Raw genomic sequence first — 57,671 nt, 5'->3', positions numbered from 1 at the left:
CGCCTCGCCATAGCGCCACAGCATCACCATGGACACCGGCGGGTCGATGAACCGCAACACCAGCACCTGCAGGCAGCTGAAGGCGGCCAGCAGCACCGGCAGCCACAGCAGCCGCTTCCAGCGCCAGCGTCGCCGGCGCGGCGCGGCCACCACCGCCTCTACCTTGTGCTGCTCTCCCGCTGCCCCCATTACTGGTGCATCCTTCTTCTGTCTGGTTGTCGGCGCATTATCCGGCAACCGCCCCCGTTTACGCGCGATGTGAGCCGATGACCGCCAATCCCGATTCCCTGATCCGTTTCCTGCTCCCCGACGCCGGCGTGCGTGGCGTGCATGTGCACCTGCAGGCCACCTGGCAGGAAATCCTGTCCCATGCCGCTTACCCGGACGCCGCTGCCGAACTGCTTGGCGAGGCCTGCGTCGCCTCGGCGCTGTTCACCGGCCACACCAAGATCGACGGGCGCCTGTCGGTGCAGTTGCGCAGCAGCACCGCGCTGCGCACCCTGTTCGCCGAATGCACCGCCGCCGGCACCCTGCGCGGTATCGCCCAGCTCAGCGAGGGTGGCGACGCACCGCGTGACCTGTCCCGCCTCGGCGATGACGCAATCCTCGCCATCACCATCGAGAACCCCGGCCTGGACCCGCGCGAGCCGCAGCGCTACCAGAGCCTGGTCGCGCTGACTGCGCCGGAACTGGACGAGGCCTTCGAGGACTACTTCCGCCAGTCGGAGCAGCTGCCGACCCGCCTGCTGCTGGCCGCCGACCGCAACGGTGCCGCCGGCCTGCTGCTGCAGAAGCTGCCGGGCGACGAAGGCGACGAGGATGGCTGGGCCCGCGCCAGCGCCCTGTTCGAAACCCTGGGCAAGGCCGAACTGCTGGCGACCCCGGCCGAGCAGCTGCTGCACCGCCTGTTCCACGAGGAGCGGCCGGAACTGCTGGGCGGCAAGCCGCTGTCCTTTGCCTGCTCCTGCTCGCGCGAGCGGGTGGCCGGCATGCTGCAGTCGCTGGGGGAAGAGGAGGCCCGCGCGGCCGCCGAGGCGACCGGCGCCGTCGAGGTGCGTTGCGAATTCTGCGGGCGTGAGTATCACTTTCCATTGACGGAGTTCGGCATACTGTTCCACGGCGCCCAGGGGGCTGTAGCGGCGCCTGAACGACTTCAGTAAACGGCAGTCTTGTACCTGGGGAGGATCAAGGCTTGTTAAGAATTCATAAACACCCTAGGATCGAGTTCCCGTCCCCACGGGAACTTCCGTTGTCCGTCCCTGTCTGAACTGGTCCGATGCGTACCTTCCTGCGTCTACCGCTGGCCCTGCTGATCGCCCTTGGCGCGATCACGGGCGTGCATGCGCAGAGCAAGGACACCCGCACCGTGCTGCCGGTATGGAACAAGGGCAGCGGCAAGGTCGAGGCGCTGCTGTACCTGGAGCCGACCGGCGAACAGGCAGCCGGCGCCCGCTGGCATTTCGGCCGCAATTCGCTGGACGCGGCCTTTGGCCTGTCCTCCGGCGATTCGCTGGGCCTGCTCTGCAACAGCAGCAGCGGCACCAGCATCAGCGGCCTGGCCAGCCATTGCATGCTGGCCAGCCTGGGCGACGAGGATGATCTGAACAGCCGTCGTTTCAGTGGTACCGCCGCGCTGAACCGCGGCAACAGCCGCCTGGGCATCACCGCCGGCACCGGCCGTGAAACCCTGCCCGCCTGGTTGGCGGGCCCGAACAAGACGCCCTCGCTGCGCGCCGAGCAGAACGATCTGACCGTGTTCGCGCAGAAGAACATCGGCCGCGAAGGCTTCGTCTCCATCGCCGGTACCTACGCCAAGGCACGCCTGGTACCGCTGGCCGACGCTTCGCCGGCCATCGTCGATCGCTGGGACAGCAAGAGCCTGAGCATCGGTGCCGGTTACGGCAACTTCACCGGCAGCATCATCGGCCGCGTGGTCGACGTGCCGGGCAAGCCCGGCAAGTGGGAAGGCCTGGGCATCGGCCTGACCTGGCGTACCCCGTGGTCCGGCCAGCTGACCGTCGGCGCCGAGAACGTGATCAGCCGCGGCAAGAATCCATTCTCCCCGCGCAACGAAAGCAACGACGACGGCACCGTGCCGTACGTGCGTTACGAACAGGATCTCTGATCCCCCTATCAGGTTCAGCAACGATATTCCCGAAGGCGCCGAAAGGCGCCTTTTTTGCATCTGCGTGCCTGGCTCGCACTAGCATGAGCGGTATCGACCGCAGAGCGTATCGACATATTGGGATACATATCAGTCGAACCTTTTTTCATCATTCTGCGTTAACAAACGAGGCAGATCAGCACGACCATGCCAGCAACCCGTTGATTAGGCTGGAAAAATCGCGTTTTTACCAAAATCACAGACTTCATTAACACAGCTTTAATTCTTGGCGAACGCCCGTTACTATCGGGTCAGCCTCGCGATTTGGGAGCGCTTTTTCGCTCCCCCGCCGGGCATTAACCCCAGCCAAGATTTCTTGGAGAGAGAGAGCCAATGAAACTCAAGTCCAGCCAGCTGCGTGACGCAGTTGTGATCGCGCTTGTCGCCGGTGCCACCACCGCGACGGCCCACGCCCAGGAAGCCACCAACCTCGACCGCATCGAGGTCACCGGTTCGCGCATCCGTCAGGTCGATACCGAAACCGCCCAGCCCGTTCTGAGCATCAGCCGTGCTTCGATCGAGAAGAGCGGCTTCAAGACGGTTGCCGACGTCCTGCAGAACATCGCAGCCGCCGGCAGCCCGGCCATCAGCCGTTCCGAGCCGCTGTCCTCCGGCGAAGCCGTCGGTGGCTTCTACATCGACCTGCGCAACCTCGGTGCCGAGCGCACCCTGGTGCTGGTCGACGGCAAGCGCCTCGGCGCCAGCGTCAGCGGCCTGCAGGACGTGTCGCAGATTCCGTCGGCCATCGTCGAGCGCATCGACGTACTGAAGGACGGCGCGTCGTCGATCTACGGCTCCGACGCGATCGCCGGCGTGATCAACATCATCACCCGCAAGAACTTCCAGGGCCTGGAAGCCAACGCCTACGTCGGCCAGTACGGCGAAGGCGACGGCCAGAAGACCAGCTACGACTTCGTGGCCGGTTTCACCGGTGACCGTGGCTCGATCACCATCGGCGCCGAGTACGCCGAAGAGAAGGAAGTGTGGGCCAAGGACCGCTGGTTCAGCCGTTACCCGCGCACCACCTTCCACCCGGCCCAGAACTGGAGCCCGGTCAGCCAGTGGGGCACCATCATCGATCCGGATACCGATGACTGGCTGGTGCTGAACCGCGGTGGCGACTATCGCGACGTCAACCAGTACCACGACCAGGACTTCGCCGGCATCACCGGTGATACCAGCAACTCCAACACGCAGATGCACCTGCTGACGCCGACCAAGCGTCGCTCGGTGTTCGCCAACGTCCAGTACGACCTGACCGACAACATCCGCTTCGTCTCCGACCTGCTGTATACCCGTCGTGAGTCGCAGGCCCAGGTCGCAGGCTATCCGTTGCAGTCCGCGTCGTATGAGCGCCTGGGTGCCAAGTGGGATGCCGACAGCTACTACAACCCCTTCGGCAAGGATATGGGCTTCATGCGCCGTGGCTGGGAAGTGCCGCGCCTGTCGACCAACAAGCTGACCACCTTCCGCTTCACCGGCGCCCTGCAGGGCAGCTTCCAGTTCAATGACAAGTACTTCGACTGGGAAGCCGGCTACATCTACCAGAACTCGGAGAACCAGCAGAGCCAGACCGGCAACTACAACGTGCTGGCGGTCAATGCCGCCACCGGTCCGTCGTTCTTCAACCCGGCCACCGGCCGCGTCGAGTGCGGTACGGCCGCTGGCCTGGTTGACGGTTCCAATCCGATCTATGGCCCGGGCGCCGGCGGCTGCCTGCCGTGGAACCCGGCCATTCCGTACGGCCGTACCGGTGACGGTGGCCTGACCGGCAACCAGGATCTGCAGCAGTTCCTGTTCCCGACCACCAAGAACACCGGTGAAGTCACCACCAAGACCTACTACGCGAACATCGCCGGCAGCCTGTTCACCCTGCCCGCCGGCGACCTGGGCTTCGCGCTGGGTTACGAGTACCGCGAAGACAAGGGTTCGTACAATCCGGACGCGCTGTCGCAGACCGGCTACTCGACCGATCTGGCCGCCGGCCCGACCGGTGGTGGTTACGACGTCAACGAAGTCTATCTGGAGTTGAATGTTCCGATCCTGGCCGACCTGCCGGGTGCCAAGGAACTGAGCTTCAACGCCGCCACCCGTTACTCGAAGTACAGCACCTTCGGCGACACCACCAACAACAAGTTCGGCCTGAAGTGGAAGCCGATCGACCAGCTGCTGGTACGTGCGACCTACGCCGAAGGCTTCCGTGCGCCGACCATCGACAATCTGTACGGTGGCAGCTCGCAGACCTTCGCGTACTTCACCGATCCGTGCGACACCTCGTTCGGCTCAACTGATCAGCCGGGCGTCGCCGCCCGTTGTGCCGCGGCCATCGGTCCGACCGCCAGCACCTTCCGCCAGCTGCGCCAGGGTTATGTGCCGGCCAGCGGTCCGGATGAGCAGACGCCGGATCCGTTCAACGCCGTCTCCAACCCGAACCTGACTCCGGAAAAGTCCAAGTCCAAGACCGTTGGCCTGGTGTGGAGCCCGACCTTCGCCCAGGGCCTGAACATGAGCCTGGACTGGTGGAACATCAAGATCACCAACACCATCGTCACCGACAGCCCGGATGACCAGCTGAACGACTGCTACGTGCTTGGCATCGCCGAGCGCTGCAACTCGTTCACCCGTGATCCGAACCGTCACAACGTGATCAACCTGACCTACGCACCGCGTAATGCCGGTTACCAGGAAACCGAAGGCTTCGACTTCGACGTGGCGTACCGCTTCGAGACCGACAGCTGGGGTACCTTCAGCGCCAACCTGCAGAACAGCTACGTCACCAAGAACGTACTGAAGACCACCAACGCGCAGCAGGTGCCGGTGTCGATCCTCAACGGCTTCGGCAGCAACTTCCGCCTGCGTTCGAACCTGGTGCTGGGCTGGGAGCGTGGCGACTGGGGCGTGACCTGGGGCACCCGCTACTTCTCCAGCGTCAAGGAGCGTTGCTACTACAGCGACGAGTGCAGCCTGCCGGACTTCGGTTCGCCGGATCCGGTGCGTGACCAGCCGATGAACAAGCGTGGCTCGACCATGTTCCACGACGTCCAGGTCTCCTGGAACGCACCGTGGAATGCGACCATCGCCGTCGGTGCGCGCAACGTGTTCGACCACTACGGCCCGCAGATGTACTCGGCACCGAACTCGCAGTTCTCCTACTACGGTGGCTACGACATCGGTCGCTTCATGTACATGCAGTACAAGCAGAAGTTCTGATCGGGAACCTGATCAGCTGATGCAGCAACGGCCCCGAAAGGGGCCGTTGTTCTTTGTGCGCCATGGACGGGCGCTGGCCAGCGCACAACAAAAAAGGCCGCAGCATCGCTGCGGCCTTCCTTCGAGATCATTTCCGGGCGCTCATCCGTTCGGAATCAGCGTCTCGATCAGATGCTCGACGTACGCTTCGAAATCCTCGCGCGCCTGCTTGGGCTGCTGCAGCTGCAGCGACAACTGCAGGAAGCCGACATAAGCGGCGTACGCAAGGCGTGCGCGATGACGCGCATCGGTCGAGCTGAGGCCGGCCTGGCGGAACGAGGCGACCAGATAGTCGAGGCGACGCTGCGAGACCCGGTCGATCACCGGCCGCACCATCGGATGATCCAATGCCTTCAGCAGCTCGCTGTAGATGATGTGCGGCTGCACTTCATGCGCCACCATCTGGAACAGCTGGCGCAGGCGCACACGCGGATCCGGTACGTCTTCCAGGCTGCCGAACACCTGTTCCTGTTCGAACAGTTCCCAGCGTTCCAGCGCCGCCTGCAGCAATGCATCGCGCGAAGGGAAATGCCAGTAGAAACTGCCCTTGGTAACGCCGAGCCGCCGTGCCAGCGGCTCTACCGCGACGGCGCCGACCCCTTGTTCAGCAATCAGATCGAGGGCCGCCTGGGCCCAGTCTTCGGCACTCAGGCGGCTGTTGCGGCCGGCGCGCGGTTCGCCGGCGGAAGCGTCAGGTTGATTCATGGGCTGATTTAACCATACGCCGGGGTTCGTTGCAGTACGCGGTTGCGGTCGAAACCGTCGCAGGCCCCTCGGAAGGGTCCCTCCACGCGCATTCTGCAACGCACCATACCGTGCAGTATTGACTTCCCCTCGAAGCTATCCATACTAGCAAGTATGGTTATGTCCCCAACTCCCGCTGCGTTCCATGACCTGCGCCTGCACGCCGCCCATGGCGCCCGCCTGGCGGCGACCGCCAGCGAGCATGGCCGGCGCGGCCGGGTCCTGTTCGCCCATGGCTTCGGCCAGACCCGCCATGCCTGGAACGCCACTGCCCGCGCACTGAACGCGGCCGGCCTGCAGACGCTGGCCTACGACGCCCGCGGCCATGGCGATTCCGACTGGAATGGCACCGATCTGCCCTATCACGGTGAACAGTTCGCCGACGACCTGATCGTGCTGGCCGGCGAACAGCCGCGCCCGCCGGTACTGGTTGCCGCTTCGATGGGTGGCCTGTTCGGCCTGCTGGCCGAATCGCGCTGGCCGGGCCTTTTCTCGGCCATGGTGCTGGTCGACATCACCCCGCGCTGGGATACCGCGGGTGTCGAGCGCATCCTCGCCTTCATGACCGCCCATCCCGACGGCTTCGCCTCGCTGACCCAGGCCGCCGACGTGATCTCGGCCTACATGCCGCACCGGCCGCGCAAATCCGAGCAGTCGCTGCGTGCGCTGCTGCGCGAGGACGGCCACGGGCGCTGGCGCTGGCATTGGGACCCACGCCTGGTGGCCGAGCTGGCGCGCGACAGCGAACAGCACCAGGACGCACTGGCCGAGGCCGCACGCCAGGTGAAGTGCCCGCTGCTGCTGGTCAGCGGCGGCCGCAGCGACCTGGTCACGCCGCAGACCGTGGCCGAATTCCTGGCGCTGGCGCCGCATGCGCGCCATGTACAGCTGCCGCAAGCGACCCACATGGTCGCCGGCGATGACAACGACGCCTTTACCGCTACTGTGTTGGACTATCTGGACGTGTTGCCCGCAGCGGACGCTGCGGCTTCGTCCGCCACAAACGAGCACGTCACCGGAGCACGCTCATGAGCATCGTTCTTCCCTTCCTCGCCTTGCTGCTGGCAGGCGCCTTCGTCGCCTACCACCGCATGCGGCTGGTTACCTGGACGCTGATCAGCGTGGCCCTGCTGGCCGCCTGCTGGTTCATTCCCTACGTCAACCAGACCGCCACCATCGTCGCTGCGGCGGTGCTGGCGGTGATCGCCGTGCCGCTGCTGCTGCCGTTCATCCGCAAGCCGCTGCTGACCGGCCCGATGATGAAGGTGTTCCGCAAGGTGCTGCCGCCGCTGTCGCAGACCGAGCGCATCGCGCTGGAAACCGGTTCGGTTGGTTTCGAGGGCGAACTGTTCACCGGTGATCCGGACTGGAACATCCTGCTCAACTACCCCAAGCCGCAGCTGACTGCTGAAGAACAGGCCTTCCTCGATGGCCCGGTGGAAGAGCTGTGCACGATGGTCAACGACTGGGAAATCACCCACGTCCACGCCGACCTGCCGCCGGAGCTGTGGGCCTTCATCAAGAAGAACAAGTTCTTCGGCATGATCATCCCGAAGGAGTACGGCGGCCTGGGCTTCTCCGCGCTGGCCCACCACAAGGTGATCCAGAAGCTGGCCTCGGTGTCCTCGGTGGTCAGCTCCACCGTCGGCGTGCCCAACTCGCTGGGCCCGGGTGAACTGCTGGTGCATTACGGCACCCAGGAACAGAAGGACCAGTACCTGCCGCGCCTGGCCGATGGCCGCGAAGTGCCCTGCTTCGGCCTGACCGGTCCGTTCGCCGGCTCCGACGCCACTTCGATCCCGGACTACGGCATCGTCTGCAAGGGCGAGTGGAACGGCGAGCAGGTGCTCGGCGTCAAGCTGACCTTCGACAAGCGCTACATTACCCTGGCCCCGGTCGCTTCGCTGATCGGCCTGGCCTTCCGCATGTACGACCCGGATGGCCTGATCGGCGATACCCGCGACATCGGCATCACCCTGGGCCTGCTGCCGCGTGATACCGCCGGCGTCGAAATCGGCCGTCGCCACTTCCCGCTGAACTCGACGTTCCAGAACGGTCCGATCCGCGGCAAGGACGTGTTCATTCCGCTGACCCAGCTGATCGGCGGCGCAGCCATGGCCGGCAAGGGCTGGAACATGCTCAACGAGTGCCTGGCGGTGGGCCGCTCGATCACCCTGCCGTCCACCGCCAGCGGCGGTGCCAAGGCCGGTGCCGCCGTGACCGGCGCCTATGCGCGCATCCGCAAGCAGTTCGGCCTGTCGGTCGGCCGCTTCGAGGGCGTGGAAGAAGCGCTTGCCCGCATCGGCGGCAAGGCGTACAAGATCAGTGCGCTGTCGCAGGCCACCGCCGCTGCGGTTGACCGTGGCGATGTGCCGTCGGTGCCGTCGGCCATCGCCAAGTACCACTGCACCACCATGAGCCGTGAAGTGATCTCGGACATGATGGACGTGATCGGCGGCAAGGGCATCATCCTGGGGCCGCGCAACTTCGCCGGCCGCAGCTGGCAGGCCGCGCCGATCGCGATCACCGTGGAAGGCGCCAACATCATGACCCGCAGCCTGCTGATCTTCGGCCAGGGTGCGATCCTCTGCCACCCGTGGGTGCTGAAGGAAATGAAGGCCGCGCAGGATGCGGATACCCGTGCCGGCCTGCAGGAGTTCGACCGCAGCCTGTTCGGCCACATCCGCTTCGGCATCTCCAATGCCGTGCGTTCGTTCTGGTTCGGCCTGACCGGCGCGCGCTTCGGCGCCGCCCCGGGCGACGCCTACACCCGCCGCTACTTCCGCAAGCTGGACCGTTACTCGGCCAACCTGGCGCTGATGGCCGACATCTCGATGATGACCCTGGGCGGCAAGCTGAAGTTCAAGGAATCGCTGTCCGGCCGCCTGGGCGACGTGCTGAGCCATGTCTACATGACCAGCGCCATGCTCAAGCGCTACCACGACGAAGGTGCACCGCAGGCCGACCAGCCGCTGCTGGCCTGGGCCTTCCATGACAGCGTGCACAAGATCGAAGAGTCGCTGTCGGCCGCGCTGCGCAACTTCCCGATCCGTCCGATCGGCTGGCTGATGTGGGCGCTCATCTTCCCGTTGGGCCGTCGTGCCGAGGCTCCGGGTGATCGCCTGAGCCGCCGCGTCGCCGCCCTGCTGATGGCGCCGAATGAAGCCCGCGACCGTCTCGCCAATGGCGTGTTCCTGACCCCGTGCGAGAACAACCCGGGGGGCCGCATCAACAGTTACCTGAGCAAGGCGATCATGGCCGAGCCGGTGGAGCGCAAGTTCCTCAAGGCGCTGAAGAGCAAGGGCATCGAGGCGCTGGACTTCAAGGCGCAGCTGGACGAAGCCGTGGCCGAGGGCGTGATCACCCAGGACGAGCGCAGCCTGCTGGAAGAGCTGCGCACGCTCACCCTGGACACCATCACCGTGGACGACTTCGACACCCACGAACTGCGCGCGGCCAGCTACTACGACCGCCAGCACAAGGATCCGCATTCGCAGGCGGCCTGATCGCCCGCGACACGCGTTGCCTTCGACGGCGGGCCTCGGCCCGCCGTCGCGTTATCCGCCGACCGGAATACCCCTCATGTCCACGCCCCTGCTCTCGCTTTACCAACGCCTGCAGCGCTGGCCCGCCGGCACCTGGCTGTTCTCGCGCGCGGTGTGTTTCAAGGCGCCCTACTTCGCCAGCATCGCGCCACGCATCACCCGCCTGGAACACGGTCGCTGCGAAGGCACGCTGGCCGATCGCCGCAGGGTGCGCAACCACATCGGCACGGTGCACGCGATCGCGATGTGCAACCTGGCCGAACTGACCGCCGGGCTGATGGTCGACGCGTCGCTGCCGAAGGGCATGCGCTGGATCCCGAAGGGGATGCAGGTGCAGTACCTGGCCAAGGCGCGTGGCACGCTGCAGGCGGTGGCGCTGCCGGCACAGCCGATTGCGGTCGCGGCCGAGGGCTATGCGCTGCCGGTGACGGTCAGCGTGCGCGACCGCGCGGGGACGGAAGTGTTCAGCGCGGTCATCGACATGTGGATGTCGCCGGCGAAGTAAGTTCCCGCGAACGGCGCAGCCCCTCATGGGTGGACGGTTATCGCGGAAAGCCTTGGTTTGGCTGGGGGCGGTGAGTTCGCGGGGGACGCCGTGAACCCATCCCTGGGGGCTTGGCCGCGGCATCCATGCCGCGGCCAAGCCTACACGGACGTACTTGCGGCGTCCCCCCGCGAACCCAACCCGCCCGGCCACCCCCATGACAAGCTCTACGCGACCACCCACGAGGGGCTGCGCCGTTGGCTGGAAACTACGCTACCGCGCGAAACACCAACGCCAGGATCGCAGGCACCGCCTGGATCATGAAGATCCGGCGGCTCACGCTGTACGCCCCATAGCACCCCGCCACCACCACGCAGGCCAGCGAGAACGTCACCAGCACCGGCTGCCCGATCACCAGCCCCACCACGATGCCTGCTGCCAGGAAGCCGTTGTACAAGCCCTGGTTGGCCGCCAGCACGCGCGTGGTCGCCGCCTTCTCCGGCGTGTTGCGGAACGTCTTCAGACCCAGCGGGCGGGTCCACAGGAACATCTCAAGCGCCAGGAAATAGACGTGCAGCAGTGCGACCAGCAAGGTCAGGGCGAGTGCGATCCAGTACATGGGCGGTTCCTTGGACAGGGATGGGGCTCGGAGCCCGGGAAATCATCGGTCGCGCGGCAGTTTCTTTTCTTCGCGCAGTACACCGAACGCGGCTGCGGTCATGCACGCGGCCACCAGCATGCCGCCGATGAACACTACGTGCGAGCCGAACAATGACAGGCCCTTGTGCACCCAGGCAAAGCTCAGGTCCGCACCGCGGTAGACCACGGTGTCGATCGCTGCGCCGGCCTTGTAGCGCCACTGCCGGTCCACGCGCGTGTAGATTGTCTCGCGCGCCGGCTTGGCCAGTGCGAATTCGCTGGCCCGGGTCATCACCTGCACTACCGCGACCATCAGCGGCATCGGCGAGGCCGCCAGCACCGAAAAGCCGATCAGGATCGCGAAACCGGGAATCAGCAGTGCCGGCGCGATGCCGTGGCGCGACAGCAACCAACGGGTCAGGCCCAGCTGCATCAACAGCGCCAGCGCATTCACCGCCAGGTCGATGCGCGAGAAGAACGCGGTACTGGCCGCCGGGTCGGTGAAGGCCGCGCGCACGATGCTGGCCTGCTGGTTGTACAGCAGCGTGCCGACGCCCACCCCGAACACCACCATCACCGCCAGCCAGCGCAGCAGCGGCTCGCGCACGATCAATTTCAGGCCGTCCAGCACGCTGCCGCCCATCGGCTGCTCGCCGGACACCAGCTGCTGCTCGCGTTCGCGCAGCACCGCCCAGTGCCGCAGCCGCCAGATGCACAACAGGCACACGACCAGGAATCCCGCCGAGACCAGCATGAGGTTGGCGATGCCCACGCGCTGCACCAGCGCACTGGTGATCAACGGGCCGAGGAAGGCACCGACGGTGCCCGCCGCGCCAATGTATCCATAGAAGGCCCGGGCCTGCACATTGGAGAACACATCAGCCATGAAGCTCCAGAACACCGCCACCGCGAACAGGTTGAAGACGGTGATCCAGAAGAAGAAGGCCATGCCGCGGCCCGGCACGCCGCTGTCGAACATCATGTAGAAGCCCAGCAGGGTCACGATGAAGAAGCCATACACCGCCGGCAGGAACACCCGTCGTGGGAAGCGGCTGACCAGCCAGCCGTACACCGGCTGCAGCACCAGCATGATCACGAACACGCAGGAGAACAGGAACTGCAGCACGAAGTCCTTCAACGCGACGCCGTGGTTGGCGAACCAGGCGATCAGCACGGGCGGGAACACCGTTTCCAGGTCTGCCGAGGCGGCCATGGCCTCACGCACCGGGCGCAGCACGTAGTAGCCGCTGAGCAGGCAGAAGAAGTACAGGAACGACCACCACAGCGCCGGCGACTCGCGCAGTGCCGCCGTCAGGCCCTGCAGCGGCCCCTTCCCCCGTACCGCACTCACGCGGTGTCCCTCGCCTGAAGACGGCGGTTGGACAGCGGCATGGCAGGCTCCGGGGCGATGAAACGCGTACGTTAGCCAATGCACCGCAACATCGCCAGCGCGACGCGCCTTCCTGCGGGCGGATCAGCTCCGCTGATCAGCCCGGGATGACACGTTCCGATACATGCTTCCAGCACCTCAAATTCCAAATTTTTCAACGAGATGCGCATTCATCTTCGCTTTGTTTGTGCACAAGGGAAAAGCGGCGCTAGAATCGCCATCAGCAGTCGCGCACGGGTCCAACCGATGAAAAAGAACAGCCTGCGTCGCCCGATCCGTTCGGCGGCCACCGGTTTGCTGGGCATGCTGATGCCCGTTGCCTTGTCCACCACCGCGCAGACACCGCCGGCATTGCCGCCGATGCCGACCAACATCGAATCCGCTGCGGGTCCCACTGTCGCCCACACCCAGCCGGCGGCCTACCGCACCGGCCTGGTGCCGCGCGTGCAGGCCCCGGCGCCCGGCTTCAACGTCGCCAACATCGAATCGATGGCGCAGCAGCTCACCTATGGCGAACGCGTGCCGGGCATGGCCGTGGCGATCGTGCAGGGCGGCCGCATCCTCAGCGCGCGCGGCTATGGCGTTACCGACGTCAACAACCCGCTGCCGGTCGATGCCCACACCGTGTTCCGCCTGGCCTCGCTGTCCAAGGCCTTCGCCGGCACCATGGCCGGCCTGCTGGTCAACGACGGCACGCTGCGCTGGGACAGCAAGGTCACCGACTATGTGCCGGGCTTCCGCCTGAACTCGCCGGAAGCCACTGATCGCCTGACCGTGGCCGACGTGCTCAGCCATCGCGTCGGCCTGCCCTACAACGCCTACGACCGCGACATCGAAGGCAACGCCGAGTACTACGCGCTGACCCAGAAACTGGCCAACACCAGCCTGAAGTGCCTGCCTGGCGACTGCTATGCCTACCAGAACGTAGCCTTCAGCCTGATCGGCGATGTCGTCTACGCGGCCTCCGGCAGCTTTTACGAGCAGTCGGTCGAGCGCCGCATCTTCAAGCCGCTGGGCATGAACGATGCCAGCCTCGGCCTGGCCGGCATCCAGGCCAGCTCGCGCTGGGCGCGTCCGCATGTGCGCAGCCGCAACGGCTGGGTCTCGCTGACGCCGAAGCCGACCTACTACCGGGTCGCCCCGGCGGCCGGCGTCAATGCCAGCGCCAGCGACATGGCGCAGTGGCTGCTCGCCCACACCGGCCACCGCCCCGACGTGCTGCCGGCACCGCTGCTGGCCACCCTGCATTCGAGCCTGATCAGCACCCCCGGCGAGATGCGTTCTGGCTGGCGCCGCGAGCGCCTGCACTCGGCCGGCTACGCCCTGGGCTGGCGCACCTTCGACTACGCCGGCCACGACGTGGTGTTCCATGCCGGTGCCGTGCAGGGCTATCGCGGCCTGGTCGCGCTGGTGCCGGAACGCGATCTGGGCATTGCCATCATGTGGAATGGCGAAAGCAGCCTGCCCAGCGGCCTGCTGCCGACCGTGCTCGACTCCGCGCTCGGCCTGCCGGCGCAGCGCTGGCTGGACGTGGACACCGACTTCGGCAGCGACAACCTGATGGCCGAGGGCGCCAGCCCTGCCCAGCAGGACAAGCGCAAGGGCAAGGGCGCCTCGGGCAATCGTGCGGTGGCGTCGCCGCGCTGATAAGGCGGGCTCGATCGGGTGTGCGAAGGGCGGCCTGCGGGCCGCCCTTTTTGTTGTTGTGTAGGGCCGAGCCGAGCCGTGCTCGGCTGAGCGGAATCCTGGCGCAAGGCGGCCGAGCATGGGCTCGGCTCTACAGCTCCGCAGCATTAGTGCGCGAAGTAGTGCATGCCGCCGTCCACCGGAATCACCGCGCCTGTGATGTAGCCGGCCAGCGGCGAGGACAGGAACGCCACCAGTGGCGCCACTTCCTCGGGTTCACCGAAGCGTCCGATCGGGATGTTGCTGGCGATGAACGCACGTCGGCTTTCCTCGGTGGGATGCAGGCGTTCCAGGATCTGCGCGCTGTTGATGCGCCCCGGTGCAATCGCATTCACCGTAATGCCCTGCCCGGCCACCTCCGACGACAGCCCCTTGCTCCACAGATGCAGCGCCGCCTTCGCCGCAGTGGCCGCGTTCACCGCACGCGGTTCCATCGAACCACTGAAATTGATCACCCGTCCCCATGCCTGCGCCTGCATGCCAGGCAACAGCGCCTGGGTCATCCGCCGCGCGGCGGAAAAGTTCAGGGCGATCGCTTCCTCCCAGACATCATCATCGGCATCGACGGTGGTCGGCCGGGAGCCACCTGCGGCGTTGACCAGGATGTCGACGCGTTGCAATGCCTCCCGGGATGCCTGCGCGATGTACCGGACGTCACCGGCCACGGTGACATCGCCGGCCACGATGACCGGTGCCGCGCCGCCTTCGGCTTCGATCCGCGCCGCCAGCGCCTGCAGCGGTGCCCGCTGCCGTGACGTGATGGCAACGCGCACGCCCTGGGCCGCCAGCTGCCTGGCGACGGCGGCACCGATGCCGCTGGCCGCGCCCGTCACCAAAGCGGTGCGGCCTGCAAGATTCAAGTCCATGGTGTTCTCCTGTCCGCATGGCCGGCCAATCCAGCCCTTGCACGACATGCTGTTTGATCACCCCTGATTGATAAACTCCGCGCAGGTTTCAGCATTCAACACCCGGGGTGTCAGATGAACCTGCTGGAAAGCATGCAGGTCTACGTGCTGATCGTGGACAAGGGCAGCCTCAGTGCTGCAGCTGCGGCGATGGACATCTCCGCGACGATGGCCGGCAAGCATCTGCGTGCATTGGAATCACGGCTGGGCATGCAGCTGTTGAGCCGAACCACCCGGCGCCAGCACAGGACGCCGTTCGGCCAGGACTACTACACGCGCTGCCGGGAGATCCTGCGCCTGGTGGACGAAACCGATGCGCAGGCGCAGCACCAGCACCTGGCACCGGCGGGCACGCTGCGCATCAGTGCACCGGTGATCTTCGGTACGCATGCACTGGTACCGGCACTGGCCGAGTACATGGCGCGCCATCCGGATGTCCGGGTCGAAGCGACGCTGACCGATCGCGTAGTCGACCTCGCCGAAGAGGGCTTCGAAGCGGCGCTGCGGATCGGCACGCTGGCCGACAGCAGCGTGCTGGTGGCGCGAGCCCTGGCCCCTTATCGCCTGATGATGTGCGCCTCGCCGGCGTATCTGGCCAGGCATGGCACGCCAGACAGCGTGCATGCACTTGCCGGCCATCAATGCCTGTCGTTCGAACCGAGTGCACTTGCACAGTGGCTGCAGGACGACGCTGGCGAGCTCGACCACGTGCCCGACGGCCGGCTGCAGATCAACAATGGCGAAGCGCTGCGTTCGGCGGCGCTGCATGGCCTGGGCATCATCCTGCAGTCGACGCTGCTGCTGGCAGCCGATGTCGAGGCTGGGCGACTGGTGCAGCTGCTCCCAGGGCACGGCCAGGCCGGTCGGCCGATGCATGTGGTCTATGCGCACGATCGTTACCATTCCACCCGCCTGCGCAGCTTCCTCGACTTCCTGGTGGAACGATTCCCGCCGGCAATCGCCCAACCAGGCGACCGAAGCCGCCCATAAAAAAACCCCCTCCCCGCTGGGCAGCCAGGGAAGGGGGTTTCAGGATGCGGCTATCGGGAAGTACTTAGATCAGCGGCGCCGGGGTTGCCGGCAGAGCGACCGGAGCGGCCTTCTTCTTGCGGGCGGCCGGCTTGCGCTTGGCAACCTTCTTCGCTGCCTTCTTCGGGGCAGCCTTCTTGGTGGCCTTCTTCGCGGTCTTCTTTACTGCCTTCTTGGCGGTCTTCTTGACGGCCTTCTTGGCAGTCGCCTTCTTTGCGACCTTCTTGGCCGGCTTGCGGGCCGTAGCCTTCTTGGCAGTCTTCTTGGTGGCCTTCTTGGCCGCCTTCTTCGCGGTCTTCTTGACGGCCTTCTTGGCAGTGGACTTCTTGGCGACCTTCTTCGCCGCCTTCTTCACTGCCTTCTTCGCAGTGGTCTTCTTGGCGACCTTCTTCGCCGCCTTCTTCACTGCCTTCTTGGCAGTCGCCTTCTTCGCGACCTTCTTCACTGCCTTCTTGGCAGCGGCCTTCTTCGCGACCTTCTTCACCGCTTTCTTGGCGGCGGGCTTCTTCTTCGCAGCTTTCTTGGTTGCCATGGGATGGCTCCTCGTCAGTGATAGGGAGTTGAAACGCCCAGTTGGATCAAACCCGCGGATGCTGCGTGCGGGGACCGCCGGCGCGTCAAGCGCGCCGTTACGGATGCGGCGATGCCCGCCTCGATCGGCGGAGCGGACATCGGAACGGAAGGTGCCTTGCATTTCTCCGGGGGAAGCGGGGCCGTGTCCACCGTCATCAGGGTCGCGGTGGTCTTGAAGGGGCTGCTTCGCATCGGACGATTGATTCTGCGCACTCGGTTGGGCAGGCAAGGTCTGCTGAGGCGAAACCTAATCACGGTTTTTTTTACTGTCAACAACCCCCGCGAAAAATTTTCACATCCGCGCCTTTCCGAGTGCCGTCGGCGCCACTGCTCTACGCGGCCCGCCATGGCGGTTGAAGCGTCGCGCAAGCGTGCTGCATGCACCGGCATCGATGCATACGTTGAACAAAAAGCACTTGAAATAAGCACTCCGCGCATCTAGACACAGACTCGCAACGGCATCGCGCGTGCGACGTCGATGGTCACCGGCGCCGCCACCAACGCCAGCACAACAGCGCCGCAACAGGGGGCGAAAAGTTTTCACATCCGAGTGCGTCGGCGCGGGGCTGAAACGCGGATTTGCGCAAAACTGCGCACGCCCATCGGCACCGTTCGCCTGTCGGCTGATGCCACGCCGAGGGTGCGCAGCGAACCCCGCGTCATGAGTCCGGTGCAGTCGCCAAAACAAAAACGGCCACCCGAAGGTGGCCGTTCCAGAATCCGGAAACGACGACTCAGTGGTCTTCGTTCTCCAGGGCCTCGGCGTACGCGTCAGGGTCCAGCAGCTCGTTGACCTCATCGGCGTTGGTCAGTTCGACCACGAACATCCAGCCTTCGCCGTAGGCATCTTCGTTGATGGTTTCCGGCTTGTCGGACAGGGCCGAGTTGACCTCGACGACCTTGCCGCTGATCGGGCTGTAGACGTCCGAGGCGGCCTTCACCGACTCGACGACGGCGATCTGCTCGCCAGCCTTGGCGTCGGCGCCGACTTCCGGCAGCTCGACGTAGACCAGGTCACCCAGCAGGCCCTGGGCGTGGTCGGAAATACCGACGGTGACGCGGCCATTGCCTTCGACACGGGCCCACTCATGGGACTTGAGGAACTTGAGGTCGCCGGGGATCTCGCTCATGGGACTGCTCCAGAGATATGCAGGGGTGGAAAAAACGGGGCTAGTGTAACCAACCGGCCGCCACTGCTGTCAGTGACGACCGGCACGTACGGATCAGGCGTCGGTGAGCACGCCGGGCTGCGCCTGGCCTTCCCGAACGAACGGGAACTTGACCACCCGCACCGGCACCTGACGGCCGCGGATGTCGACGGTGACCTCGCCGAGTTCACCGGCCGGCACGCGGGCGAAGGCGATGCCCTTGGCCAGCGTCGGCGAGAAAGTGCCGGACAGGATCTCGCCCTGGCCGCTGGCCGTGGTGACCGTCTGGCCGTGGCGCAGCACGCCCTTCTCGTCCATCACCAGACCGATCATCTGGCGCGCGGTGCCGGCGCTCTTCTGCGCCTCCAGCACGTCGCGGCCGATGAAGTCGCGGCCTTCGTCCAGCGACACGGTCCAGGCCAGCGCCGCTTCGTACGGGCTGATCTCTTCGTCCATGTCCTGGCCGTACAGGTTCATGCCCGCTTCCAGGCGCAGGGTGTCGCGCGCGCCAAGGCCGGCCGGCTTCACGCCCGCCGCCAGCAGGCGGTTCCAGAAGGCGACCACGGCGTCCTGCGGAAGCAGGATCTCGAAACCATCTTCACCGGTGTAGCCGGTGCGCGCGACGAACAGCTCGACGCCGTCATCGGACTGCACCTGCAGGGCGGCGAAGCGGCCCAGCTTGGTCAACGCTGCGCGGTCGGCTTCGCGGGCCAGGCCGATCACGATGTCGCGCGCCTGCGGGCCCTGCACGGCGAGGATGGCCAGGTCCGGGCGCTGCTCGACGGCGACGTCGAACGGCGCAGCCTGCTCGCGCAGCCAGGCCAGGTCCTTCTCGCGGGTAGAGGCATTGACCACCATGCGGAAGAAGTCGTCGCCCAGGTAGTAGACGATCAGGTCGTCGATGACGCCGCCGCGCGGATTCAGCATGCACGAGTACAGTGCCTTGCCGGTCACCTTCAGCTTGTCGACCGAGTTGGCCAGCAGGCGGCGCAGGAACGGCTTGACCTGGTCACCGCGCAGGTCGACCACCGTCATGTGGCTGACGTCGAACACGCCGGACTCACGGCGCACCAGATGGTGCTCGTCCAGCTGCGAGCCGTAGTGGATGGGCATGTCCCAACCCCCGAAATCGACCATCTTGGCGCCAAGGGCGCGGTGGGTATCGTTGAGCAGCGTCTTCTGGGTCATGACCGGGTCCGGCAGCAGAGGAAACAGGAAACCCCATTATCCCAGATCGGTCGCCCGCAGGCGTGCCGCAGCGCAGCGGTTCATGCAAGCGGAAGTGCAACCCGCCCCGCCCTTTCCTCTGCCGGCGAGGCAATGCCCGCAAGACGCCGCAGCCGCCCGCTACAGGCGCACCCGCCCACGCAGGATGTCGAGGAACATCACCCAGTCACCCATGAACGAGTACAGCGGATGGCGGAACGTCGCCGGTCTGTTCTTCTCGAAGAAAAAATGGCCGACCCAGGCGAACCCGTAGCCGCAGAACAGGGCGCCAAGCAGGAACAGCGGCTGGCCGCGCAGCGAGGCAGTGGCGACCAGCAGCAGGACCCCGCAACTGCCGATGAAGTGCAGCCGCCGCGATACCGGGTGGCGGTGCTCGCTGAGATAGAACGGATAGAACTCGCGGAAGCTGGCGAAGCGGGACATGAGCAGGCTCCGGGGACCAGGGTCGCCCACATCATGCGCCTTCCGGAAGGCAGCGCTGCCCTTGTAGAGCCGAGCCATACTCGGCTTGCGCGTGCCAGCGCGGCCGGAAGGAAGAGCAGCCGAGCATGGCTCGGCTCTACACTGATGAAGTGCGCGGCCCGAACATGATCACCGCCATGCCGGCCAGGCACAGCGCTGCGCCCAGCAGGTCCCAGCGGCTGGGACGAATGCCATCGACCAGCCACAGCCAGAACAGCGCGGTGCCGATGTAGACGCCACCGTAGGCGGCATAGACCCGTCCACTGGCCGTCGGGTGCAGGGTCAGCAGCCAGGCGAACACGGCCAGGCTGGCCGCCGCCGGCAGCAGCAGCCAGACGCTGCCTCCCTTGCGCAGCCACAACCATGGCAGGTAGCAGCCGACGATCTCGGCCAGCGCGGTCAGCAGGAACAGGCCGAGCGTTTTCACGCCTTCTCTGCTGCCTTGGCCTGCTGCCACAGTGCTTCCTGCGCATCCAGGTCCAGTTCGGCCAACGCGTCACCCTGTGCGTCGGCCTGCGCTTCCATCGCGCGGAAGCGACGCTCGAACTTGTGGTTGGCACCACGCAGTGCAGCGCCCAGATCGATATCGGCATGACGCGCCAGGTTCGCGCAGACGAACAGCAGGTCGCCCAGTTCTTCCTGCAGGCGCGCCTTGTTGCCCGCGACATCGCCACGTTCGAACTCCTCGCGCAGCTCCTGCAGCTCCTCGGCGGCCTTGTCCAGCACCGGCAGCGGACCCGGCCAGTCGAAACCGACCTTGGCCGCGCGCGACTGCAGCTTCACCGCCCGCTGCCATTCCGGCAGGCCGCGCGAGACACCGGCCAGTGCGGAGGTGTCCTGCTCGCCCTTGGCGGCACGCTCGGCGCGCTTGATCGCCTCCCAGTTGCGCGTCACCCCGTCGGCATCGTCCACGCTGACATCGGCGAACACGTGCGGGTGGCGGCGCTGCATCTTGTCGCTGATCGCACGGGCGACCTCGGCGAAGGCAAACGCGCCCTGCTCCTCGGCCATGCGTGCGTGGAACACCACCTGCAGCAGCAGGTCGCCGAGCTCGTCGCAGAGATCGTCCAGGTCACCCCGGTCGATCGCATCGGCGACTTCGTAGGCTTCCTCGATGGTGTAGGGGGCGATGGTCGCGAAGTTCTGCTCCAGATCCCACGGGCAGCCGCCCTGCGGGTCACGCAGCCGCGCCATGATCGCCAGCAGGCGCTCCAGTTCGCTGCTTGCGGCGCTGCCGGTGGTGGGGGTGTCGTGCGCGCTCATGGGGCCTCCAGGATCAGTCGGACAACCAGTCGCGCCATGGCAGGCTGGTATCACCAAGGGCAATGAAATCGCCGTTCAACAGTGTCTCGCGGCGGTTGTAGCGGAACGGCTTGCCGGTCGCCGCCGACAGCACCGCGCCGCCGGCGGCATGCAGCACGCACTGGCCGGCGGCGGTATCCCATTCGGAGGTCGGGCCCAGCCGCGGATAGACATCCAGGCCGCCTTCGGCGATCCGGCAGAATTTCAGTGACGAGCCCTGTGCGATGGTCTCGATGCGGCCCATGCGCGCCAGCAGCGCCTCGGTTTCCGGCGAGCGGTGCGAGCGGCTGGCGGCAACGCGCAGCGGAGCCGTGGCCGGCGTGCGGGTGCGCAGCACGGTGTCATGCAGGCCCTGCCGCCGATAGGCCAGCTCGCCGCGCATGGCATGCCAGACGATGCCGGTGACCGGCGCCAGCACCACACCAAAGGCCGGCGCGCCCTGGTAGATCAAGGCGATGTTGACGCTGAATTCGCCGTTGCGCTTGACGAACTCGCGGGTACCGTCGAGCGGATCCACCAGCCAGTAAGCGCCCCAATGGCGGCGCTGCTCCCAGCCCACCTGCGCCGATTCCTCGGACAGGATCGGCAGGTCCGGTGTCAGCTGCCGCAGGCCCAGCTCAATGACCTGGTTGGCCGCCAGGTCGGCCGCGGTGACCGGGCTGTTGTCGTCCTTGATCTGGACCTCGAATCCATCGGCATACACCTGCATGATGGCTTGGCCGGCCTGCTGGGCGATGGCGATGGCGGTCTCGCGCAGGTCCGTGGTCAGTTTGATCATCGCGTTCCCTGCAGCCACTGGCGGGCAATGAACAGCGCCGCCAGCGAGCGTCCCTCGGAGAAGTCCTCGCGCAACATCAGCTGGTCCAGTTCGGCCAGCTTCCACGGCACCACTTCCAGTTCTTCCGGCTCGTCGCCGGCCAGCTTTTCCGGGTACAGGTCGCGCGCCACCACCAGCCACGACTGGTGGCTCATGTAGGTCGGGGCAAGGGTCATTGCGCGCAGCACGTCGACCCGGCGCGCACCGTAACCGGCTTCTTCCTTCAGCTCGCGGTCGGCGGCCTGCTCGGGGGTTTCGCCGGCGTCGATCCGGCCCTTGACCAGGCCCAGTTCGTAGCGGTGCATGCCGGCGGCGTATTCACGCACCAGCAGCACGGTCTCATCGTCGAGCATCGGCACCACCACCACCGCGCCGTGGCCACGGCTGACCAGGCGCTCGAACCGGCGACGTTCACCGTTGGAGAATTCCAGGTCCAGATGCTGGCGCTGGAAGGGGCCGTTCTCCTCATCGGTGATCCGATGGATGATCGGCAAGCGACGGCCGGCACGGTCATCGTTCATGCGGAATCTCCGCGGCGGCCGGCGCCAGCGCCGGGGCCGATAGAATGTGCAGGCAGCAACATGTTCATGAGCCCGAAATGCTAGCAGACCCAACCCCCTCCCCGCTGGCCCAGCACTGGCGGCAACGCGACCTGCAGGTGCTGTGGCACCCGTGCACGCAGATGCGTGAGCATCCGGACACCCTGCCACTGGTGCCGATCGCCCGCGGTGAAGGCGCATGGCTGATCGACCACGACGGCCACCGCTACCTGGACGCCGTCAGCAGCTGGTGGACCAACCTGTTCGGCCATGCCGAGCCGCGCATCGGCGGCGCCATCGCGGCGCAGGCCGGGCAGCTGGAACAGGTGATGCTGGCGGGCTTCGGCCACGAGCCGGCGATCACCCTGGCCGAGCGCCTGCTGGCGCTGGCGCCACGCCAGCCCGGCCGCGCGCCGTTGGCCAAAGTGTTCTACGCCGACAACGGCTCGGCCGGCGTGGAAGTGGCGCTGAAGATGGCCTTCCAGTATTTCCAGAACCGCGGCGAGCCACGGCGCACGCGCTTCATCGCGCTGGAAAACGGCTACCACGGCGAGACCCTGGGTGCGCTGGCGCTGGGCGATATTCCGCTGTATCGCCGCGTCTATGCACCGCTGCTGGCCGAAGGCCTGTTCGCGCCATCGCCCGATGCCTACCTGGCCGAACCGGGCCAGAGCGCGGCAGATCGCGCACGGCAGGCTGCCGACGGCTTGGCCACGCTGTTCGACCAGCATCCGGGCGAGATCTGCGCGGTGATCCTGGAACCGCGCCTGCAGTGTGCCGGCGGCATGCGCATGCATGACCCGGTCTATCTGCAGCGCGTGCGCGAACTGTGCGATGCCCATGGCGCGTTCATGATCGCCGACGAGATCGCCACCGGATTCGGCCGCACCGGCACCCTGTTCGCCTGCGAGCAGGCAGGGGTGATGCCGGACCTGATGTGCCTTTCCAAGGGCCTGACCGGCGGCTTCCTGCCGCTGGCCGCCGTGCTGTCCACGCAGGCGCTGTACGACGCCTTCCTCGACGACTCGCGCGAGCGCGCCTTCCTGCATTCGCACAGCTACACCGGCAATCCGCTGGCCTGCGCGGCAGCACTGGCGACGCTGGACATCTTCCGCGACGACGATGTGATCGCCCGCAACCGGGGCATCGCGTCGGTGATGGGCACGCTGGCGGCGCCATTTTCCGACCATCCGCACGTGGCCGACGTGCGCCAGGCCGGCATGGTGGTGGCGTTCGAGCTGTCGCGCGACGGCAACAGGCGCACGCCTTTCGACCCGGGCCTGCGGCTGGGCCTGAACGCTTACAAGGCCGCCCTCAAGCGCGGCGTGGTGCTGCGCCCGCTGGGCGACGTCCTGTACTGGATGCCACCCTATTGCGTGGATGACGAACAACTGGAGCTGCTGGCACACACCACGCTGGCGGCCATCGACGAGGCGATTGCATGCGCGTGACCCGCTGCCCCATCGACCTGGCGCTGCACAGCGGCCAGACCGTGACCCTGCCGGAAGAGACGGCCAACCACCTGGTGCGGGTGATGCGCCTGCGCGAGGGCGATACGTGCGTGCTGTTCAACGGCGATGGCAACGACTACAGCGCGACACTGACCGTGGCCGGCAAGCGCGAGGTACAGGTCCGCATCGATGCTGTGCAGGCCATCGACAATGAATCACCGCTGGCGATCACCCTGCTGCAGGGCATCGCCCGTGGCGAGAAGATGGACCTGATCCTGCAGAAGGCCACCGAACTGGGCGTGGCGGCGATCATTCCGGTCAACGCCGAGCGCACCGAGGTGAAGCTCGATCCAGCACGGGCCGAGAAGCGCGTGGCGCACTGGAACAACGTGGTGACGTCGGCCTGCGGCCAGTCCGGGCGTGCGCGCATCCCGCAGGTGGGTTCGCCGCTGTCGCTGGCGCAGGCTGCGGCGGTACTGCCGGCCGATACGCTGCGGCTGACCCTGGACCCGCGGGGCGCACATCGCCTGTCGACGCTGACGGCCGCTCCGGCAGGGGGCCTCGTGCTTGCGATCGGCCCGGAAGGAGGCTGGTCCCCGCGCGACCGCGACCAGCTGGCAGCGGCCGGGTTCCAGGGACTGCAGCTGGGCCCGCGGATCCTGCGCACGGAAACGGCCGGACTGGCCGCGATCGCGGCGTTGCAGGCGCGGTTGGGCGACCTGGGATAGGACAGGTTCGTGGTAGAGCCGGTCGCTGGCCGGCATCCACCGGATCATGGGGTTGCCGGCCAGCGGCCGGCACTACCGGTCTGGTGGATCAGGCGGCGAGCGAATCCAGCGCCGCTTCCAACGCGTCCAGGTTCGGCAGCAGTGCACTCTGCTCACCCAGCAGCACGCGCATGTGCACGGTCTGCGGCAGGGTTTCTTCGGAGGCGTCGGCTAGCAAGCCGTCGCGCGGCACCGAGATCAGCTGCGGAAAGTTCTGCGTCAGCAGCGCGTAGTACGGGCGCTGCGCGTTGCCGCTGAGGGACTTCAGCACCACCACCTTGTTGTGGCCGGCCACCGTCTCTTCGCCGAGCCCCGAAAGGCGTGCGAACGACACCAGCGGCACCTGCCAGCCGTGCCAGCCGATCTCGCCGACCAGCCAGCGCGGCGCATCGGAGACCGGCTGCACCGGCACGCGCGACATCATTTCGGCCACGGTGGCATTGGGCAGCAGCACGCGCTCGTTGCCGGCCTGGATCAGGACGCCGCGGATTTCGTCATTGCTGGCGTAGCTCATGGTGCGTCTCCGTTGTCGTCCTGCTCACCCCAGCGCGCGGCAATCGCCTGCGCCAGTTCCTGCGGTTCACCGGCCACCATGCCGGCAGCCACCACGGCGGTGGCCGCCGCCGGGTCATAGCAGCCCTCGCCCACCTGCCCGGCCACCCACGCACCGGCGGCCGCCAGGTCCAGCGCCGGGCCTACGTGGGCCAGGTCGGCACCGCTGAGCAGCACCAGCGCGGTGTGTTCGGCCGGCAGCGAAGCGAGCGAAATACCGTTGGCATCGCTCTGGAAATGCAGGCCATCGCTGGCCGCGCGCACGCCGATATCATCGGCCAGCACGTGCACTTCGCCCGGCACCGCGTGCTGGCCGGCCTCGGCCAGCTGCACCGGCAACGGCGAAACACGGGACATCTGCTTGACCAGATTGCCGTAGCGGCCACCATCCAGACGCATGTGCACCAGGACCGGCACGCTCAACGACGCGGGCAGTGCGCCGAGCAGGCGACGCAACGCATCCGGGCCACCGATGCCGGCCAGCACCAGCAGCGATGCGGCACGCGCACCGGCCGGGGCGACGGCATCCAGATCGACCAGGCTCAAATGATCGGTATCGAACGAGGGCTGCGGCGCGACGACCGGCGCCACGGCTTCTGCCGATACGGGTGCTTCGATCGATTCTTCCACCAGCGACCAGGCGGTGTGATCGAAGGAGACCGGCGGTGTCGCAGGCGTCGCCGGTTCGGCCAGTGCCTGCGGCGCCGAAGGCGGATCCAGAGGCTTGGGCACGACCGGCTGCAGCGCCGCCAGGGCCTGCTCCAGCGCGATCGGTTCGTGCAGGTCTGCCGGTGGCGAATACAGGCCGTCGGCCGGAACGTCATCGGCCCAGCTCAGCGCCTGTTCCAGGTGCGGGCGCAGGGCTTCTTCCTGCGGCGCCGGCGCGGGCGCCGGATGGCCAGGCTCCAGCTGCAGGCTGGGCTCTTCTTCGGCGCCCGGCGGCAACACCTGCTGGTGGCCGTGCAGCTTGGCGGCCAGGTGGCGCCCCCAGCGTTGCGCCTCCCAGCCGTCGCGGCGGGCGGCCAGCTCAGCCTCATCGAACACCAGGGTCAGCCCCGGTGCCGAGAGCACGGATTCCAACCGTTCCAGTGCGTCCTCGATGGCAGCTTCCAGCGCGATCACCACGAACTGCGGGGCCGCGGCCTGCAGGACCTGCGGCTCCAGGCCGTTCGGATCATCTTCCAGGACCAGCTGTACATCGGCATGCGCCAGCGCCTCGCGCAGGCGTTCACGCGCCGTACCGGGGCGGGCCAGCAGGGCGACGGCCGGGGCCGGATGGGTTTCACTCACGGACACGGGCGATCCCCAGCAGGTCGTACACGTTACGCATCAGGTCCAGTTCCTGGTACGGCTTGCCCAGATAACGCTGGACACCGATCTCGAAGGCACGCTGGCGGTGCTTGTCGCCGCTGCGCGAGGTGATCATCACGATCGGCACATCCCTGTAGCGCGGATCGGCACGCATCACAGTGGCCAGCTCGTAGCCGTCCATGCGCGGCATCTCGATGTCCAGCAACATCAGGTCCGGCACGCGCTCTTCCAACCGCTCCAGTGCTTCCACGCCATCGCGGGCGACACTGACTTCGAAGTTGTGGCGTTCGAGGATGCGACCGGTCACCTTGCGCATGGTCAGCGAGTCATCGACCACCATCACCAGCGGCACCTGGCGTTCGTCGCGCGGCGCATTGGCCAGCACCGGTGCCGTCGGATTGGCCAGGAAGCGGCGCACCAGCGGCGCGACGTCCAGGATCACCACCACGCGGCCATCGCCGGTGATGGTGGCACCGTAGATGCCCGGTACCGATGCGATCTGCAGGCCCACCGGCTTGACCACGATTTCGCGGTTGCCCAGCACCTGATCGATCGCCACGGCTGCACGCAGGTCGCCGGCGCGGACCAGCAACAGCGGCACCTGGTCCTGGCCATCGGCACGCGCCGGGGCCTGCCCGACCAGGCTGCCGAGGTCATACAACGGATAGTCTTCGCCGCTGTAGCGGTAGCTGCTGTCGGCGGCCTCGAAACGTTCGCGCGACAGGCGGCCGATACCGCTGACCGAGGCCACCGGCACGGCGAAGGTGGTCTCGCCGATCTGCACGAACACCGCCTGGGTGACGGCCAGCGTCTGCGGCAGGCGCAGGGTGAAGCGCACGCCCTGGCCGCGCACCGACTGGATATCGACCGAACCGCCCAGCTGGCGCACTTCGTTGCGCACCACGTCCATGCCCACGCCACGGCCGGCCAGCTGGCTGACCTGGTCAGCGGTGGTGAAACCAGAGGCGAAGATCAGGTTGTCCAGTTCCTGCTCGTTCGGCTGGGCATCGGCAGCCAGCAGGCCACGGTCGATGGCGCGGCGGCGGATCGCCTCGCGGTCCAGGCCGGCGCCGTCGTCGGCCACTTCCAGCACGATTTCCGAGCCTTCGCGGTGCAGGCGGATGGCGATCTCGCCCTCCTCCGGCTTGCCGGCGGCGCGGCGCTGGTCCGGCGCTTCCAGGCCATGCGCCACGGAGTTGCGCAGCATGTGTTCCAGCGGCGCGACCATGCGATCGAGAACATTGCGGTCCAGTTCCCCGTGGGTACCTTCCAGGGTCAGGTGGACCTGCTTGCCGGTATCCATGCCGGACTGGCGGACCACGCGGCGCAGGCGCGGCACCAGGCCATCGAACGGCACCATGCGCGCGCGCATCAGGCCGTCCTGCAGCTCGGAGCTGACGCGCGACTGTTGTTGCAGCAGCGAATCGTACTGGCGCGACAGATCGTCCAGTACCCCTTGCAGGCCGCCAAGGTCGGCCGCCGATTCGTTCAGCGCACGGCTGAGCTGCTGCAGCGTGGAGAAGCGGTCCAGCTCCAGCGGATCGAACTTCTGGTCTGCCTGGTCCTGCTCACGCTGGTAGCGGGCGACGATCTGCGCTTCGGTTTCCAGGTCGAGCCGGCGCAGCTGGTCGCGCAGTCGCGCATTGGTGCGCTCCAGCTCGCCCATCGCACCACGGAACGCGCCGAGCTGCTGCTCGAGGCGCGAGCGGTAGATCGCCACTTCACCGGCATGGTTGACCAGGCGGTCGAGCAGATCCGCGCGCACGCGCACCTGTTCCTGCTGCGGGCGTGCCAGCGGATCTTCATCGACCACGCCTTCGGCCGGCAGCGGTGCCGACAGTGGCGCATCAAGCAGTGCCGGTGCCGATGCCGGACTGGCAACCGGTGCCGAAGTGGCTTCTGCGACGCTCGCCACGTTGGCTGCGGCTGCAGCAGCCGCCGCAGCGATATCGGTGGTGGTACGCACTTCGAACGCGTCGACCAGGTCCTGCGCCGGTTCCACCACGCGGTGGTCGCCGGTGCGGGTGAGCAGCTGGTGCAGCCGATCAAATCCGCGCTCCAGCAACTGCACATCGCGGCGTTCGATCTCGGTGCGACCAGCGGCGACGGCTTCCAGCAACGATTCGATGCTGTGGCCAAGATCGCCGATGGCGTTGATGCCGGCCATGCGTGCGCCACCCTTCAGGGTATGCAGGTCACGCTGCAGGCCGGCCAGCACCTCGCGGTCCTGCGGCGCATCGCGCAGCTCGCTGATCAGGCCATCACAGTGGTCGAGCAGGTCCTTGCCTTCCTCGACGAAGATGTCGACCAGCTCGCGATCGTAGACGCTGAAGTCGAGCGTATCGGCGCTGTCTTCCGGCACCGGGATGTCAAGGACGTCGGGTGCCACGGTTTCAACCACGTCGGCGTCAGGCGCGCCAACGGCCGGGGCATCCGATACGGCATCGGCATCGGCATCGGCAGCTTCGGCGTGGACTTCCACCTGGCCCGGCGCGTCTTCCAGTTCGAAGAACCGCACCGGTTCGGCGGTGGCCGGCGTCGCGGCCTCCGCGATCTCCTCATTCACCGTCGCCGGGGACGGCTGATCGGCGCTCTCTCCTTCACCGATCGCCGCCTCCCCGCCGACGTCCGCATCCTCGGCAAAGGCTTCCGCCTCGCCCGGCGCGAGTTCGCTGGCCTGCAGGCCGAGCACGGACCTTTGCCCGTCGTCGGCCAGGGGCTGCTCTTCGTCGATCACGTGCAGGCCGGCCTCGAGCGCGGCGTCCAGCGAGACCGGTTCTGCAAACCCCGGCGCAGCCATTTCATCCTGCAGGCTCGACAGCTCGCTGTCGAGTGGCAGTGCAGCAGGCGTCTCGAATGCCTCAGCGTCCGCGACGTGCACGTGATCGAACGAGGACGCATTCAGGTCAGATGCGACGGCTTCGACAGCATCCGGAATCTCTTCGGCATCGCGGTCGTCGACCGGCAGCGCACTGGCATCCAGGTACGGCGACAGATCGTCCACGACGGTCAAACCGGCATCGTCGGCCAACAGCGGCGCGCTTTCGGCCTCCGCCTGGACACCGTCTACCTCAACGCCCGGAACGTCATCGGCCACCTGGATCGATTCGACCACCGGTAGCGACGCCGCTCCCTCACCAGGTACCGACGGCCATCCGGCATCGAAGTAGCGCGAAAGATCGTCGCTGGCGGTCAGCTCACCGACCTCCAGCCCGCCCTCGCCCTCGATCGCGGCATCCTCGACCGGGGTTTCGGCGACATCGGCAACTGCCTGTGGTTCCTGCTCCGCCGCGACGGACGAAAGCGGGACCGCATCGGTTTCAGGCGCGACGGCTGCCGGGGCGTCCGCATCCCATTCCGCCGTCGGTTCGTCATCCAGCGCCAGCTCAGCTTCGTCGTCCTCCAGGCCCACCATCGGCCAGCGCGCTTCCGGCAACTCGCTGGCCAGCGCCTGCAGGCGCTGTGCCAGTACCTGTTGCGGTGCGATACGCGGCTGTTCGGCCTGCAGCGCTTCCATGGTGGCGGTGATCGCCTGCGCGGTCGCATCCAGCGCGGCCACGCCCTCATCACCCGGCACCACTTCGGCGGCCAGTGCACGCTTGATGTAGGACTCGGCACCGCCGGTTACAGCCGTGATCTCGGGCACTTCGGTCATCGCGAAGGCGCCGTTCATGGTGTGCACTGCGCGCAGGAGTGCGTCGCTGACCGGCTGCGGTGCCTGCTGCGCCGAACGCAGCCAGTCCTGCAGGGTGGCCTGATGGACTTCCACCTCGGCCTCGAGAATCTCGCGCAGCACGCTGTCGATGTTGGCCGGCGTGCCGGTGGCTTCGGCCTTCTCGGCGGTATCGGCCAGCGCCGAAGCGGCAACCTCGGCGTCGAGAATGCGGATGATCTCGTCTTCGCCCTCGACTTCGGCCACCGGTGCAACCGATGCAGTGGCCCCAGGCAGGGGTACGTAGTAGGTCTCCTCGCCTGCACCGACACGATCGGCGATGGCCTGCATGGCCTGCAGGTCGACGCTGATGCGGTGGCCATGGCGCAGCGCCGCGTTCAGCTGCGGCAGCGCCGCATGCGCGTTGTCGACCATCGCCAGCACGGCGGGAGATGGGGCGCGGCTACCATCCAGCACGCGGTTGAGCATGCCTTCGATCTTCCACGCGAACTCACCCAGGGTGCGTGCGCCGACCAGGCGGCCACTGCCCTTGAGGGTATGGAAGATGCGGCGGATCGGGCGCAGCCGGTCCATGTTGTCCGGCTGCATGCGCCATGCCGGCAGCAGCGTGCCGAGATTGGCCAGCTCATCGTCGAACTCTTCCAGGAACACCTCGCGGATGTCCTCGTCGATGTTCTCGGCATCGTCGTCGAAACCGACGTCGAAGCCCGCATTGGTGTCGGCGTCGGTCCCGGCAACGGCCGAATCCACCGCCTCCGGCGCTGCCGCAGCGGCCATCGCCTGTGGATTGAAGCCGGCAGCGGCCGCACTCAACTCGGCGAAGAACTGGGCGTCGGCCTCGCTGAAATCGATCGGCGCGATGGTGTCGATATCGATCACCGACACGGCCGGAGCGGACGTATCCGCCGCAGGAGCCGCCGCATCGATCAACGGCGACGTGATCGACGGTACCGGCAGGTCATCCGGGGCCTCATCCACCCCGGCCAGCGGCGGAACGACGGCATCGACGATCTCCAGCGACGGATGCAACGCGGCGTCATCGTCCAGCGACAGCGTTTCCATCGCATGCAGCGACAGCACGTCGTCAGCGTTGTCCAGCGCGTCGGCATCGAAGCGGAACACCACGTCGTCGGCCACGGCAGCCGCATCCTGTTCGGCCGCCACCGGGTCGAACACCGGTGCAGCATCGAAAGCGGTCGCGGAGGAATCCACCGCGTCCGTCCTCTCATCGATCACAGGCGCTGCGCTTTCCTCAAGCATCTGCGGCGCCCCGGACAGCGACCACTGCGGCGCACCGGAGTGATCACCCTCGGCCAGCTCGAAGCTGACCGGATCGAAACTGGCGAAGGTCGGGCTGCGCTCGTCATCGGCAGGCACGATGGCGTCGGCCTCCGGATGGAACGGCGCCAGCTCCCACTGCGGGACATCCGGCGCAGGTGCGCTGGACGCCGCGAAGACCAGCGATGCGTCCGCATCGTCGTGCGTCGGCAACGGCGAAGCACCGGTATCAGCCGTGCTGGCGGCCACGGCTGCCACGGTGCCCAGCGCGCCGAACATCAGGCGGTTGTCGGACACCATCGGCGCCGGCGAGGCCGGCGGCGGATCGAAGGTGAAGTCCGGCAGTGGCACCGGCACGTCGCCGGCAGCGGGCGCCGCAGGCTGCACCGGAACCTCGATGCGCTCCGGCTGCAGGGGCTCGGCCTGCAACGCAACCGGCTCACGTTCGACCGGCAGCAGTGCCGGCGCGTCCGGCGCAACGGCATTGTGCTCCGGCAGCGGCCAGTAGCGCAGTGCCTCGAGGCTGCTGCGGGTGATTTCGAGGATGTCCTCTCGGCCCGGGCGGCGGTCGCGCAGGGCTTCCAAGTAGTACTCCAGGCTGGCCATGGCATCGGCCAGGGTGTCCAGTTGGCGGCCGCTGGGCACGCGCTGGCGGCCGATCAGTTCGGCCTCGATGTACTGCTGCACGCCGCGCAGGTAATCGGCGGCGGTACCCAGGTCGAGCATGCGCAGCGCGCCGGACACATCGCCCAGCAGGCGTGGCACATCCTGCAGCTCGGCATGGTTCCAGCTGGTTTCGATGAAGGCGACGAAATGCTCGCGGGCAGCGGCGAAGTTGGCGATGGCTTCATGCGCCAGCACCTCCACCGTTCGCCGGTTCTCGACCGCGCTCGGGTCGTCCTCGCCACTGCCGCCGGCGCCCAGATGGGCAACCTGGTCGTCCAGCGAGGCATCGACGTACAGCAGTGCACCGGCAATATCCAGCAGCAGGTTCTCGTCGATCTGCTGGCGACCTTCGACCACGCCGCGCAGCGCATCGCGCTGCTGCACGACCACGCCGCGGGCCACGCCCAGGCCCATCATGCCCAGCGTATCGGCCACGGCGCCGAGCTCGTTGGCCTGGGTCTGCAGCTGTTCCGGCGCACCACCGGTGCGCAGGTGCAGGTCAAGCGCATCCTTGATGCGCAGCAGTTCTTCCTTCACCGCGCTGCCGACCGTGTCGAGCAGCTCGCGATTACGCCCGCTCAGGCTGCCACGGGCATGGTCCAGCTCGGCCTCGGTGGCGGTGACGCTGTCCGGCGCAAAGGCCAGCAGCACACTGTCAGTGACGCCTTCTTCGCCGCGCGACGCACGGATCTCGTTGAGCAGCGGCATCAGCACGATCGGAATGTCGCGATGGCCGTTCTGCAGGCGTTCCAGATAGTCGGGCAGCAGCACGCTGCCACGCATCAGGGTTGCGCAGGCTTCATCACGGTCGGCCACGCGGCCGGCGCCGATGGCGTTGGCCAGCTGCTCCAGCTCTTCGGCCACCATCGCCGGGGCATACAGCTCGACCATGCGCAGGGTGCCCTGCACCTGGTGCAGGTAGCCGGCGCAGATGCGCATGCGGCTGGCATCGGTCGGGTCTTCGGCGTAGTACTCGACCTCGTTGCGCACCTGGCGCAGGGTCTCGTCCAGCTCGGGCTTGACCCAGCCCAGCGCTGCGTGGCTCATCGCATCGCGCAGACTGCTCATGGACGCGCTCCGTTCGCCGCCGCGCGGTGGCCGCGCGAGTTCTGGCGTGGGGAATGGAAATGCTTCATCGACTGGTTCCTTGCTCGCCGCCCTGCCCGTGTCACGCCGGCAGCTTGAAGTCGGCGACCGAACGGCGCAGGTCCGCCGCCAGCTGCGCGAGGTGGCCGATCGACTCGGCGGTCTGTCCGGCACCCTGCGAGGTCTGCCCGGTGATCTGCCGGATCACGCCCATGGTGCGGGTGATGTCCGAGGCGGCAGCCGACTGCTGCTGGGCGGCGATGGAGATGTTCTTGATGAGGGTGTTCAGCGCGTTTGACACGCGTTCGATCTCGGTCAGCGCGGTACCGGCGTCCTCGGCCAGGCGCGCACCAGACACCACTTCGGCCGTGGTCTGCTCCATCGAGGTGACCGCTTCATTGGTGTCGGCCTGAATGGCCTGGACCAGGTTTTCGATGCGTCGGGTCGCACCCGAGGTGCGTTCTGCCAGGCGCTGCACTTCGTCGGCCACGACCGCGAAACCGCGGCCCGCTTCACCGGCCGACGCGGCCTGCACCGCCGCGTTCAACGCCAGGATGTTGGTCTGCTCGGAAATGTCGTTGATCAGTTCCACGATCGAGCCGATTTCCTGCGACGACTCGCCCAGGCGCTTGATGCGCTTGGAGGTTTCCTGGATCTGGTCACGGATCTGGTCCATGCCCTGGATGGTCTCGCGCACCACGCCGGCACCCTCGGCGGCGATCACCACCGAACGCTGTGCCACGTCGGCCGACTCGGCCGAGTTGCGCGACACCTGCTCGATGCTCGCCGCGATCTCCCCGATGCGGTCCGAAGCCGAGGTGATCTGGTTGGCCTGGTGCCCCGCGGCCTCTGCCAGCTGCATGGCGGTGGCCTGGGTTTCCTGGGTGGACATCGCGACCTTGGCCGAGGTGTCGTTGATGGTGGTCACCAGGTGGCGCAGCTCGTCCACCGCGTAGTTGATCGCGTCGGCGATCGCGCCGGTCATGTCCTCGGTCACCGAGGCCTTCACCGTCAGGTCGCCCTCGCCAAGCGAGGAGATTTCGTCCAGCAGCCGCATGATCGCCTGCTGGTTGCGGCTGTTGAATTCGACCTGGGTCTGGTAGCGCAGTTCCTGCTCGCGCGAGCGGCTGCGCACGTTGGTGGAGACGAAGCCGATGATCGCGATCAGCGACAGCGCACCGGACACCACGCCGATCCAGAAGTTCGGGAACAGGCGGGTGTCGGATACCGAGCCGAACGAGGAGAACGCATCGAACAACTTGCGGCTGTCATCCAGCATGTGGGCCGAACCCTGGCCCAGCGCGGTGGCAGCGGACTGCGCCGCAAACAGCTGGCGCGAGCTGGCCAGGATCGCGTCGGCGTCCTGCTTCATCGCTTCCCACTTCTGCTGCGACTGTTCCAGCGCGGCCACGGCGGCGGCACCGCGCACGGCGGTGATGCCCAGTTCCTCGTTGCCGTTGCGCAGGCCGTCGAGCACCTGCGAGAACACGGTGATGTCACGTGCCAGCGCATCGCCGGAGGTCGCCGCGGCGCTGCCACCGGCACGCATTTCGGTCACGCGGCGGGCCATCGAACCGGCCACCACGACCTGCTGCAGCGCGCTGTACACCTGCGACGACGGCGCGCCGGAAGCGGACATCGCACGCACCAGCTCGTTCAGCTGGGCCTGCAGGCCCGGCACTGCGCCGGTGAAGTTGTTCGCGTTGCCGGCCAGCGCCAGCACGGCCGGTTCGCTGGCCACCAGCTGCCCGGCCTGCTTGCCCAGCGGCGCCCAGGTCTCGCCGAGGGTGGCGATGGCACCGGCGACGCCCGGCTCCTTGCCGTAGCGTCCCTGCAGAGTCGACACGTTCTGCTCGATCGCGTTGCGGGTGGCCTTGAAGGCGGTGAAGGCCTGGGCGTTGCCGCCGACCGCGTCACGTCCCTGGTTGGCCAGCTGCTGCGACAGCACCTGCAGGTCGGCGGCCTTGGAGCCGGCGTCGGCAAGGCGGCTGCCCTGCCAGGTGGCGACGCCGGTGTTGACGCCGAACAGGATCATCGATGCCAGCAGCAGGAACAGCCAGAGGTTGCTGCCGCCCAGCCGCAGCTTGCCGGTCTTGGTGGCGTCCGAAGCAGTACTCATCGTTCAACCTCGATCTTCAATGCAGGGGGCGATGCCCGGCCTCAGGCCGCGGCTTGCCGGAATTCAGGGGTGCGCGACAGCAGCGAGAGCGAGAACACGCCCCAGTCGTGGCCGTCGGCATGGAAAGCACGATCGACGAAATGCCCGTAGCGGCCTTCGGCCAACGTGCCCGCTTCGATCTGCTGGTCCAGCTCGAAGCTGCGCTGGCCGAACAGTTCATCGATGGTCAGTGCGACGTCGCCGCCGGCCTGGCGCATGATCAGCACGCGCTGGCCTTCCTGCTGCACGGTGCGCGTGCCTTCCAGGAAGTACTTCAGGTCGACCACCGGGAACAGGTTGCCGCGCAGGTTGCCCACGCCCAGCAGCCAGGGCTGCGCACAGGGCACCGGGGTCACCGGCGGCATCGGTACGATTTCCACCACTTCGCGGAAATCGGACACCAGCCGGCGCTGGCCGACGCGGAAACCCACGCCACGCCACAGGTCCTGGGCAAACTGCTTCCCGGGCAGCTGCACCGCATGGGCCAGGCTGCGCCGTTCATAGGCTTCAAGGATGTCGAAGGGCGAGCGCATCAGGCCACCAGTTCGTTGATCCGCGCGATCAGTTCATCCTCGCGCGGCGGCTTGACGATGTAATCGGTGGCGCCCTGGCGCAGGCCCCAGGCCTTGTCGGTTTCCATCGCCTTGGTGCTGACGATGATCACCGGGATGTGCTTGATCGCCGCATCACGGGCCATCGCACGGGTCGCCTGGAAGCCGCTCATGCCGGGCAGGACCACGTCCATCAGCACCAGCTGCGGCACCTGGTCGCGGACCAGCTGCAGGCCATCCTCGGCGTTGTCCGCTTCCAGCACTTCGTGGCCGGCACGGCGCAGCCACTGGGTGAACACCGCGCGGTCGGTCGGTGAATCCTCGATCAGAACGATACGAGCCATTGTGCCTTTCCCCCCTGGTCAGGCGTTGACGTATGTGCGGATGGCACCCAGCAGTTCTTCACGCGTAAAAGGCTTCGTCAGGTACTGCTCCGAGCCGACGATGCGTCCCCGCGCCTTGTCGAACAGGCCATCCTTGGACGACAGCATGATGACCGGGGTCGCTTTGAACAGCTGGTTGCCCTTGATCAGCGCGCAGGTCTGGTACCCGTCCAGGCGCGGCATCATGATGTCGACGAAGATGATCTGCGGTTGCTGGTCTGCGATCTTGGCAAGCGCTTCGAAGCCGTCGGTGGCGGTGACCACCTCGCAGCCTTCGCGCTTGAGCAGCGTTTCCGCAGTCCTGCGGATGGTCTTCGAATCATCGATGACCATCACCCGGAGTCCTGCGAGTTCCCCGCCCGCAGTCGTGTTTTCAGTCATTGCCTATCCCCAAGCGCACGGCCCGATCTCTGGCGGGGGCCGCTGCGAAAGCGTATCTATATCGCACTTTCCGCGCCCGCTTCAAGGCCGCCCCACGGCGCGGGGCATGGCCCCCTCCTGAACGTGACGGGTTTCGCAATGAGTGCGCGACCGCCGGGCGGACGCTGCGTTGCAGTATGGCAGGGAGGCGCGCGACCGGCGTTGCCGCTACCATCAACGCCTTGCCTGACAGGTGCGACCATGCCGTTGAACGTCATCGTGGTGATGGACCCCATCGCCCACATCAAGATCGCCAAGGACACCACCTTCGCCATGCTGCTGGAAGCCCAGCGCCGCGGCCATGCCCTGCACTACGTGCGGCCGGGCGGACTGGCCCTGGAAGGTGGCGTGGCGGTGGCCCAGACCGCGCCGCTGCAGGTGCGCGACGACCCGGCCGGCTGGTATGAGCTGGGTGAGTTCAGCCGTACCGAGTTCGGACCCGGCCAGATCGTGCTGATGCGCAAGGACCCGCCGGTCGACGCCGAGTACATCTACGACACCCAGGTGCTGGACGTGGCCGCCGCTGCCGGTGCCTGCGTGGTCAACAACCCGCAGGGCCTGCGCGACTACAACGAGAAGCTGGCTGCCCTGCTGTTCCCGCAGTGCTGCCCGCCGACCCTGGTCAGCCGCGATGCCAAGGCGCTGAAGGCCTTCGCCCTCGAACACGGCCAGGCCGTGCTGAAGCCGCTGGACGGCATGGGCGGCCGCTCGATTTTCCGCAGCGGCCAGGGCGATCCGAACCTGAACGTGATCCTGGAGACACTGACCGACGGCGGCCGCAAGCTGGCGCTGGCCCAGAAGTTCATTCCCGACATCAGCGCCGGCGACAAGCGCATCCTGCTGGTCGACGGCGAACCGGTCGATTACTGCCTGGCGCGCATTCCCCAGGGTGACGAGTTCCGCGGCAACCTGGCGGCCGGGGGCCGTGGCGAAGGGCGCCCGTTGAGCGAGCGTGACCGCTGGATCGCCGGCCAGGTCGGCCCGGAGATGAAGCGTCGTGGCATGCGCTTCGTCGGCCTGGACGTGATCGGCGATTACCTGACCGAGGTCAACGTGACCAGCCCGACCTGCGTGCGCGAGCTCGACGCGCAGTACGGCCTGAACATTGCCAGCACCCTGTTCGACGCGCTCGAGGCCGGCCTGCGCTGATGCCGTCCGCACCTGCCGTTCTGCCCCCGCCGCCACGCGAAGCGCAACGGCTGGGGGCCACCATCGCACTGTCGGTGCTGGTCCACGCCCTGCTGATCCTGGGCGTGGGCTTCGCCGTGAAAGGCGATGCTCCGCTGGTGCCGACGCTGGAAGTGATCTTCAGCCAGACGCGCACCGCACTGACGCCAAAGCAGGCTGATTTCCTGGCCGCCGCCAACCAGGAAGGCGGTGGCGAGCACGACCGCGCACAGCGTCCGCGCGACAACCAGGCCGGCATCGTGCCGCAGGCGCAATCCGGACTCAGCCCGGTTCCCCAGCAACAGCAATCGGCCGCGCCGGTTCCGCCGCCGCAGGCACGGGTGGTCAGCAGCCGCAATGGGGAGGACACCGTGGCGCAGGCGCAGTCCCGTCCAACGCCGGAACAGCCTGAGCCGGATGCGCCGCTGAGCGCGCGCGAGCAGCGTGATGCCGAGATGGCGCGGCTGGCGGCCGAGGTGCATCTGCGCTCGGCGCAGTACGCCAAGCGCCCGAACCGCAAGTTCGTGTCGGCCAGCACGCGCGAATATGCCTACGCCAATTACCTGCGCGCCTGGGTCGACCGCGCCGAGCGCGTCGGCAACCTGAACTACCCGGACGAGGCCCGGCAGCGCCGGCTCGGCGGCCAGGTGGTGATCAGCGTCGGCGTGCGCCGCGATGGCAGCGTGGAAAGCAGCCGGATCCTGCGTTCAAGCGGGACGCCGTTGCTGGATGAGGCGGCGCTGCGGGTGGTGCAGCTGGCGCAGCCGTTCCCGCCGCTGCCGAAGACCGAGGACGAGATCGACATCCTGCAGGTCACCCGTACCTGGGTGTTCCTGCCGGGTGGCACCCTGCACGACGACCGGTAGGGGTTTGTTGCCCGGGCCTGCGGCCCGGGACCCGCTGAAAGGCTAGAGCAACGGCAACAGCAACAGCAACAGCAACAGCGGCGGTTGGTGTACTGAAGCGTGGCGAGGCGGTGTCGGGCGGCGGGGACGCCGCAAGTACGTCCGTGTAGGCTTAGCCGCGGCATCCATGCCGCGGATACCCCGCCGCCCGACACCGCCCCGCCTCTGACAGATCACGGCGCACCATTGCTTGGGTAGGTGTCGACCTTGGTCGACACACATCCACGCCACGCGTGGATGCGAGCGAAGCGATCCGCTTTTGACTTTGATTTTCTTTTGATTTTCCGTGGCGGACGCACACGGAAACTGTCAGAGGTCGGGCGGGGTGGGTTCGCGGGGGTATCCGCACCATGGATGCCGCGGCCAAGCCCCCATGGGTGAGGGCGCTTCGCTTGCGAAGCATTGCTTCGCAAGCGCCCGAACGCCCAGCCGCCAGCGGCTGGGCCGGACTGGGGGTTCACGGCGTCCCCCGCGAACCCACCCCGCCCGGCCAAGCGCGGCTTTTGGTTTATGCGATCAACCAACCCCGCCACGAGGGGCTCAGCCGTTGGCCTTCGCCTTCGCCTCGCGCGCGGCCTGCTGCTCGACCAGGGTCAATGCCACGTTGTCGCGCAGGTACGCCGGCTCGACCTTCTCCGGTGCGATCGCCTCGCCACGCGCGAACGCCGGCACCGCCAGTGCCAGCACGTCCGACGCCCGCGGCAATGCCGCGGCATCAAAACCGCGCAGGCCACTGCCCAACTGTGCCACCAGCGCGCCGTCGCCCGCGCCGAAACCGGTACCGACACCGTAGGCCGACATTCCTTCCGGCAACGTCACCACGGAGGGCGCGCAGACGCGCTCGGCATCGCGCGCGACCGGCAGGCCGTCGACGCGTTCGAAGCGCGCGACGTAGAGTTCACCCATCCGGGCATCGATTGCCGACAGGATCTGCGTTTCTTCCACCGGTGCCCGCAGCGCCAGCACCTGCAGCGTCGAAACCGGCAGTAGCGGGCGGTCCAACGCCAACGCGATGCCCTGGGCGATGGCGATCGCCAGGCGCACACCGGTGAACGCCCCCGGGCCGCGACTGAGCGCGATGCCGTCGAGCTGGCGACGGCCGATGCCGGCTTCGGCGAGCAGCGCCTCGGCCCATGGCAGGCTCAGGTCGGCATGCCGGCGCGGGGCGATCTCGAAGCGTTCCAGCACCTGCCCATCGACATGCAGGGCAACGGAGCAGGCTTCGGTGGCGGTTTCAAAGGCGAGCAGTTTCATCAGATCAGGTCAGAACAGGGGGAACGTGGCACCGGGAGCCGGCTCCGGGCCCGGCGCGACAGCGGCCGGGTCAGCCGGATCATCAGCCACGGGCCCCCATTGTGGCGTAAAGAAGGCCTGCACATCGGCCAGGCTGCGGGTGCGGCGGAAGGGTGGCAGTGAATCCAGGAAGACCCGGCCATAGCCACGGTTGAGCAGGCGCGGATCGCACAGGACCAGCACGCCACGGTCGCTTTCGCTGCGGATCAGGCGACCGACACCCTGCTTCAGTGCGATCACCGCCTGCGGCAACTGTTCGTCGCGGAACGGATTGCCGCCCTGGCTGCGGATCGCCTCCAGGCGTGCCTCGTACACCGGATCGTCCGGTGCCGCGAACGGCAGCTTGTCGATCATCACCACGCTCAGCGCTTCGCCGACCACGTCCACGCCCTCGCGGAAACTGGCCGAGCCCAGCAGCACGCCATTGCCCGATTCACGGAAGCGCTGCAGCAGCGTCGCGCGCGGTGCCTCACCCTGCACGAACAACGGCCATGGCCCGTCGCGCAGTGCCTCGGCGGCCTCGCGCAATGCACGGTGCGAGGCGAACAACAGGAATGCCCTGCCCTGCGATGCCTGCAGCACCGGCCGAAGGGTCTGGATCAGCGCGGTTCCGAAGCCCCGTGCGGCCGGATCAGGCAGGCCTTCCGGCAGGTAGCACAACGCCTGCTCGGGCCAGTTGAACGGACTCGGCTGGACCAGGGTATGCGGATCGTCCAGGCCCAAGCGCGTGGCGATGTGGTCGAATCCATTGCCCACGGTCAGCGTGGCCGAGGTGAAGATCCATGCCGCGCGGCTGCGCTCGCGATGCTCGCGCAGCGGGCCGGACACATCCATCGGCGTGCGCTGGCAGCGGAAACCCCGCGGCGTGAGCTCGTACCAGAGCACATCGGCGGCACTGGCGTGGTCCGCCGGATCGGTATCGAAATCCAGGGTGGGTTCATCATCGCCCAGCCAGCGCTGCAACCGCGACACCGCCTCGCGCGCCCGCGCATGGCAGGCGTCCAGACCCGCCGCCGATTCGCGCAGCGGCTGAAGGCCCTGCTCCAGTGCCACCAGGCCGGCCATCACCGTATCGAAGCCGTCGCGGACCTGTGGCATGGCCAGCGCACGCCACTGCGTACCACGCGGCGGCAGCCCCTCCATCGCCGAACGCAACGCCAGCAACGCCTGTTGCAACTGGTCGACCGGCTCCTGCAGCGCCGATTGTGCGCCCCCTACGCCGCGCGCTTCAGCCAGGCAGTCGCGACCCAGTTCCTGCCATGGGCGCATGCCGAAACCTTCGCCGAAGAACTGCGCTGCCAGTTCGGGCAGCTGGTGTGCCTCGTCGATGACAAAGGCCTGCGCCCCCGGCAGCAACTCGCCGAAGCCGTCCTGTTTCAGTGCCAGATCGGCCAGCAGCAGGTGGTGGTTGACCACCACCACGTCGGCGGCCTGCGCACGCTGCCGTGCGCGCACCACGAAGCAGTCGTCCCAGAATGGGCAATCGGTGCCCAGACAATTGTCGACAGTGGAGGTGACCATTGGCAGCAGCGGCGAGTCATCGGCCAGGCCCTCCAGCTCGGCGATGTCACCGAACTCCGAGCGGCCGGACCACGCCAGGATGCGCTGGAACTGCGCGGCCTGTTCGGGACTGGAAAACCGCGGCTCGCCCCGCGCCTGCTGCAGTCGATAGCGGCACAGGTAGTTCGCGCGCCCCTTCAGCAGCGCGCTGCGCAGGCCGACGCCCAGCGCCTGGCGCACGCGCGGCAGATCGCGGTGGTAGAGCTGGTCCTGCAGCGCGCGGGTACCGGTGGAGATGATGGTGCGCAGCCCGGACAGCAGCACCGGCACCAGATAGGCGAAGGTCTTGCCGGTGCCGGTACCGGCCTCGGCCAGCAGCAGGTCCCGCTGCTGCAGCGCATCGGCAATGGCAGCGGTCAGGTGCAGCTGTGCCGGACGCGGGACGAAGGCATCCAGATGCGAGGCGAGCGCGCCGCCTTCGCTGAGGGCTTCGCGGCTGGCATGGACAAGGTCGGACATCAGAGGGAAAGGATACCCGGCAGGGCGCTGCCCGGCACCCGTTTCAAGCCAGAGCGCAGGCAAAAGCAACAGCAACAGCGTGGTTCATGGCTCTGGGTTGCTGCGTGTTTGGCGGGGCGGGAGGGGCAGGCAGGACACGCTGTAAACCCGTCCATGGGGGCTCGATGGCGCCATCCATGGCGCCAACGGTCCTGCCTGCCCCTCCCGCCCCGCCTTAGACAGTTTCCCGGTGACGGATGGACGTGCTTCGTGGCGTCGCGCTTGCTCGACTGATTCAGAAGCGGTGGGTCGAACGGAAACAAGAAGGGGTCGGAGCCGTTTTCCTGCGGAAAACGGATCCGACCCCACAACGAGTGCGCGCAGGGCGCGACCCGCTTTTGATTTTCTTTTTCTTTTCCGTGGCTGGACGCACACGGGAACTGTCAGAGGCCGGGCGGGGTGGGTTCGCGGGGGTGTCCGCGGCATGGATGCCGCGGCTAAGCCCCCAGGGACGGGTTCACGGCGTCCCCCGCGAACCCACCCCGCCCGGCCAAGCGCGGCTTTTGCTTTACTCGGCCAAGCAGCCAGCCACGAGGGGCTGTGCCGTTGGCTGAAAACTCAGTAACGCTTGATCCCCGGCACTGTGCAGCCCTCAATCTGCGCATGCGCCGACACCGCATTCTCCTTCTCGCCCCGCGCCAGCCGCGACTGCTCGATCGTCGCCCAGTGCCGGCGGCACAGCGGCCCGGTCTTCGAGCCCAGATCCACGGCCTTGCGCGCGAACGTCTCCGCCTGTGCCCACTGCCCCTGCAGCAGCGCCAGTTCGGCACGCTCCTGCAGCACCGCCGGGTCACCGGCCACGATCTCCAGCGCGTGATCCAGGCTGCTGGCGGCACCGGCGAGGTCGTTGGCCTGGCGCTGCGCCTGTGCGGCCAGCCTCAGGTCTTCCACCTGCGAATCACGCAGCGGCTGCACCGACAGTTCCTTGTCGTCCGGACCCGCTGCAGCATCCACGGCCGCCAGGCGCTGCGCCGGCGTGGTGGTGTCGACCGGTTTGACTACCGGCGGCGCGCTGCTCACGCAGGCGGCCAGGGCCAGGCTTAGGCCGGTCAGGGCCAGGGGCTGCAGCAGGGTACGCATGTTCATCGGCATCATCGGCTCGGGGGAGAAGTGGTGGCGGCAGGTTCGGCGGGTGCTTCCGGCTTGCGGTCCAGGCCGAACCAGCTGCGCCAGCCACCGCCCTCGCCTTCAGCCTCGCCCTGCCCCTCGGGCGACGCGGCCGGCGCGCACGGCGCATAGGCAGGCGCATAGCCCACCACGAATGGGAAACGGCGCGCGCCGGGGCAGCCTTCATCGGTGCTGTTGAGACCGGTGGGAGCCACCGGCTGCCAATCCAGGCCCTTGTTGCTGACCCGCAATGGCGCACTCGGCAGGCGCTGGAAGATGCCCGACCAGACCCGCATCGCGCCAGTGGCGCCATACAGGCCGGCCTGCTGGTTCTGATCGTTGCCGATCCAGATCACCGCCAGGTGGTCGCCGGTGTAGCCGGCATACCAGCTGTCACGGCCATCGTTGGTGGTGCCGGTCTTGCCGGCTGGCTGCAGACGGCCGAGGCCATCAGCATTGAGCCGCTGCGCGGTACCGCTGGCGACGACCTGCTGCAGGCCGACACTGATCAGGTTGGCGGCAATCGAATCGCCTTCCTGTGCCGGTGCCGGGGTCTTGTCGTAGCGCTTGAGCAGCTTGCCCTGCGGATCGAGCACGCCACGCACGGCGTGCAACGGCTGGATCTCACCACCGGACGCGAGGAACTGGTACAGCTGCGCCATCGCATACGGGCTCTGGTCGGTCGAGCCGAGGATCACCGCCGGATTGGCCTCGGCCTTGATGCCGGCCAGCACATGGATCAGCTGGGTCACGCGCTCGGGGCCGACCTGCATGCCCAAGCGCACCGTCGCCTGGTTGTACGAATGCGCCAGCGCATCGATCAGGCGCACCGTGCCGTGGCTGCGGTTGTCGGCGTTGCCGGGGCTCCAGTTGCGGCCGCGGCCGAGCTGCACCGTCACCGGCGAATCATCGACCCAGCTGGCCAGCGAATAGCGGTCAGGCTGCGCCAGGGCCAGCAGGTACACGAACGGCTTGAGCAGCGAACCGACCGGGCGCTGCGCCTCGATCGCACGATTGAAGCCGACCTCGGACACCTCACGGCTGCCGATCACCGCCAGCACGTCGCCGTTGTGCACGTCGGTCAGCACCATGCCGGCCTGCAGCTCAGGGCGACGCTGGCTTTCCAGCGACTTGATGGTGCGGGTCACCGCGCCTTCGGCATAGGCCTGCGCGGACGGCGACATGCCGGTCATCACGCTCAGGCCCGCGCCCTGCAGCGCAGATTCCGGATAGTCATGCGCAAGCTGCCGGCGGACCAGGTCGACGTAGGCGGGGAAGCGGTTGGCAGCCACCAGGCCCGGTGTCTTGGGCACGCCCAGCGGAGCCTTCAGCGCGCGCTGGTACTCGGCATCGTCGATCAGCGTGGCGTCGTGCAGCTTGCCCAGCACGAAGTTGCGGCGATCCAGCGCGCGTTCCGGGTTGCGCCGCGGGTCGTAGAAGGACGGCCCCTTGACCAGGCCGATCAGCAGGGCGATCTGCTCGGTCTCCAGCGACTGCAGGTCACGCCCGAACCAGAATTCGGCGCCGGAGGACATGCCATGGATCGCCTGGCTGCCGCGCTGGCCCAGGTACACCTGGTTGAGATACGCCTCGAAAATCGTGCGCTTGTCGTAGCGCGCTTCCATGATCAGCGCGTACAGCACCTCATTGAACTTGCGGGTGAGCGTCTGTTCCTTGCCGATGCCAAGCAGGCCGCTGCGGGCCAGCTGCTGGGTGAGCGTCGAAGCGCCCTGGCGGCTCTGGCCACCGGAACGGATCGTCACCCACACCGCGCGCGCGATGCCTGACAGGTCGATGCCGTGATGGCGGTTGAAGTCCTTGTCTTCCACTGCCTGCAGGCCGGTCACCAGCAGGTCCGGCGCCTCGTCCATGCGGATCAGGCGGCGTTCTTCCTGCTTCTGGCCGTACAGCGTGGCGATGCGCGCCGGATCCAGCCGCGCGGCCTTCAGTGCCTTGCGGCTGTCGGCGTCGCGCAGCGAGGCCACGCCGCCATCGGCCAGCGACAGCTCCACCCGGCGCGGCGCCACCCGGCCATCGACGTCGTTGTAGCCACGACTGGAGATCACAAAGCGACCGCCGTTCACCGCATAGGTGGCCGGCTCCTTGCCCTGCCCGTCATCACGATAGGCGGAGGCGGCCAGTTCGGTCTTCAGCGTGGACGCATCCATCGCCTTGCCGGGGGTGAGCACCAGCGGGCGCGCATACACGCGCGTCGGAATCTGCCAGCGCAGCTCGCCGAAACGCTGGGTCACCTGCTGGTTCAGGTACAGCGTATAGGGAATGAGGAAACCCAATCCCAATGCGACCGCAGCCATGCTCCAGGTGATCAGCCGGCGCCGCCACAGCGGACCGCTGTCCTGCTGGTCGTCGTCGAAATCGTCGATGTCGTCGGAATCGTAGCGTCGGGGCACGGGAATGCGAGAATGTAGGGTCTGGCGAGTCTACCCCAGCCACTGCGGCTGGCGAATTCTCCCGGGTTCCCCTGCTTAAGCTGGAGTTGCAACCGGATGGCGATGTCCCTGGCCGAGATCCGATACCTGATCAACCGCCTGTCGGGCCTGGCCCGCCGGAGCCTGGCAAGCCTGCGCACCCGCGGGTGGCGGGCCACCTGGCAACGCATCCGCGTGCACACCCAGCGCGCCGTTCCCGCGCCGCGCACGCCCCTGTTCCTGCCGCCAGCACAGGCTTTCGCCCCCTTCACGGTGCCGTTCAGCGAGTCGCCGGAGGTGAGCATCGTCATCCCGGTCTACAACCATGTCGGCCACACCCTGGCCTGCCTCCGCGCCCTGGCGGCACACCCGCCCGCAGCCGCGTGCGAGATCCTGGTGGTGGATGACGGCAGCAGCGACGCCACCGCACAGTGGATGCCGCAGGTGGCGGGGTTGCGCTATGAGGTGCGTGCGCACAACGGCGGCTTCATCGAAGCCTGCAACGAGGGTGTATCGCGCGCACGCGGCCGCTACGTGGTGCTGCTCAACAACGATACGGTGCCGCAGCCGGGCTGGCTCGACGCCCTGCTGGACACCTTCGGCAGCGTCCCCGACGCCGGCCTGGTCGGCAGCCAGCTGCTGTATCCCGATGGCCGCCTTCAGGAATCGGGCGGAGTGATCTTCGCCGATGGCAGTGGCTGGAGCTATGGCCGCTTCGAGGCCGCTGACGACCCGCGCTTTGCCAGCCTGCGCGACGTCGACTACTGCTCCGGTGCGGCGCTGATGCTGCCGCGTACCCTCTGGCAGCAGCTGGACGGCTTCGATACCCGCTACAAGCCGGCGTACTACGAGGACACCGACCTGGCCTTCCGCGTGCGTGCACAGGGCCTGCGCGTGCTGGTGCAGCCGGCCAGCCGGGTGATCCACGACGAAGGCACCAGCAACGGCACCGACACCGGCAGCGGGGTTAAGGCCTACCAGGTGCGCAACCAGGCCATCTTTGCCGCTCGCTGGGCCACCGAGCTGGCCCGCCATCCGGCGGTCGGCGCAGTGCCGTCGCCAGCGCTGCTGCTGCGCGGCCGGCGCCAGGTGCTGATCCTGGACGAGGAAGTACCGCAGCCCGATCGCGATTCCGGGTCGCTGCGCCAGGTCAATCTGATCCGCCTGCTGCTGCAGGGCGGTGCCCACGTGGTATTCGTCCCGACCCGGCGCGAGCATGCCGGCGCGGCGACCGAGGCGCTGCAGCGGATGGGCGTGGAAGTCTGGTACGCCCCCTTCCTGGACGGCGTGGCCGGCTGGCTGCGCAGCCATGGGTCGCGTTTCGACGTGGCGATGCTGGTGCGCCACCACGTCGCCCACGAGTGCCTGCCCCTGCTCAAGCGCTATGCGCCGCAGGCACGAACCGTGTTCGACACGGTCGACCTGCACTACCTGCGCGAACGCCGCGGTGCCGAAGTGGCCGGTGATACGGCGCTGCTGCGCGCAGCAGAACGCACCCGCAGCAGTGAATTGGCAGTGATGGAGCAGTGCGACATCACCGTGCTGGTCAGTGCGGCCGAACGGGAGCAGCTGCAGGCCGATGCGCCGCGGGTACGGGTGGAACTGATTTCCAACCTGCACGAGGTTGCCGGCGCCGGCGCCGTCTACGAGCAACGACACGATCTGGTGTTTGTCGGTGGCTTCCGCCATCCGCCGAACCTGGACGGGATGGAGTGGTTCATCGGCGAGGTCTTCGCCCACATCCGCGCCCGGCTACCGGAGGTACGCCTGCACTGCATCGGCGCCGCGGCGCCGGAATCGTTGCTGGCACTGGCCGCACGCCACCCCGGCGTGCAGATGCACGGCTTCGTCGAAGACATCACGCCCTACATGGACGGCGCGCGCATTGCCATCGCACCGCTGCGGTTCGGTGCCGGCGTAAAAGGCAAGATCAACCTGAGCATGGCCCATGGCCAACCGGTAGTCGGTACCACCTGCGCCGTGGAAGGCATGCACCTGCATCCCGGCCAGGACGTACTGGTAGCCGATGACGCTACCGGTTTCGCCGATGCGGTGGTCCGCCTGTACCAGGACCCGCAGCTGTGGCAGCAGTTGTCCGATGCTGGCCTGGCCAACGTCGCCGAACATTTCTCACTCGAAGCCGCCCGTGCGACCGTGCAGCGGGTGTTCTTCGCCTAGTCCGCCCGTCCACCGGCGCGGCGCAGGCGATCTTCAAACGCCGGCAGTTCGGCCAGATCCGGCTGCAGCAACCGCGCCTGTTCGGCGGCATGCGCGGCGAAGGCCAGGTCACCGTTGCCGAGCCGCTCGCTGCCGATCGCCAGCCAGCGCTGGGCCAACCGCAGCCGCGCCGAGGGCAGTCCGGCTGCGGTCGGTGACAGGGTCTGCCAGGCCTGCAGGCAGGCGCCTGCCGCCTGCACGCGGTTCTGCCGCAGATTGTCGTCGAAGCAGCGTCGGCTGGCGGGCAGCAAGCGTGCGGCGGCTGCCTTCACCCGCGCATCGCGGGGAGCCAGCGACTGGGCTTCGCGCAACGCGTCGAACGCGCTGTGCCCGGGTGGGCTGATCCACTGCCCCGCGCGCTCGGCACGTTCGATCTTCCGCAGGTGGTCGCGCAGCTGGCGTTCGCGCTGCGCCGTGCTGACCGCGGGCTGCTGCAGGGCCCGCTGCGCCTGCTGCGCGCGCTGCAGGCGCTGCGCCAGTTGTTGCCGGACTGCCTGCGAAGCCCCCAGCTCCGCCGCCAGGGCCGCATCACGTTGCGCCGCATCGAACTGGAAGTCGTCGGCGGACTTCTGGCTGCGTGCAACCACTGCCTGCAGGGTCTGCTCACGCCCGCGCTGGGCATTGGAATCATCGGCGGCCACCACCAGCACCGCCTGGAAGCCCTTGGCCGCAGCTTCCAGCTGCTGCCGTCGCAACGCACGCTGCGCCTGCCGCAGGCGCCGGTCGGCGGCGCGCGCGAGGGCCTCCTCGCTCGCCGGTAGATCGGCATGACCAGCATCGAACTGACGGGCACGACGCAGGAGCGCGGCCGCCTCGGCCAACTCCCCTCGCTCCGCCAGCGTGCGTGCCTGCAGCAGCAGGTCGCTCAGCGCATCTTCGCGCCCTTCCAGCGCCGGCAGGTTGTCCGGCTGCAGGGCCAGGATGCGCTGGAACAAGGGTAACGCACTGCTGTCGCCGTCATCCAGGCGTCCGGCCGCGAACGCGTTACGCGCCTGTGCCAACAACGCACCAATACCGGCTCCGGCGCTGCGTCGCGCCTGCAACTGGCGGGCAACCGCATCGGCGTCGCCCTGCGGCACCTGCAGCTCACGGGCCAGTGCCAGAGCCTGCGCGCTGCCGTCCAGGTCATCCGCCTGCAGGCGATCGCGCGCCTGTTGCAGCGCTGCCGCGCCGGTATTGGCCAGGCCCTGGCGCGCCTGCGGGCGATCACCGTCCAGCGCCAGCGCCGCCTGGTAGCGCTCGCGCGCACCACTGCCATCGGCATCGCTCAGGCGCCCAGCCGCCAATGCACGATCCCCCTCGGCCAGCAGCTGTTCGATCTGCGGCTCATCCCAGAACCAGTCTGCCAACGGCTTGCGCAGCAGGACCAGCAGCACGAACACGGCCAGCGCTGTGAGCAGCGCCCAGCGCCAGATCCGGCGCGCATGGCGCGCCTGCAGCCACCACCAACGCCCCTCGCGACGGACGCGGTCCAGCGCAGGATGTTCAGCGCCATGCGGGCGATGCGGGGGCTCGCGTTCCATGCGTGCAGGGTAGCCGGGGCAGCGTGAAGCTCAGCCGAGGCGACGCGCCTCGCTCACGCCCGGCAGCGCATCGAGCTTGCCCAGCAGCGTCGACAACTGCCCGTAGTCACTGACCTTCAGGCGCAGCCGAAGGTGGGCACGGCCACTGTTGCGCACGTTGTCACTGTGGATGTCGAGCACGTAGGCGTCTTCCTGGGCGATCAGGTTGGTGATGTCCTTCAGCAGCCAGCGGCGATCGACCGCATCGACCACGACGTCCACCTCGTAGCCGCCCCCGGCCTGGCCCCACTCCACCGGCAGGATGCGCTGCGGGCTGCTGGCCGCCAGCCGGGCCAGCGCGGCGCAGTCTGCACGATGCACGGTGACACCCCGGCTACGGGTCAGGTAGCCGATGATCGGCTCGCCGGCCACCGGCTGGCAGCAGCGTGCCAGCTGCACCAGCAGGTTGCCCACGCCCTGCACGGTGAACTTGGACTTGCCCAGGTTCCCGCGGCGCGCGGTCGGCCGCGGCAGGGCCGGTGCGGGCGCGGGCTGGCTGGCGGCACGCTCCGCCTCCAGCAGCGCACGGCTGACCTGGTTCGGGCCGGTATCGCCCAGCGCCACCTGGATGTACAGGTCATCGACGCTGTCGGCATGGAACTTCTTCGCCGCCACGGCCAGGTCCGCGTGCTGCAGGCCCAGCCGCTTCAGCTCGCGCTCGAGCAGCTCGCGACCGGCCTGCACGTTGCGCGCGCGGTCCAGCTTGTGGAACCAGCTGCGCACCTTTTCGCGCGAGCGGTTGCTGGCCAGGAAGCCGTTGGCCGGCATCAGCCAGTCGCGGCGCGGATCGGCCTCCTTGCCGGTCAGGATCTCGACGCGGTCGCCGCTGCGCAGGCGGTAGGTCAGCGGCACGATGCGGCCGTTGACCTTTGCGCCGCGGCAGCGGTGCCCGACCATGGTATGCACCTGGTAGGCGAAATCGAGCGGGGTAGCGCCCTGCGGCAGGTCCAGCACCTCGTCCTTCGGGCTCAGCGCATAGACCCGGTCCTCGGTCAGCTCGGCATCAAGCGCCCCGGCCAGTTCATTGCCCTGCCCGTCCTGCGCCTGTTCCAGCAACTGGCGCATCCAGGTGATCTTGCGGTCGAAGGACTTCTCCGCACCCTTGCCACCTTCCTTGTACTTCCAGTGCGCGGCCACGCCCAGCTCGGCCTGCGAGTGCATCTCGTGGGTACGGATCTGCACTTCGATGGTGCGCCCTTCCGGGCCGACCACGGCGGTGTGCAGCGAGCGATAGTCATTGGCCTTGGGCCTGGCGATGTAATCATCGAACTCGCTGGGTACCGGTGCCCACAGCGCGTGCACCACGCCCAACGCGGCATAACAGGCGGCGACGTCGTCGACCATCACGCGCACCGCACGGATGTCATACAGCTGGTCGAAGGCCAGCCGCTTCTTCTGCATCTTCCGCCAGATGCTGTAGATGTGCTTCGGGCGGCCGCTGACTTCGGCCTTGATGCCCTGGGCGACCAGCTCGCGCGACAGCACCTTCTTGACGTTCTCGACGTAACGCTCGCGGGCGATGCGGGTTTCATCCACCTCGCGGGCGATGCGGCGGTAGGTTTCCGGTTCCAGGTGGCGGAACGCCAGGTCCTCCAGCTCCCACTTCAGCTGCCAGATGCCCAGCCGGTTGGCCAGCGGCGCGTGGATGTCGCGGGTCAGCTGGGCCAGCGCGCGGCGCTGCTCCTCGTCCAGCTTGTCGGCCGCGCGCATCCGCGCCAGCTGCCGTGCCAGCAGGATCGGCACCACGCGCAGGTCGCGGATGATCGCCAGCAGCAGCCGGCGCAGGCCTTCGCTGTTGCGCCCCGCCTCACGGCCGGCGTGCAGCGCCCACACCGGGTCGGCCGCATCCTGGCCATCCAGCAGGCCGATCACCGCCGCCTTGTGGTTGCCCAGCGGCAGCTGGTCCAGGCTGGCGCGCAGGCCGGGCAGGTCGAACAGCAATGCGGCCACCACTGCGCCTTCATCGGCCGAGAGCATCGCCAGCGCATCGAGGGTATCGCCCAGCACCGACCAGGTGGCACGCATCTGGTGCTCGCAATCCGGCGCCTCCCAATGCTCACGCAGGGCCTGGCGCAGCGGAGCAGGCAGCACCGCTGCCGAGGGACGGTTCAACAAGGCATCCAGGCCAGGGACGGAAGCGCGGTTCACAGCATCGAGCAGGCAAGACAGAGGCCCCTACACTAGCGCCGGCGCCGTTCAGGGACAATCACTGCACCCACCATCACCCGGCATGAAGACATGCCGCTACACTCGCCCACACACCCAGGAGAGACCCGCCATGCCTTCGATTGCCCCGCGCGCCCGTCCACGGCTGCTGGCCTGTGCCGCCGTGCTGCTGTCCCTGTCCGCGCCTGCGCTGGCCCAGCGCGTGGTGGAGGGCGACCTGCAGCAGCAGATGTCGCCCTCCGAGTTCAAGGCCGCCGGCCTGGACAAGCTCAGTGCCGGTGAACTGGCCACGCTCAACCGCTGGCTGCAGGGCAAGGTCGAGGCGGCCACCACCCAGGCCGTCGCCGCAGCGCGCGAAGAAGGCCGCCAGGAAGTGATCAAGAAGAACCGCGGCTTCCTGGACTTCGGCAGCAGCGAACCGATCGAAAGCAACCTGCAGGGCGAATTCCGTGGATTCGGCCAGGGCCGCCGCTACGTGCTGCAGAACGGCCAGGAGTGGGAGCAGATAGACGCCACGCACTATTCCGGTGGCCGCAAGGACGCCCCGGGCGTCAGCATGCGCCCAGGGGTGATGGGCGCCTGGTATATGAAGGTGGACGGGGTGAACGTGCAGCCGAAGGTTCGCCGCACCAAGTAACGCCCGGGCATTCCGGCCATGCCGGCTCCCTGCCCGGCCGGCCACGGTCGCCCGACGGGGCGACCGTGGCGCGCTCAGGCCTGGCGCAATGCAGCCACGCGCTGCGCCAGCTTCTTCGCCGAGATACCGGTGCGTGCACCCAGCTCCTGCGCGAACAGCGATACCCGCAGTTCTTCCAGATCCCAGCGCAGCGCCTGCCATTGCGGGCGATCACGCAGGCCCTGCTGCTCGCCCGCCTCCAGCGCTTCCAGGAACGGATGCAGTTCCAGCATGCGCGCCTGGTCACGCGGCGGATCACGCTTGGCACGTTCGGTGCGCAGGATCATCGCCTTCAGATAGCGCGGGTACTGCGCCAGCGCGTCGGCCGGCGTGTCGCGCAGGAAGCCGGGGTGGATCAGCCCGGCCAGCTGCGCTTCCATGTCGTCCAGGTTGCCGCGCGCCCAGCCCATCAACGGCGCTTCCAGCATCGGCTTCAGCTCCGCCACCAGCGCCAGAATGGTCTCGGCCAGCTTCAGCCGCGACATCGCCTCGCCAAACAGGGCCTTGGCGGCGTGTTCGCGACGCTGCTCGAACGCCGTCGCATCGCGGATTTCCTCCAGGCCCTCGGCCAGCACCGCGTTCATCGCCGCATCGACCAGGTCACCACGCAGCCGCTCCTGCGATTCGATCGCGGCATACAACAGGCCGGTCTTGGCACCGACCGGCAACTGCTTGCGTGCCTGCTTCACCTTCTCGGCCAGGGCGATCTCCAGCAGGCGGCGCACGCCCAGCGGATGGGCGTCCTGCGCCTGCTGGCGATCAGCGAAGATGCGCAGCGCCACGCTGTCGCCCTCGTCCAGCAGCGCCGGATAGGCCGGCACGCCGGCTTCACCGGGTACCTGCAGCGGAATCGGCGTGGCCGGGAACGTGCGCAGGCCGTCAGCCGCCATCTCGCGCCCGGCACGCGCGGCGAAGGCATCGCCAGCACGGCCACCGAATTTCGCGCGCAGCGCTTCCAGATCACGCGAGGTGGCAAGCACCTTGCCCTGTTCGTCGCGCAGCCGCAGGTTCATGTGCAGGTGCGGCTCGATCGAACCCGGCTCGAAATCCAGTGCGGTCACCGTCGCGCCGGTCGCACGTGACAGGAAACGCGCCAGCTCGACAGTGATGGCATCAGCGCTGGGCTGCGGGAAGGCCTCGTAGAACGCGCGACCGAAGTCCGGCGCCGGCACGTAGTTGCGGCGCATCGCCTTTGGCAGGCTGCGGATCAGTGCCGAGGCCTTGTCGGCGACAAAGCCCGGCGCCAGCCAGCCCAGCTGCACCGGATCCAATGCGTTGAGCAGGTGCAGCGGCACGTCCAGGGTCACGCCATCGTCGTCGGCCCCCGGTTCGAAGCGGTAGTGCAGCGGCAAGCGCGCCTGGCCCAGCGCCAGGTACTTCGGATAGCGTTCCTGTTCGCTGCCCTCACCGGGCAACAGGTCTGCCAACGACCAGTGCAGCGCCTTGCGCTGCTCCGGCGCCAGCCCTTTCCACCAGCTATCCAGTCCCGCCGCCGAGTGGATCTGCGGCGGCACCCGGTCCAGGTACCAGCGTGCCTGCCAGTCTTCGTCGGCAACGATGCCGGCGCGGCGCAGCTTGGCTTCTTCCTCGCGCGCGACCTCCAGCACCTTCTGGTTGTCGGCGACGAAACTGGCACGGGTATTGATCTCGCCGGTCACCAGCGCCTGGCGCACGAAGATGTCATGCGCCTCGCCCGGCGCGATGCGGCCGTAATGGACCGGTTTCTTCGGTGCCAGCACCAGGCCGAACAGGCTGATCTGCTCGGACGCCAGCACCTGGCCCTGCGCGCGCGACCAGTGCGGGTCGAAGTGCTTGCGCAGCAGCAGGTGCGGCAGTTCGGCGATCACCCAGTCCGGCTCGATCGCGGCCAGGGTCATGCCCCATACCTTCTGCGTATCCAGCAGGTTGGCTACCAGCAGCCACGGCGGTGGCCGCTTGGCCAGCGCCGAACCGGGGAACGGCAGGAAGCGGCGCTGGCGTGGTGCCTGGAAATCGCCCTTCTCGGTGCGGTGGCCGATCTGCGTCGGCAGGCCCGCCACCAGCGCCCGGTGCAGGGTCTGGTAGGCAGCGGCACGCACGCGTTCGCTGAAGCCGCCGCCGGCGGGCGCCTGTTCCTTCTGCGCGCGCACGGCCACCGGTGCCGGTGCGGCCTCGGCCTTGCCTTCGCGGGCCAGGCGCGCGGCACGATGCAACTGGCCGCGGGTGGCCTTTACTGAGGCCGCGTCATCACGTGCCGGTGCCGGCGCACTGCTGCCGGCCAGCAGCGGTGCCATCGATGCCTCGCTGGCCTCTTCCTTCCAGCCCAGTTCCTCGCACAGCAGCCGCAGCTGGCGATGCAGCTCGCGCCACTCGCGCATGCGCAGGAAGCCGAGGAAATGACGTCCGCACCAGTCGCGCAGCTTGGACTGGGTCAGGTCTTCGTGGGCCTGCCGGTAGGCATCCCACAGGCGCAGCACGCCGACGAACTCGGAGCGGCCATCGGCGAACTGCGCATGCGCGTTGTCGGCGGCACCGCGCGCTTCCGGCGGGCGTTCGCGCGGGTCCTGGATGCCCAGGAACGAGGCAATCACCAGCATCGGCCGCAGGCAGCCTGCAGCCTGTGCGGCCACCAGCATGCGCGCCAGCTTCACGTCCACGGGCAGGCGCGCCATCTGCTTGCCGATGGTGGTCATGCGCCGCTCGGCATCGATCGCGCCCAGCTCGGTCAGCTGCTGCCAGCCATCGGCAACGGCACGCTCGTCCGGCGCCTCCAGGAACGGGAACTCCTCGATGCGGCCCAGGCCCAGCTGCAGCATGCGCAGGATCACGCCGGCCAGGCTGGAACGGCGGATTTCCGGATCGGTGAACTCCGGCCGCGCCTGGAAATCCGCCTCGGCGTACAGGCGGTAGCAGATGCCTTCGGCGATACGGCCGCAGCGACCCTTGCGCTGGTTGGCGCTGGCCTGCGAGATCGGCTCGATGTGCAGGCGATCCAGCTTGTTGCGCGGGCTGTAGCGCTTGACGCGGGCGAAGCCCGGATCGACCACGTAGCGGATGCGTGGCACCGTCAGCGAGGTCTCGGCCACGTTGGTGGCCAGCACGATGCGCCGGTTCGGCCCGGGGTTGAACACCCGGTCCTGGTCCTGGTTGGACAGGCGCGCGTACAGCGGCAGCACCTCGGTATTGCGGTACTTGCGCCGTTCCAGCGACTGGTGCGCATCGCGGATCTCGCGCTCGCCCGGCAGGAAGATCAGCACGTCGCCGCGTGCGTCCAGGCGGGTGATCTCGTCGACAGCCGACACGATGGCATCGTTGACGGTGCGTTCGCCCTGGTCTTCGCCCTCGCCTTCCAGCGCGCGGTAGCGCACTTCCACCGGGTAGGTGCGGCCTTCGACGCTGATCACCGGTGCGTTGTCGAAATGCTGGGCGAAGCGTTCGGTGTCGATGGTGGCCGACGTGACGATCAGCTTCAGGTCCGGGCGCTTGCGCAGCAGCTGCTTCAGGTAGCCCAGCAGGAAGTCGATGTTGAGGCTGCGTTCGTGTGCCTCGTCGACGATGATCGTGTCGTAGTTCGACAACCAGCGGTCGCTGGCGATCTCCGCCAGCAGGATGCCGTCGGTCATGAACTTGATGCGGCTGTCGTCGCTGACCTTGTCATTGAAGCGTACCTGGTAGCCCACCAGCTGGCCCAGTTCGCTCTGCAGTTCCTGCGCCACGCGGCTGGCGACCGCACGTGCGGCGATCCGTCGCGGCTGGGTGCAGCCGATCATGCCGGCCTGGCCACGGCCTGCGGCCAGACACAGTTTCGGCAGCTGGGTGGTCTTGCCCGAACCGGTTTCACCGGCGATCACCACCACCTGGTGGTCGCGGATCAGTTTGATGATCGCGTCGGCTTCACGCGCAATCGGCAGCTGCGGGTCCAGAGTAATGGACGGCTGCTGTTGCGCCCGTACCTGCCGACGCTGCACCGACGCCTGCAAGGCCTGCTCGAAAGTAGCGGCCAGTGCCGCATCCTGCGGCTTGGCCTGGCAACGCGAGAGCATTCCCAGCAAACGGCCCCGGTCGCGGCTCATGGCGCCGTCGATGGCGGCGCGCTGTTGGCGCAGGCGGGGCGATGGATTTTTATCGATAGAGTTCATCAATCGGTTCGTTCAAAACTTTGAAAGCGACCAGTCATCACGACCGGTTTATTGTGAAGGCCAACGATTCCATAAGGAGGAACCTCATGGCGAAGACCAAAAGCACGACCAAGGCCAAGACCGGCAAGCAGAAGCTTGCAGCGGCGGCACCGTCGGCGCCGAACATCGATATCGGGATCACCCAGGGCGACCGCAAGAAGATCGCCGACGGTCTGTCGCGCTTCCAGGCCGATGCGTTCACGCTCTACCTGAAGACGCACAACTTCCACTGGAACGTGACCGGGTCGATGTTCAACTCGCTGCACACCATGTTCGAGACGCAGTACACCGAGCAGTGGGCGGCACTGGACGACGTGGCCGAGCGCATCCGCGCGCTGGGCTTCAATGCCCCGGGCTCCTACCGGGAATTCGCTGCGCTGACCTCGATCGTCGAGGAACCGGGCCTCACCGACAGTGCGGACTGGCGTGAAATGGTACGCCAGTTGGTGGTCGCCAACGAAGCGGTATGCCGTACGGCGCGTGAAGTGCTGGATGTGGCGGCCAAGGGTGACGATGCCCCGACCGAGGATCTGATGACCCAGCGCCTGCAGACCCACGAGAAGTACGCCTGGATGCTGCGCTCGCTGTTGCAGTAAGGGTTGGGGGTGTTCGGCAGGGCTTGCAGCCCTGCACCCGCCGAAGCCTTCAAGCCAGAGCCAGAGCAAAAGCCAGTTTCCTGAAGGTTGGCGGGGTGGGTCCGGTTGAGGGGGCGCCGTAAACCCGTCCATGGGGGCTTGGTCGCGGCATCCATGCCGCTCACACCCCCTCAACCGGACCCACCCCGCCTTCGACAGATTTCCGTGATCTGCCAGGGCATTGCTTGGGGTCAGATCCGTTTTCCGCAGGAAAACGGATCTGACCCCATTTTGATTGTCGATATCTGACAGATTTCATCCACGCATGGCGTGGATCTACCCGCCACCGGGCCAAGTCTGGGGGAGAGCCCCCTGAGTCAGGGGGCAGACGCGAAGCGGCGGGGGTCTGGGAGCTGGTAAGTGGGGCCCGCGTTTCGCGCAGCGAAGCGTGGGAGCGGCAGCGCGCATGCAATGGCGCGTTCCCAGGGCGCAGCCCTGCCGCCGCCTCCGGGAGGTAAACTAGCGCGATGGCTTCCCGTCCCGCGCACGACCTGCTTCAACGCGTCTTTGGTTACGACGATTTCCGTGGTCCGCAGCAGGACATCGTGGAGCATGTGGCTGCCGGTCACGACGCCCTGGTGCTGATGCCCACCGGCGGCGGCAAATCGCTGTGCTATCAGGTCCCGGCCCTGCTGCGTGACGGTTGCGGCATCGTCATCTCGCCGCTGATCGCACTGATGCAGGACCAGGTCGAAGCCCTGCGCCAGCTCGGCGTGCGCGCCGAGTACCTGAATTCAACCCTGGATGCCGAGACCGCCGGCCGCGTCGAGCGCGAGCTGCTCGCCGGCGAACTGGACATGCTGTATGTCGCCCCTGAGCGGCTGCTGACCGGGCGTTTCCTGTCGCTGCTGTCGCGCAGCCAGATCGCCCTGTTCGCCATCGACGAAGCACACTGCGTGTCGCAGTGGGGCCATGACTTCCGCCCCGAATATCGCCAGTTGACCGTGCTGCACGAGCGTTGGCCGCAGATCCCGCGGATCGCGCTGACCGCCACCGCCGATCCGCCGACCCAGCGCGAGATCGCCGAGCGCCTCGATCTGCAGGAAGCGCGCCATTTTGTCAGTTCCTTCGACCGTCCCAACATCCGCTACACCGTGGTG

Annotated in this window: 44 protein-coding genes (2 of these 44 running past the window's edge); 17 read left to right on the top strand and 27 right to left on the bottom strand. The window is 67.5% G+C overall.

All coding sequences use genetic code 11. The annotated features are described in order from the left end of the window. Positions 1–189 carry the beginning of a monofunctional biosynthetic peptidoglycan transglycosylase gene (gene mtgA / locus ACM0O9_RS08235; RefSeq protein ID WP_235649180.1) on the bottom strand. 561 nt of this gene lie to the left of the window's left edge, so only the first 189 of its 750 coding nucleotides appear in the window; it begins with the start codon at positions 187–189; its stop codon lies beyond the left edge, outside the window. 77 nt (positions 190–266) lie between these two features. Between mtgA and hslO the strand changes: the two genes are divergently transcribed. From hslO to ACM0O9_RS08220, 3 genes are all read left to right on the top strand, one after another. Next, positions 267–1,160, top strand: coding sequence for an Hsp33 family molecular chaperone HslO (hslO, locus tag ACM0O9_RS08230; RefSeq protein WP_005418408.1), 894 nt, complete (start codon positions 267–269; stop codon positions 1,158–1,160). Positions 1,161–1,276: 116 nt separating this feature from the next. Beyond that, positions 1,277–2,125: an XOO1806 family protein gene (locus ACM0O9_RS08225; protein ID WP_005418409.1), complete on the top strand. Its 849-nt coding sequence runs from the start codon at positions 1,277–1,279 to the stop codon at positions 2,123–2,125. A gap of 372 nt (positions 2,126–2,497) precedes the next feature. After that, entirely contained in the window at positions 2,498–5,374 is a 2,877-nt protein-coding gene (locus ACM0O9_RS08220; RefSeq protein ID WP_235649179.1) for a TonB-dependent receptor domain-containing protein, read from the top strand. A 141-nt stretch (positions 5,375–5,515) separates the two neighbouring features. On the opposite strand, the gene ACM0O9_RS08215 is transcribed toward ACM0O9_RS08220, so the two are convergent. Further along, on the bottom strand, positions 5,516–6,118 hold the full coding sequence (locus tag ACM0O9_RS08215) for a TetR/AcrR family transcriptional regulator (protein WP_005418411.1): 603 nt from the start codon (positions 6,116–6,118) through the stop codon (positions 5,516–5,518). A gap of 153 nt (positions 6,119–6,271) precedes the next feature. On the opposite strand from ACM0O9_RS08215, the gene ACM0O9_RS08210 reads away from it, so the two are divergent. The 3 genes from ACM0O9_RS08210 (at position 6,272) to ACM0O9_RS08200 (ending at position 10,207) form a co-directional block, all read left to right on the top strand. Further along, the gene (locus ACM0O9_RS08210) at positions 6,272–7,189 is read left to right on the top strand and encodes an alpha/beta fold hydrolase (protein WP_414604125.1); all 918 of its coding nucleotides are present in this window, start codon (positions 6,272–6,274) and stop codon (positions 7,187–7,189) included. After that, entirely contained in the window at positions 7,186–9,663 is a 2,478-nt protein-coding gene (locus ACM0O9_RS08205) for an acyl-CoA dehydrogenase (protein WP_235649178.1), read from the top strand. Before ACM0O9_RS08210 ends, ACM0O9_RS08205 begins: the two co-directional genes overlap by 4 nt. Positions 9,664–9,739: 76 nt before the next feature. Then, positions 9,740–10,207, top strand: a complete 468-nt coding sequence (locus ACM0O9_RS08200) for a hotdog fold domain-containing protein (protein ID WP_235649177.1) — start codon at positions 9,740–9,742, stop codon at positions 10,205–10,207. A gap of 247 nt (positions 10,208–10,454) precedes the next feature. On the opposite strand, the gene ACM0O9_RS08195 is transcribed toward ACM0O9_RS08200, so the two are convergent. Together ACM0O9_RS08195 and ACM0O9_RS08190 are read right to left on the bottom strand one after the other, a co-directional pair. Next, the gene (locus ACM0O9_RS08195) at positions 10,455–10,805 is read right to left on the bottom strand and encodes a DUF1304 domain-containing protein (RefSeq protein WP_005418419.1); all 351 of its coding nucleotides are present in this window, start codon (positions 10,803–10,805) and stop codon (positions 10,455–10,457) included. A 42-nt stretch (positions 10,806–10,847) separates the two neighbouring features. Beyond that, a complete protein-coding gene (locus tag ACM0O9_RS08190; RefSeq protein WP_005418421.1) occupies positions 10,848–12,176 on the bottom strand; it encodes an NTP/NDP exchange transporter in 1,329 nt (442 codons plus the stop codon). Positions 12,177–12,461: 285 nt separating this feature from the next. Here ACM0O9_RS08190 and ACM0O9_RS08185 point away from each other — a divergent pair, with 285 nt between their 5' ends. Next, positions 12,462–13,862, top strand: a complete 1,401-nt coding sequence (locus ACM0O9_RS08185) for a serine hydrolase domain-containing protein (protein ID WP_005418422.1) — start codon at positions 12,462–12,464, stop codon at positions 13,860–13,862. A gap of 146 nt (positions 13,863–14,008) precedes the next feature. On the opposite strand, the gene ACM0O9_RS08180 is transcribed toward ACM0O9_RS08185, so the two are convergent. Beyond that, the gene (locus tag ACM0O9_RS08180) at positions 14,009–14,767 is read right to left on the bottom strand and encodes an SDR family NAD(P)-dependent oxidoreductase (protein WP_005418423.1); all 759 of its coding nucleotides are present in this window, start codon (positions 14,765–14,767) and stop codon (positions 14,009–14,011) included. A 114-nt stretch (positions 14,768–14,881) separates the two neighbouring features. Between ACM0O9_RS08180 and ACM0O9_RS08175 the strand changes: the two genes are divergently transcribed. Further along, on the top strand, positions 14,882–15,796 hold the full coding sequence (locus ACM0O9_RS08175) for a LysR family transcriptional regulator (protein ID WP_414604126.1): 915 nt from the start codon (positions 14,882–14,884) through the stop codon (positions 15,794–15,796). A gap of 64 nt (positions 15,797–15,860) precedes the next feature. Here ACM0O9_RS08175 and ACM0O9_RS08170 read toward each other — a convergent pair whose 3' ends face one another. Next, a complete protein-coding gene (locus ACM0O9_RS08170) occupies positions 15,861–16,367 on the bottom strand; it encodes a hypothetical protein (protein WP_032954412.1) in 507 nt (168 codons plus the stop codon). Between the two features lie 111 nt (positions 16,368–16,478). Here ACM0O9_RS08170 and ACM0O9_RS08165 point away from each other — a divergent pair, with 111 nt between their 5' ends. Further along, on the top strand, positions 16,479–16,850 hold the full coding sequence (locus ACM0O9_RS08165) for a hypothetical protein (RefSeq protein ID WP_139727521.1): 372 nt from the start codon (positions 16,479–16,481) through the stop codon (positions 16,848–16,850). A gap of 292 nt (positions 16,851–17,142) precedes the next feature. Here the strand turns inward: ACM0O9_RS08165 and gcvH are convergent, their stop codons facing one another. From gcvH to nudE, 7 genes are all read right to left on the bottom strand, one after another. After that, positions 17,143–17,538, bottom strand: a complete 396-nt coding sequence (gcvH, locus tag ACM0O9_RS08160; RefSeq protein WP_005418426.1) for a glycine cleavage system protein GcvH — start codon at positions 17,536–17,538, stop codon at positions 17,143–17,145. A 93-nt stretch (positions 17,539–17,631) separates the two neighbouring features. Then, entirely contained in the window at positions 17,632–18,744 is a 1,113-nt protein-coding gene (gene gcvT / locus ACM0O9_RS08155; protein ID WP_164093543.1) for a glycine cleavage system aminomethyltransferase GcvT, read from the bottom strand. A gap of 159 nt (positions 18,745–18,903) precedes the next feature. Then, positions 18,904–19,206, bottom strand: a complete 303-nt coding sequence (locus ACM0O9_RS08150) for an Mpo1-like protein (protein WP_065178192.1) — start codon at positions 19,204–19,206, stop codon at positions 18,904–18,906. A gap of 136 nt (positions 19,207–19,342) precedes the next feature. Then, positions 19,343–19,672, bottom strand: a complete 330-nt coding sequence (locus ACM0O9_RS08145; RefSeq protein WP_053499515.1) for a YnfA family protein — start codon at positions 19,670–19,672, stop codon at positions 19,343–19,345. Beyond that, positions 19,669–20,508 carry a nucleoside triphosphate pyrophosphohydrolase gene (mazG, locus tag ACM0O9_RS08140; protein WP_279946258.1) on the bottom strand — a complete coding sequence of 280 codons (840 nt, stop codon included), beginning with the start codon at positions 20,506–20,508 and terminating at the stop codon, positions 19,669–19,671. The genes ACM0O9_RS08145 and mazG overlap by 4 nt, the downstream gene beginning before the upstream one ends. Positions 20,509–20,521: 13 nt before the next feature. Continuing rightward, positions 20,522–21,325 carry a 3'(2'),5'-bisphosphate nucleotidase CysQ gene (cysQ, locus tag ACM0O9_RS08135; RefSeq protein ID WP_053499520.1) on the bottom strand — a complete coding sequence of 268 codons (804 nt, stop codon included), beginning with the start codon at positions 21,323–21,325 and terminating at the stop codon, positions 20,522–20,524. After that, positions 21,322–21,885 (bottom strand): ADP compounds hydrolase NudE, encoded by a 564-nt coding sequence (gene nudE, locus ACM0O9_RS08130; protein WP_005418435.1) that lies wholly within the window; start codon positions 21,883–21,885, stop codon positions 21,322–21,324. The genes cysQ and nudE overlap by 4 nt, the downstream gene beginning before the upstream one ends. Before the next feature lie 77 nt (positions 21,886–21,962). Between nudE and bioA the strand changes: the two genes are divergently transcribed. Next, positions 21,963–23,354 (top strand): adenosylmethionine--8-amino-7-oxononanoate transaminase, encoded by a 1,392-nt coding sequence (gene bioA, locus ACM0O9_RS08125; RefSeq protein ID WP_235649174.1) that lies wholly within the window; start codon positions 21,963–21,965, stop codon positions 23,352–23,354. Further along, positions 23,345–24,082, top strand: coding sequence for a 16S rRNA (uracil(1498)-N(3))-methyltransferase (locus ACM0O9_RS08120; RefSeq protein WP_065178188.1), 738 nt, complete (start codon positions 23,345–23,347; stop codon positions 24,080–24,082). The genes bioA and ACM0O9_RS08120 overlap by 10 nt, the downstream gene beginning before the upstream one ends. An 88-nt stretch (positions 24,083–24,170) precedes the next feature. Here ACM0O9_RS08120 and ACM0O9_RS08115 read toward each other — a convergent pair whose 3' ends face one another. The 7 genes from ACM0O9_RS08115 to pilG all read right to left on the bottom strand — a co-directional run bounded on the left by ACM0O9_RS08115 (position 24,171) and on the right by pilG (position 36,160). Continuing rightward, positions 24,171–24,635: a chemotaxis protein CheW gene (locus tag ACM0O9_RS08115; RefSeq protein ID WP_005418442.1), complete on the bottom strand. Its 465-nt coding sequence runs from the start codon at positions 24,633–24,635 to the stop codon at positions 24,171–24,173. Beyond that, positions 24,632–25,969, bottom strand: a complete 1,338-nt coding sequence (locus ACM0O9_RS08110) for a chemotaxis protein CheB (protein ID WP_111176554.1) — start codon at positions 25,967–25,969, stop codon at positions 24,632–24,634. The genes ACM0O9_RS08115 and ACM0O9_RS08110 overlap by 4 nt, the downstream gene beginning before the upstream one ends. After that, positions 25,956–32,669, bottom strand: coding sequence for an Hpt domain-containing protein (locus ACM0O9_RS08105; protein WP_414604127.1), 6,714 nt, complete (start codon positions 32,667–32,669; stop codon positions 25,956–25,958). Before ACM0O9_RS08105 ends, ACM0O9_RS08110 begins: the two co-directional genes overlap by 14 nt. 100 nt (positions 32,670–32,769) lie before the next feature. Beyond that, entirely contained in the window at positions 32,770–34,806 is a 2,037-nt protein-coding gene (locus tag ACM0O9_RS08100; RefSeq protein WP_049415562.1) for a methyl-accepting chemotaxis protein, read from the bottom strand. Between the two features lie 41 nt (positions 34,807–34,847). After that, positions 34,848–35,378 (bottom strand): chemotaxis protein CheW, encoded by a 531-nt coding sequence (locus ACM0O9_RS08095; RefSeq protein ID WP_005418454.1) that lies wholly within the window; start codon positions 35,376–35,378, stop codon positions 34,848–34,850. Continuing rightward, complete coding sequence (locus ACM0O9_RS08090) at positions 35,378–35,740, bottom strand: response regulator (protein WP_414604128.1); 363 nt, start codon at positions 35,738–35,740, stop codon at positions 35,378–35,380. Before ACM0O9_RS08090 ends, ACM0O9_RS08095 begins: the two co-directional genes overlap by 1 nt. Positions 35,741–35,758: 18 nt before the next feature. Beyond that, positions 35,759–36,160 carry a twitching motility response regulator PilG gene (gene pilG, locus ACM0O9_RS08085; protein ID WP_005418455.1) on the bottom strand — a complete coding sequence of 134 codons (402 nt, stop codon included), beginning with the start codon at positions 36,158–36,160 and terminating at the stop codon, positions 35,759–35,761. A 240-nt stretch (positions 36,161–36,400) separates the two neighbouring features. On the opposite strand from pilG, the gene gshB reads away from it, so the two are divergent. Both gshB and ACM0O9_RS08075 read left to right on the top strand, forming a co-directional pair. Continuing rightward, complete coding sequence (gene gshB / locus ACM0O9_RS08080; protein WP_164093541.1) at positions 36,401–37,348, top strand: glutathione synthase; 948 nt, start codon at positions 36,401–36,403, stop codon at positions 37,346–37,348. Beyond that, positions 37,348–38,232 (top strand): energy transducer TonB family protein, encoded by an 885-nt coding sequence (locus tag ACM0O9_RS08075; RefSeq protein ID WP_065178182.1) that lies wholly within the window; start codon positions 37,348–37,350, stop codon positions 38,230–38,232. Before gshB ends, ACM0O9_RS08075 begins: the two co-directional genes overlap by 1 nt. A gap of 579 nt (positions 38,233–38,811) precedes the next feature. Here ACM0O9_RS08075 and tsaB read toward each other — a convergent pair. The 4 genes from tsaB to mrcB form a co-directional block, all read right to left on the bottom strand. Further along, a complete protein-coding gene (gene tsaB / locus ACM0O9_RS08070; protein ID WP_053501251.1) occupies positions 38,812–39,525 on the bottom strand; it encodes a tRNA (adenosine(37)-N6)-threonylcarbamoyltransferase complex dimerization subunit type 1 TsaB in 714 nt (237 codons plus the stop codon). A gap of 9 nt (positions 39,526–39,534) precedes the next feature. Then, entirely contained in the window at positions 39,535–41,583 is a 2,049-nt protein-coding gene (gene yoaA, locus ACM0O9_RS08065) for a DNA repair helicase YoaA (RefSeq protein ID WP_065185418.1), read from the bottom strand. A gap of 597 nt (positions 41,584–42,180) precedes the next feature. After that, complete coding sequence (locus tag ACM0O9_RS08060) at positions 42,181–42,717, bottom strand: hypothetical protein (protein WP_050562713.1); 537 nt, start codon at positions 42,715–42,717, stop codon at positions 42,181–42,183. Continuing rightward, positions 42,714–45,140 (bottom strand): penicillin-binding protein 1B, encoded by a 2,427-nt coding sequence (mrcB, locus tag ACM0O9_RS08055; RefSeq protein ID WP_069139358.1) that lies wholly within the window; start codon positions 45,138–45,140, stop codon positions 42,714–42,716. The genes ACM0O9_RS08060 and mrcB overlap by 4 nt, the downstream gene beginning before the upstream one ends. 96 nt (positions 45,141–45,236) lie before the next feature. Between mrcB and ACM0O9_RS08050 the strand changes: the two genes are divergently transcribed. Further along, the gene (locus tag ACM0O9_RS08050; RefSeq protein WP_005418463.1) at positions 45,237–47,336 is read left to right on the top strand and encodes a glycosyltransferase; all 2,100 of its coding nucleotides are present in this window, start codon (positions 45,237–45,239) and stop codon (positions 47,334–47,336) included. On the opposite strand, the gene ACM0O9_RS08045 is transcribed toward ACM0O9_RS08050, so the two are convergent. Next, positions 47,333–48,898, bottom strand: a complete 1,566-nt coding sequence (locus ACM0O9_RS08045; RefSeq protein WP_065178178.1) for a hypothetical protein — start codon at positions 48,896–48,898, stop codon at positions 47,333–47,335. The two genes, ACM0O9_RS08050 and ACM0O9_RS08045, sit on opposite strands and share 4 nt — an antisense overlap. A gap of 30 nt (positions 48,899–48,928) precedes the next feature. After that, positions 48,929–51,085: a RelA/SpoT family protein gene (locus ACM0O9_RS08040; RefSeq protein ID WP_065178177.1), complete on the bottom strand. Its 2,157-nt coding sequence runs from the start codon at positions 51,083–51,085 to the stop codon at positions 48,929–48,931. Between the two features lie 130 nt (positions 51,086–51,215). Here ACM0O9_RS08040 and ACM0O9_RS08035 point away from each other — a divergent pair, with 130 nt between their 5' ends. Beyond that, a complete protein-coding gene (locus ACM0O9_RS08035) occupies positions 51,216–51,740 on the top strand; it encodes a hypothetical protein (protein WP_262220379.1) in 525 nt (174 codons plus the stop codon). Positions 51,741–51,814: 74 nt separating this feature from the next. Here ACM0O9_RS08035 and hrpA read toward each other — a convergent pair whose 3' ends face one another. Continuing rightward, on the bottom strand, positions 51,815–55,897 hold the full coding sequence (hrpA, locus tag ACM0O9_RS08030) for an ATP-dependent RNA helicase HrpA (RefSeq protein ID WP_414604172.1): 4,083 nt from the start codon (positions 55,895–55,897) through the stop codon (positions 51,815–51,817). Between the two features lie 86 nt (positions 55,898–55,983). Between hrpA and ACM0O9_RS08025 the strand changes: the two genes are divergently transcribed. Further along, complete coding sequence (locus ACM0O9_RS08025) at positions 55,984–56,532, top strand: Dps family protein (protein WP_005418469.1); 549 nt, start codon at positions 55,984–55,986, stop codon at positions 56,530–56,532. Positions 56,533–57,038: 506 nt separating this feature from the next. Next, a protein-coding gene (recQ, locus tag ACM0O9_RS08020) for a DNA helicase RecQ (RefSeq protein ID WP_414604174.1) crosses the window boundary here: on the top strand, positions 57,039–57,671 show its 5' portion. The gene runs 1,173 nt beyond the window's last position; 633 of the gene's 1,806 nt are visible here — the first part of the coding sequence; its start codon is at positions 57,039–57,041; its stop codon lies beyond the right edge, outside the window.

Origin of the sequence: Stenotrophomonas sp. FR012 (assembly GCF_047520565.2) — a bacterium.
GTDB lineage: Bacteria > Pseudomonadota > Gammaproteobacteria > Xanthomonadales > Xanthomonadaceae > Stenotrophomonas > Stenotrophomonas sepilia.
This window is presented reverse-complemented; position numbering and strand designations above follow the sequence as displayed.

Coding starts and splice junctions, on each gene's coding strand:
- ACM0O9_RS08170 (WP_032954412.1), bottom strand. CDS start 16,367: ATGGCAACCAAGAAAGCTGCGAAGAAGAAGCCCGCCGCCAAGAAAGCG.
- ACM0O9_RS08035 (WP_262220379.1), top strand. CDS start 51,216: ATGCCTTCGATTGCCCCGCGCGCCCGTCCACGGCTGCTGGCCTGTGCC.
- gcvT (WP_164093543.1), bottom strand. CDS start 18,744: ATGACCCAGAAGACGCTGCTCAACGATACCCACCGCGCCCTTGGCGCC.
- ACM0O9_RS08105 (WP_414604127.1), bottom strand. CDS start 32,669: ATGAGCAGTCTGCGCGATGCGATGAGCCACGCAGCGCTGGGCTGGGTC.
- hrpA (WP_414604172.1), bottom strand. CDS start 55,897: ATGAACTCTATCGATAAAAATCCATCGCCCCGCCTGCGCCAACAGCGC.
- ACM0O9_RS08200 (WP_235649177.1), top strand. CDS start 9,740: ATGTCCACGCCCCTGCTCTCGCTTTACCAACGCCTGCAGCGCTGGCCC.
- cysQ (WP_053499520.1), bottom strand. CDS start 21,325: ATGATCAAACTGACCACGGACCTGCGCGAGACCGCCATCGCCATCGCC.
- ACM0O9_RS08150 (WP_065178192.1), bottom strand. CDS start 19,206: ATGTCCCGCTTCGCCAGCTTCCGCGAGTTCTATCCGTTCTATCTCAGC.
- yoaA (WP_065185418.1), bottom strand. CDS start 41,583: ATGTCCGACCTTGTCCATGCCAGCCGCGAAGCCCTCAGCGAAGGCGGC.
- ACM0O9_RS08165 (WP_139727521.1), top strand. CDS start 16,479: ATGCCCGCCTCGATCGGCGGAGCGGACATCGGAACGGAAGGTGCCTTG.
- gcvH (WP_005418426.1), bottom strand. CDS start 17,538: ATGAGCGAGATCCCCGGCGACCTCAAGTTCCTCAAGTCCCATGAGTGG.
- ACM0O9_RS08050 (WP_005418463.1), top strand. CDS start 45,237: ATGGCGATGTCCCTGGCCGAGATCCGATACCTGATCAACCGCCTGTCG.
- hslO (WP_005418408.1), top strand. CDS start 267: ATGACCGCCAATCCCGATTCCCTGATCCGTTTCCTGCTCCCCGACGCC.
- ACM0O9_RS08120 (WP_065178188.1), top strand. CDS start 23,345: ATGCGCGTGACCCGCTGCCCCATCGACCTGGCGCTGCACAGCGGCCAG.
- ACM0O9_RS08225 (WP_005418409.1), top strand. CDS start 1,277: ATGCGTACCTTCCTGCGTCTACCGCTGGCCCTGCTGATCGCCCTTGGC.
- ACM0O9_RS08115 (WP_005418442.1), bottom strand. CDS start 24,635: ATGAGCTACGCCAGCAATGACGAAATCCGCGGCGTCCTGATCCAGGCC.
- mazG (WP_279946258.1), bottom strand. CDS start 20,508: ATGAGCGCGCACGACACCCCCACCACCGGCAGCGCCGCAAGCAGCGAA.
- ACM0O9_RS08210 (WP_414604125.1), top strand. CDS start 6,272: ATGGTTATGTCCCCAACTCCCGCTGCGTTCCATGACCTGCGCCTGCAC.
- ACM0O9_RS08075 (WP_065178182.1), top strand. CDS start 37,348: ATGCCGTCCGCACCTGCCGTTCTGCCCCCGCCGCCACGCGAAGCGCAA.
- ACM0O9_RS08195 (WP_005418419.1), bottom strand. CDS start 10,805: ATGTACTGGATCGCACTCGCCCTGACCTTGCTGGTCGCACTGCTGCAC.
- bioA (WP_235649174.1), top strand. CDS start 21,963: ATGCTAGCAGACCCAACCCCCTCCCCGCTGGCCCAGCACTGGCGGCAA.
- ACM0O9_RS08095 (WP_005418454.1), bottom strand. CDS start 35,378: ATGCGCTCGCCCTTCGACATCCTTGAAGCCTATGAACGGCGCAGCCTG.
- tsaB (WP_053501251.1), bottom strand. CDS start 39,525: ATGAAACTGCTCGCCTTTGAAACCGCCACCGAAGCCTGCTCCGTTGCC.
- ACM0O9_RS08045 (WP_065178178.1), bottom strand. CDS start 48,898: ATGGAACGCGAGCCCCCGCATCGCCCGCATGGCGCTGAACATCCTGCG.
- ACM0O9_RS08090 (WP_414604128.1), bottom strand. CDS start 35,740: ATGGCTCGTATCGTTCTGATCGAGGATTCACCGACCGACCGCGCGGTG.
- ACM0O9_RS08215 (WP_005418411.1), bottom strand. CDS start 6,118: ATGAATCAACCTGACGCTTCCGCCGGCGAACCGCGCGCCGGCCGCAAC.
- ACM0O9_RS08025 (WP_005418469.1), top strand. CDS start 55,984: ATGGCGAAGACCAAAAGCACGACCAAGGCCAAGACCGGCAAGCAGAAG.
- ACM0O9_RS08180 (WP_005418423.1), bottom strand. CDS start 14,767: ATGGACTTGAATCTTGCAGGCCGCACCGCTTTGGTGACGGGCGCGGCC.
- ACM0O9_RS08205 (WP_235649178.1), top strand. CDS start 7,186: ATGAGCATCGTTCTTCCCTTCCTCGCCTTGCTGCTGGCAGGCGCCTTC.
- ACM0O9_RS08175 (WP_414604126.1), top strand. CDS start 14,882: ATGAACCTGCTGGAAAGCATGCAGGTCTACGTGCTGATCGTGGACAAG.
- ACM0O9_RS08220 (WP_235649179.1), top strand. CDS start 2,498: ATGAAACTCAAGTCCAGCCAGCTGCGTGACGCAGTTGTGATCGCGCTT.
- ACM0O9_RS08100 (WP_049415562.1), bottom strand. CDS start 34,806: ATGAGTACTGCTTCGGACGCCACCAAGACCGGCAAGCTGCGGCTGGGC.
- gshB (WP_164093541.1), top strand. CDS start 36,401: ATGCCGTTGAACGTCATCGTGGTGATGGACCCCATCGCCCACATCAAG.
- ACM0O9_RS08185 (WP_005418422.1), top strand. CDS start 12,462: ATGAAAAAGAACAGCCTGCGTCGCCCGATCCGTTCGGCGGCCACCGGT.
- nudE (WP_005418435.1), bottom strand. CDS start 21,885: ATGAACGATGACCGTGCCGGCCGTCGCTTGCCGATCATCCATCGGATC.
- ACM0O9_RS08060 (WP_050562713.1), bottom strand. CDS start 42,717: ATGATGCCGATGAACATGCGTACCCTGCTGCAGCCCCTGGCCCTGACC.
- pilG (WP_005418455.1), bottom strand. CDS start 36,160: ATGACTGAAAACACGACTGCGGGCGGGGAACTCGCAGGACTCCGGGTG.